The organism is Desulfovibrio sp. (genome assembly GCF_018379785.1).
Taxonomy (GTDB): Bacteria; Desulfobacterota; Desulfovibrionia; order Desulfovibrionales; family Desulfovibrionaceae; genus Desulfovibrio.
On sequence record NZ_JAGZUV010000011.1, the window covers coordinates 1 to 57,181 of the forward strand.

Here is a 57,181-nt window from a genome sequence, read left to right on the forward strand (position 1 = left end):
CAAGGAATGCGGCGCGCCCCTGGAAATCTGCCTGATCGTGCGCAAGGAAGGCCGCCTGCCCGTGGTCAACTTCGCGGCCGGCGGCATCGCCACCCCGGCTGACGCGGCCCTGATGATGCACCTGGGCTGCGACGGCGTGTTCGTGGGCTCGGGCATCTTCAAGTCCGGCGACCCGGCCAGGCGCGCCAAGGCCATCGTGCAGGCCGTGACCAACTACAAGGATTACGCCGTACTGGCCGAAATCTCCCGCGACCTGGGCGAACCCATGGTGGGCATCGAGATTTCCTCCATTCCGGATGCAGAGCGCATGCAGGAACGGGGCTGGTAAGGCTCACGCCCATTAGCAAACGTCCATGCAAAAAGGCCGCGATCTGGTCTGTCCCCATCAGGTTACAACGATTAGCCTATGTGGCCTTTTTGTCGTTGTCTACTCTGATGGGGGCATATCAATCATGCGGCTTTTTTGCATGGAGCATATCCTGACGCCCACTGGAATCAGGCTGCGGAACCGGCCGAACGAGGCCGGGGCAGCAGAAACCTGCCCTGGACGATACGGATCAGGGTGCCGATGATCAAAAGCCCGATAACCAGATTGGAAAAAATAAAGATCGGCCAGCTCAGCAGCGAAATGGGGCTGGTCGGCTCGTGCGCCAGAAAACGCAGCGCGGATGCGGACAAGGCGGAAATGCCGAAGGAGAAGCTCCAGAAGGAGGGGGAAAAGGGCTGCTCAAAGGTCCAGACTAGCAGCCGGGCCAGAAAGATCAGTTGCAGGAGGCCATAGCCGAAGAGCACCTGGGCAAAAATGTCCGCCACTCCGCCGTTGACCGACAGATAGGCCGTACAGGCCACCAGGGGCGGCGCGAGCTGAATGCCGATGGTCGGGCGCACCGGCCTGGGCAGTTCGCCCATGGTGCGCAGACGCGCGAGAATTACCGGTTCCAGGCTGAGCCAGGAAAAAATGCCCGCGCCCAGAAAGAGAAAGCCCCAATGGCCGTAGCCCAGGCTGCCCAGGGCAATGGCGCTGATCAGGTTGCTGGCCACCGTGGGCAGATACACGCCCGGCGTGGTCGCCTCGGGCGTATGCTGTCCCCTCCACAGCCCGGCGCTGCGGTAGGCGGCAAAGGCCAGCTGGCCCACCGTGCCCAGCACGATCAGCCAGAAGGCCAGCGGACGGGCATACGGAGCCACGGCCACGCCCACCAGCATGGTGGTGCCGGGAAACAGGCTGATGAAACAGCATTGAATGGCGTCGCGCACCTCGGCCAGCGCCGCCGCCCGGCGGAACAGCCATTTATAGATGAACACGCAGGTCAGAACCAGCCAGACGGCCACCCCCAGCGCCATCAGGCATTCGCCCACAACCGCGGGCAACGCCCAGTGCTGCGCGGCGAAACGCCAGGCCGAACCCATGCCGATGATGCCCAGTACCATGCCGAAATACGCGGCCGGGATGGGAAAATACCCGTCCAGCGGCGTAAGCGTCCGTTCCGCCATACCCACCTCCCACCAGTACGAAATAAAAATTATCCTTTTTGATAAGCCAGCCGATGGGTTATGGCAAGGCGGGCGGAACCGGCATCATGCCGACGCGCGCCGCCGTGCGCACGCCCGTCGAAGAAAGACGGCCGCCACGGACGGAACAGCATGCTCCGCCACAGGGCTTGGCTCCGAACGGGCGCTTGCATCAGACGTCCGTTGGAGATAACAGAAAATAGTCCTCATATATCGGAATTCGTCCATTTTGTCGTAAAAATTATGAAAAATCGTTACTTATTTTTCGTAATTTTGAAAAATCATGAACCATGGCACGGCGCATATGGGCCGCAATGCCTTTCGGAGAAAAAAATAATGCCCGGACACGGCTTCCTTTCAGGCAATGACAGGCCCGGCTTGCGCAGGCTCGTGCTTGTGCTGTTCATCGCGTTGAACGCTTTTTTCCTGTCCGGCTTCCTGTTTCACGTGGGCAACAGAAATATGGAGTATCACGATGCCCTGCCGCGGAAAACGCTGATCACCTTTCTGGGAATTCAATACGACGCTGAAAATCAGAGCTGCATCGAACAAATTCTGAACGGCTACAGCGCGGCGCACAATGACATGCTCGTCAGCTATGAAGGCATAGCGCTCAACGTCTATTCCCGGCTGCTCAATCAACGCCTCAAAAAAGACGACAGGACGGACGACGTCTTCATACTGCCGCCGGACTGCCTGCGGCCCTATCAACGCCGGGGACGGCTTGCGGATCAGTCCGGCCTGCCCGCGCTCACGGCCTATCGCCCCGAAGTGCTCGGGCAAATGCAAGGAGGCGGCCGCCCCTATATCGCCACAAGCAGCCTGGGCGCTCACGGCCTGTTCGTCAATCTGGACCTGCCGGCCCGGCACGGCGTGAGCACCCCCCGGAACGGCAAGGCTTTTCTGGCGGCCTGCGAAACCTTCCGCGCCAAAGGCATTATCCCCATCAGCGCCGACAGGGAAGCTCTGAAAACCGTTCTGACCGCCGTGAGCCTGACGCCGCCCGACGGCCCCATACGGGAAAACGCCGCCGCCTTTCTCGCCGCGCTCAATGCCTCCCCGGATCGGCTGGAGCAGGTGAGCTTCCTCAAGGACGCCAGCTGCGATATGGTACAGGGCTATGTTTTTGCCCGGCCCATGCCCGCCGGGAAGTTCACCGGGCGTTTGCGCAATCCGGGCGACACACGCTGACCTCTCTCACCTGGCATACGCATCCCGTGCCGTCGTTCCGCAACGTGCCGTGCATTCCGGCACGCGTAACGCAACGCGCCCCCTGTCCGGCGTGCGGCCGGAGCGGGGGGCGCGATTCGAACATCTCTATGGTGTTTTTCTATTTACTGTCGGGAACAATACGGAAGGAATTACTGATGGCGACAAGATCCCGGCGCACCTCTTCGGGCAGAGCCCTGTAAGGCTGCATGACGGTTCCCGGATAGCCTTCCGTGATGATGGTCAGCGCCCGTTCAGGCGTCAGGGAGAAGCGGCGCAGGTCCGGCGGCTCGGGCCGTAGCGTGCGGCCGAAGGGGGTGGGCGCGCCGTCCGTGCCGTGGCATACGGAACAGGTTTCCTCCCAGACCGTCTGGGCCTCCAGGTCAGGCTCATGCGCGGGTTTCGCCGCGGCCGCGAACATGGAAAAACGCCTGGAAAGCGTGTCCAGCACCTTGTCCAGCTTTTCCTTGTCGTACAGCCGGAAATAGGGCATGGCCGAGCCGGGCGTCCCGTCTTTCAGAATGCCGTAGATATACTCCCGGTCCGCCCGGATGGCGGCGAGATCCGCAGCCGGCACCAGCAGACGTCCGGCGGCCGGGCCGTCTCCGTGCCCGGCCGTGCCGTGGCAGGGCTGGCAAGCGCCGTCATAGATGGTTTCGCCGTTGTCATAGACCGTCTCCAGCTTGACCGTAAAGGCCGCCAGAGCCTGCTGCCGGAAGGGAGCCAAGGCTTTGGAGCGCGCCTCGCGCACCGCCACGGCCTGGGCATGGCCCGGCGCCAGAACCCGGTCTTGCAGAAACTGCCGGGCCACCAGCATGGCGACAAAGATCATCGGCAGAAGAACCAGCAGACTGCGCGGCCCCACGGCCGTCAACGGCGCGGCGGCGGGCCGCAGGGCCCAGAGCGCCAGCATGGCGGCGGCCGCTCCCACGGTCACGGCCCAGAGGATGGACCAGTTCAGATCCGCGGCCACGGAGAAAACCAGGGGGAGGCCGATGACCACCTGGGCCAGGGTGGCGCCGAACAGCCAGTTGCGCAGACGGGGCGCTTTTTCCGGGTGTTTTCTGGTGGAAAAGAAAAGGTGAAAGGCCGCGCCGAAAACCAGCGCCGCGCCCAGGATATGCAGATAGCGCAACAGCCAGTGCGCCGCGAACGCGCCGTCCGGGCTGAAGCCCCCGGCCGCGAAGGCGGGCCAGAGGGCCTGCCGCTCCATCAGCGCCAGGGCTCCGGTGAAAACGGCCGGTACCGTGAGCAGCGCGCCCACGCCCAGAACGCCGCAGATGAACGCCAGCCAGGTATTGACCTCAATCTTGTGCCCGAAGGCGTCGATCAGCAGGAAAGCGACGATCAACAGCGGAATTACAGCCAGCCAGGCATAGGAAAACAGTCCCGTGGCCGTGAAAAAGGCATGGGAATAGCGTACCTGAACGATAAGCAGGGGAGCCACGCCCAGCACCACGGCCAGGCTCTTGAGACCCAGGTGGGTGTGCACGATCTGCTTGTTCCAGAGCTGCGCGCCGCCCTCCCCGGTCAGACATTTTTGCAGGAAAAACAACAGGCCGAGCAGCGCCGTGCCGAGCATGAGCAGCACGAACAACAGATGCAGGCCGAAACTGACGAAAAGCAGCCCGTTCTGCCATGATTCCGGCAGGGGCATTCTGAGAAAAAGATCGTTCCATTGGGTCATGTCTACTTCTCCTTGGGGCTCTGCCCGTGAAGGCGCGAATCTTGGTTGGCCAATGAATACAGATAGTTGGCCAGAAGTAGACGTTCCTGCTCGGAGCCGGTGAACGGCGTCATAAACGGCGCCAGATTCTGGGTGATGCCGGTAATGGCGTTGATGCCTTCCAGCGTACGCCCGGCAAGGCGCTCACGGATGCCGTTGATGCCGTCCTCGGTATGGCAGACGCCGCAGTTGGCCGCGAACAGCGCCCGTCCGGCCCTGTTTTCCGGGGACAGACCGGCGTCGTTGTTGATCCAGCGCATACGGGGCAACAGGCCTTCGTGCTTGTCGTCCAGGGCCAGGTTTTCAGCCATGGGAATCTGGTTGGCGTACATATAGCCCGGCAGCAGATAGGGGCCGCGCACGAATTCACGGATGCGCTCGAACTCCATCACCAGGCCCACGCAGAGAATAACGGTGGGGATGCAGAGCAGCCCGCACAAGCGGCGCTGCCGGAACAGCGCGGCCAGGGCCGTGACCAGAATGCAGAGGGCGGCCAGACCGTTGAACGCGGGCAGCAGATACGGCAGCTGGGACAAATACGAGGTGGCCACCGCGAACTTCCAGTGGGTAAGATAGGTCTGCGGCACCCTGGAAAAATAGACAAAGGCACACACGGCCGTGACCAGCGCCGCGCCGAGAAAGACCGCGCCCGTCAGGCGCAGGGCCCGGTTGCGGTCCTCACGGGGGCCTTTGTAGCGCCAGGCCGTCCAGCCCAGCAGGCACAGGGAGCCCAGGCTCAAGCCGCCCGCCACGCGCAACAGGAATTGCGGGATAAAGGTGGGATTGAAATAGGCCTCGCGGAAGGTCTGCCCCCAGGGCCAGCCGTCGGGCGTGAGCATAAAGCCGAGAATGCCCGAGATCAGGAAGGCCGAACTCACGGCCACGGCCACGTAGCCCCAGCCCAGAGCCGCCAGAACGCCCGGCTTGTCCTGGGCCAGACGGTCCCAGAGATAGTAATAGATCAGCAGAAGAACCACTTCCGTGGTGAACGCGCCCCATTCGATGAACCAGGGCCAGAAAAAGAGGTGAATCAGCGAGCCGATGCCCTCCGGGGCCAGGGCGCCGGTGATGAACCAGATGCCCACGCCGGTGACCGCGCCGATGGACGTGGTGATGACCACGACCGGACCGAGCAGGCCGCGGCTGATCTGCGCCCAGAACGCGCCCTTGCCCAGCCAGGTGAGAGTCTGGAACAGGACAAGCATGCTCGCCAGGCCGATGGCCAGGCCGTGGCTGATGAGCACATGCAGCACGGCGTCAAGGGCGATGGTCATGCCGTCGCCGAGGCCGGGAATATGCAGGATAGGAAAGATCATGGCTCACTTTCCCTCCGGCAGAGGGATGACCCGCTTGATCTTGTCGGGACCGGTGGACACGAATTTGGGCCGGGGCTTTCCGTTGACGAAGGCGGCCACGTCAAGGGCCTGCTCCTGGGTCAGGGACGGCGCGTTTTTGGGCATGAAGCGCCAGGCGAAGACGGAGAACGTGCTGACGCGGTGCATGCCCGCCCCGGCGTTGTAGGAGCCGTCGCCCCAGAGCGGCGGCGCAATGGGCGTGCCCTGGCCGTTGTCGCCGTGGCAGCGGGCGCAGACGTCGGCATAGACCTTGTCGCCGTTGGCCGCGTCGGGCTTGTGGGGATTGCCCAGATCCTTCGGCAGAGCCCAGGGCAGCTTGGCATAAATGGGAATATCCTTGGATATCCACTGCATATAGACCAGCAGAGACTGCATGACCTGGCTGTCAAGGGCCGGTGCCGCGCCGTTCATGCTACGCTGAAAACAGTCCTGCACGCGCATGGCCAGGTCCACGGTATAGTCCTGGCGGCTGCGGAAGCGCGGATACGTGGCGCCCACGCCCACCAGCGAAATGGTGTTCAGACTTCTGCCGCCGTCAAAGTGGCAGCTGGAACAGGACAAATCATTGTTGACGTATTCCCCGGCGTACTTTTTCGTTTCGGTCATGATCTTGTAGCCGAGCATCACTTCCGCCCGGATGCTTTCCGGCGCGTCCTCCGGGCGCGGCGGATTGAAAAACGGCCGGCCCGCCGGCGCGGCGAAGCTCTGTTTCGAGGTTCCTCCGTCTTCCGCGGCCAGCCGTTTGGTCACCAGCGTGGAACGGAAAAAGGTCAGCAGCCAGACACCGAACACGAGCAGCAATATTGCCAGAGCAAGGGCAAAAAAAACATTGCGATTTTTCATAGAGACTCCGTATCACGGGAATTATGGCGGATTGCGTGTCCGCCACAGGGGGAAGCAGAAGCCGGAAACGGCTCAAGGTGGGAGGAGATCCGGTTGAGGCGATATCCTGTGGCGGCGGTAAAAACACAATTTCAATGCACGTACGCGGATCATGCGTGAAGCGCGCGGCGTTTCAAACTGAAATGCTCTATAGGGGGTACCATAACTCAATCGGAAGTCAACATGGGCCGCAGGCGCGGACAGTGGAAGAGGGGCACGTTTGTTGACTCTCTCTCTTTTTCCTGCCACCATTCATCCTCAAAGAGCCGCAAACGAGACCTCCGGCGGCCGCCTTGCGCGGCCGGGCACGCCGGATCGTCTGTCTCCCGCGCGGCTTTACGGGAATACTACGGAAACAGGAAGGGGGCGTTGCGGACGCCCTTTTTATATATGGAGCGCACATGAACACGACTGACACTTCCGCCGCCTCCACCGGCCCAACCTTTTCCTTCCGCCGCATGGGCGGCCTGGATCAGGTGCTTCTGAGCACGGATGAGGAATGGCGGCAACTGGATCAACTGGACCCCAAACTCTGGATGGCCCTGAGCTGCCCCACGCACGGCCTGGAATTCGACGCCCGCACCCTGTCCCTGCTGGATACGGACCAGGACGGCCGTATCCGCTCGGCGGACATTCTGGAGGCCGTGGCCTGGGTCTGCGAACGGGTCAAACATCCGGCCCGGCTCACACAGCCGAGCACCGGCCTGCCTCTGGACAATCTGCGCGACGACACGCCCCAGGGCGCGGAGCTGCTGGCCGCCGCCCGCTTGGTGCAGGAAAAGAGCGGCCGGACCGAGGCCGGGGAAATTTCCCCGGAGCAGGCCGGAGCGGCTCTGGCCGCCGTCACGGACTACGCTTTCAACGGCGACGGCGTCGTGCCGCCGCTTTCCGTGGATAAGGATGACGAACAGACCGCCCGTTTCATTCGCCTGGGTCTCTCGATAGTGGGCGGCAAGCGAGACGATTCGGGCCGTCCCGGCCTGGATTCCGCCCTGGCCGGGGTTTTCCTGGACCGGCTGCGCGCGGCCCGCGACTGGCGGCAAAGCGTGCATCAGGCGGCCCTGCCCGTGGGCCATGACACGTCCGCCGCCTGGACCCTGCTGCAGCGCCTGGGTCCCAAAATCGACGATTATTTCAACCGCTGCCGCATGGCGGCCTTTGCCCCGCAGGCCCTGACGGCTCTCAACGAAGAGAATGAACTCACGCCCTCGGACGAGGGCGGCCAGGCCCTGTTTTCACTGGAGGCTCTGGCCCGCCTGCCCCTGGCCCGGGTGGCTCCGGACCAGCCCCTGCCCCTGACGCACGGCGTCAACCCGGCCTGGGATGACGATCTGAGCGCCTTCCGCCAACTGCTGGCCCCGCTGATCCACACAACCCCGTCCGGCGACGGCAAGGGCGGCTGTCCGGTGCCGACGTCGGATGCGGCCGATCCGGCTGGAGCATCCGCTTCGGACGCTCCGGCCGAAAGCCTGAGTGAAAAGAACTGGCGCGCCATTCAGGAACGCTTCGCGCCCTATGCCGAATTGCTGACCCGGAAGCCAGGCTATGAGCGGCCGCCGGACGACGCCAAACGCGTGGATTTTCCCGGCCTGCCGCCCCTGGCCCTGGCGGGAGAGGACGATCCCCTGCAACGCGCTTTTCTGCCCACGGCTCCGGAAGAGGCCCTGGACAAACTCTCCGCCGCCGAGCTGGACGCCTTGCTCGACGGCAAGGTGGAGCAGTCCTTTGCCGGATATGTGCGGCGGGATCTGGCCGCGCCGCGCATGGCCGCGGTGCGTGATCTGGAAAAACTGACCCTGCTGCACATCCATCTCTATACCCTGCTGATGAATTTTGTGTCCTTCGCGGATTTTTACGACCCGGAGCGACGGGCCATCTTCCTGGCGGGCACGCTCTATCTGGACAGCCGCGCCTGCTTTCTCTGCGTGCCGGTGACGGACCTGGACACCCACGTGCGCCTGGCCTCGCAAAGCCACCTCTGCCTGGTCTACAGCCAATGCCGCCGCACGAACAACAACGGCGAGGAAAAGACCGGCGTCATCGCCGCCGCCTTGACGGCGGGCGGCACCGATGCTCTTATTGAAGGCCGCCACGGCGTATTCGTGGACAACGCGGGACGGGACTGGGACACCAGCGTGCTCCGCCTGGTGCGCAATCCCATCAGCCTGCGCGAAGCCATGTGGGCCCCGTATATACGTTTCGGCAATCTGGTGGCCGACCAGTTGCAGAAACTGGTGGCCGCCAAGGACGACGCCCTGAGCAAGGCCTCCAGCAAGGCGGTCACCGCGCTGGACAAGGACATCAAGGCCGACGCCTCGGCCGCGGCCTCCGGCGCGCCGCCCAAGACGAGTTTTGACTTCGCCAAGGGCGCGGGCATCTTCGCAGCCTTCAGCGTGGGCATCAGTGTGGTCAGCGCGGCCTTTGCCTACATCGCCAATTCCGTCTTTTCCCTGGGCTGGTGGTGGCCCGTGGCCCTGCTGATCCTTTTTGCCTGCATTTCCGGGCCGTCCATGCTCCTGGCCTGGTTCAAGCTGCGCCGCCGCAGCCTGGGCCCCCTGCTGGACGCCTCGGGCTGGGCCGTCAACAACGGCGCGCCCATCAACATCGCCATGGGCGCGGCCCTCACGGCCGTGGGCCAGATGCCGCCCGACGTGCATCGCTCTCTGGACGATCCCTACAGCCTGCACACGCAATTGCTGCGCAAAAAATATCTGAGGCGGCTGCTGGCGGCGGGCCTGACTGTTCTGGTTCTGCTGGCCGCCGGTCTGGCCTTCTGGTTCTGGAAGGAAGGCGCGCCCGCCTGGCTGGCGCACTGGCTGCCCGTGTGGAGGAAATAAATAATGGACGGGCGGCCCGGCAATATCCCGCCGGTTCAACGCCAAGCGCGCCGAACGCGGCAAACACGGGAAGCACCGCAACGAGTGCCGAAGGCCGTGGCTCTGATTCTGGGCGCGGCCTTGCCCGACTTGCCCCCTGCCGGGCTGCGCGGCCTGTGCCTGCGTTGGGAAACGGCGCTGGCCCCCCGGCTTGCGCCGGAACAGATGGCCCATATCCGGCGCTTTGCCCCGGACGGCCCCGCGCTGGCCGCGCGCGCCTCCCGCCTGCTGGCGCGCCTGCTGCTGCTGCGCGGCCTTCAGAGCCTGGGCGCGTTACGTCCGGATTTGTGTCTGGAAAGGGATATGGCAGGCCGCCCGCTGCTCTCAGGCTGGCGTATAAGCTTCAGCCACAGCGGCCGGGCCGCCTTCTGCGCTTTGGAGCGCGGGGCGGGCGGCCCCTGTGAACAGGATGCCCGGCGGGATGCGCCCGAATGGCATCCGGGCCTGGGGCTGGACGCCGAAGCGCTGGACAGCCCGCCCCCGGCGGCGCGGGCCTTTACGGACGGGGAGACAAAAAAAACGGCCCGCGACGCGTTGCGACGCTGGGCCGTCAAAGAAGCCGTGCTCAAGGCGCTGGGGATGGGGCTCAGCCATGACCCGGCCCTGATTTGCAGTGGCCGGTACGGAGGACGCGCGGGCCTGCTGCGTTTCCGCGGCCGAAATCTGCGTTGGCGGATTCTCGCCTGCCCCGGCCACTGGCTCTGCCTGGCACGGGACGCCGAGTACCCTGTTCCGACGGTCAGTCTGCGCTGGCTGACCGCCGGACAGATCACAAACGGCCGCTGTCGATCTTGAGTTTGCGCATTTTGGACCACAGCGTGGTGGACGGCAGCCCCAGGATGGACGCCGCGCCGTTTTTGCCGCTGATACGCCCGTTGGTGTACTGGATGACCTGGCGGATATACTGCGCGATATGTTCGTCCAGACTGTGAAAGGCCTGCGCCTGGCCCTGGCTTTCATCCCGCCTGGGGAAGGCGCCTTGCGTGCGGGGGCGTGCTTCCTTCTCCCGGCCAAGGATTTCCCTCAACGCGGCGCTCAACGGCTCCCTGATCTCTTCGCAAAGATCCACCTGCTCCTGCGAATAGGAGCACTCGCTCGTACAATGCACGCTGACGAATCGGAATTGAGTACAATTAATCCAAAAATCGAGCGGCATATAAATGTTTGTCCCGCCCATGGGATGGAGCATCTTTGCTATTTTGGCATAGGGACGTTCTCCCTTCGTATTGCAGCTCCGGCAGCAGTGCCAGGTTCCGTAGTTGTCATTGTCCTGATAGGCCGCCTTCAGAAGTTCATCCGGAATTTGAAAAGTCTCAGGCGATAGAAATTGGTTTTCATATCGCGGGTGTATCGCAATTCTGGTTATAACGCCTGAAGAAAAGTTATAAATACCCAGATAGGAAACAGGCATATGAACAGAAAGAAAATCAAAAATATTTTTTAATACACTCTGTAAAGGCATTTCTCTATAGGAAACATAAAGCAGCTCACGAAGGTAGATACTTTTATCGCTTATCATTTATCCAACTCTCACAGGTAATGATTGGTGACCAGAGTTCTTTTACCTCAGAACAATTTGTCTAATTATATGATATGAAGAATTGCATTTGTCAACCCACTCTAAATATCGAATAATGTTATTACATAAAATAATTTTTTACTAAAAATAAAGAATATTACATAATAACGTAAATCATACGATTTATACAATCGTGCTATCGCAAGGTCTTACGGCACGCCTCAATCCGGACAACATGTCTTGCCAGCCGCGCCCTTTTGCGGCACTCTGCCCGCCATGCCGCGCTTTCATCTGGTTTCGCTCTTTCCCGAATTTTTTGATTCGCCTCTGAGCACCGCCCTCATGGGCCGCGCCCGTGAAACCGGCGTGGTGACGTTCAGCTTTCACGATCCGCGCGCCTTCAGCACGGACAAGCACCGCCATGTGGACGACAGACCCTATGGCGGCGGCCCGGGCATGGTCATGCAGGGCGAACCCGTGGCCCGGGCCCTGCGTTCCATCGAACGCCCCGGCCGGATGCTGCTCATGACGCCGGGCGGCCGCCCGTTCAACCAGGCTCTGGCGCGCGAACTGGCCCTGGAAGAAGATCTCACCCTGGTCTGCGGCCGCTATGAGGGACTGGACGCCCGCCTGCTGGAACTTTTCCCCCTGGAACCGGTGAGTGTGGGCGAAGCTGTGCTCAACGGAGGAGAAACGGCGGCCCTGGCCGTCGTCGAATCCGTGGCCCGGCTGATGCCGGGTTTCATGGGCAAGGAAGAGTCCGGCGAGGAAGAGAGTTTTTCCCACGGCTTGCTGGAATATCCGCATTATACCCGGCCCGAGAAGCTGGAGGGCCTGCCCGTGCCGGAGGTGCTGCTCAGCGGGGATCACGCCCGCATCGCGGCCTGGCGGCGCGCGGCCTCCCTGGCCGCCACTCTGGCGGCGCGCCCGGATATGCTGGACGACGCCCCCCTGGACCGCGAGGACGCCCGGACCCTGGCCGGCCAGCCGCGCAAAAGGCCCGGCCGCAACCTTTCTTTCTGCCTCGTACATTATCCGGTCCTGCTCGGAGAAAAAAATTCCGGCGCTTCCTCTTTGACAAATCTGGACATTCACGATATAGCCCGAATTTCCCGCAGCTATGCGATGGGGCCCTTCTATGCGGTTACGCCGCTGGAGGATCAGTTGCGGGTGCTTGAGGATATTTTGCGGCACTGGACCCAAGGCCCCGGCGGCCGGGGCAATCCGGACAGGGCGCGGGCTCTGGAGCTGGTGCGCCCGGCGGTTTCGCTGGACGCGGCTGTGGCGCAATTGCGCGAGCATACCGGCGCGCCTCCCAGGCTGGTGGCCAGTTCCGCCGCCTGGCCCGCGCGCAAGCGCGCGCCCGCGCCGCTGACGCCCGGCCAGGTATGCGACTGGTGCCGGGAAGGGCCGGTGCTGCTCTGCCTGGGCACGGCCCAGGGGCTGGCCCCGGAAGTGCTGGAACGCTGCGACGGCCAATTGAGGCCTCTGCGTTTTTTGGGATATAATCATCTTTCGGTGCGCAGCGCGGCCGCCATCCTGGCCGACAGAATTTTAGGCGACTACTGCTGAAACCACGGGCCGCACACAGCGGGCCGCTTCGCAACGACGCAACAATCCGCCCGCGGGTTTGCAAGGAGTTCACGATGGACATCATCAGAAAAATCGAACAGGAAAACATGCGCATGGATATGCCCGCGTTCCGCTCCGGCGACACGGTCAAAGTGCATCTGCGCATTGTGGAAGGCGAAAAAGAGCGTATCCAGATCTTCCAGGGCAACGTGATCCGCATCAAGCGCGGCACCACCAACGCCAGCTTCACGGTGCGCAAGGTTTCCGACGGCGTGGGCGTGGAACGCATCTTCCCGATCAACTCGCCCTTTATCGACCATGTGGAACTGGTCAGCCAGGGCCGCGTGCGCCGCAGCCGCCTCTACTATCTGCGCGCCCTCAAGGGCAAGGCGGCGCGTATCAAGCCGCGCGGCCGCTTCTGATCGGAATTCGCGCCTTTTTGCCGTCAGCGCCGACGCACCAGCCCGGTGCCGATGCGCGGACGGAAGACGGCAACGTAACTACTCGCTTTAGCCGACAGAACGGATTTTCGTCCATTCTGTCGGCTAAAGCGTGGTTTTTTGTCTGCGGCCCCTACCGCGACCACCGAAACTGAGGCAGCCGTGAAAAGACATGCCGTGCAGGCCGGCCTGTTTGGCCCGGAAGACATGACTTCCGGCCGCCGGTCCGGGCCCGTGGCCGGCATCGACGAAGCCGGACGCGGTTGCCTGGCCGGGCCGGTGGTGGCCGCCGCCGTCATCCTTCCCGCTGTTTACGAGCTGCCCGGTCTTACGGATTCCAAGGCGCTGAGCGCCAAAGCGCGCGAAATCCTGGCCCCGCGCATCAGGGAATGTGCTCTGGCCTGGGGGCTGGGCGTGGTCTGGCCCCGGCGCATCGAGCGCATCAATATTCTGCAGGCCACCTTCGAAGCCATGAGCCGGGCCGTGGGCGTGCTGCGTCTTACACCCGGCCTCTTGCTTATCGACGGCAACAAGGTTCTGCCCGATACGGTGCTGGCTCTGTTCTGGCGCGCCGGGCACAATGCCCCGCAGCCGCTTCAGCGGGCCATTGTGGGCGGGGACAAAAGCGAAGACGCCATTTCCGCCGCCTCCATCCTGGCTAAAACCTTTCGCGACCGGCTCATGCTGCATCTGGCCCGCCGCTGGCCCGGCTACGGCCTGGAGGAGCACAAGGGCTACGGCACAAAAGCCCACTATGCGGCCTTGCGCCGTCTGGGCCCCTGCCCGCAGCACCGCCTGACGTTCCGGGGGGTGCTGCCCCGGACCACCGCGCCATTGCGGGGCAGCCTGTGCTGAAATGGCTTTTTTCCCGGCAAAACGACCCGCGAACGCCTCCCACGCGGGGCAAGGACGCGCCGGATCACATCCGCCTGGGACGGGACGGCGAAAAGGCTGCCGCCGCGCTTTTGCGGCGCAGGGGCTTTGAGCTGCTGGACCATAACTGGCGGCAGGGCCGTCTGGAGCTGGATATGGTCTGCCGCGAGAACGGCGTCCTGGTCTTTGTGGAGGTCAAAACCCGGCGGTCGGACGAACGCGGCGGCCCGGCCGCGGCCGTGACCCCCGCCAAACAGCGTGTCCTCACACGCGCGGCGCAGGCCTGGCTGGCGGCGCACGACGCTTGGCAAACTCCCTGCCGCTTTGACGTGGTCTGCCTGTTGCGCCACGGCGACACCTTCAGCGCGGAGCATTACCGCCATGCCTTTGACTTCACCCCGTCTCTGGATAGTGGCCACGCCGCTTGGCAACCCTGGTGACTTGTCGCCCAGGGCCCGTGAAATTCTGGAAAACGCGGATCTGATCCTGGCCGAGGACACCCGCCGGGCGGCCCAGCTCTGCCGTCTGTGCGGCATCCAGGGGCGCCGCTTTCTGAGCTTTTACGATCACAACGAGGCCGAACGTCAGGAAGAAGTGTTGCGCCTGCTGCGCGATGGCCGCGATCTGGCCCTGATTTCCGACGCGGGCACCCCCCTGCTGGCCGACCCCGGCTACCGCCTGGTGCGGGCCTGCCGCAAGGAAGGTCTGCCGGTTTCACCGGTGCCGGGGCCTTCCGCCCCGGCCGCGGCCCTGTCCGCAGCCGGCATCGCGCCTCTGCCTCACACCTTTCTGGGTTTTCTGCCCCGCGATACGGCCGGGCGCGAAGCCCTGCTCACGGCCTACGCCCAGGTGCCCGGCTCGTTGATCTTTTTCGAGCGCAAGGACCGCCTCAAGGAAAGCCTGGCTACGGCGGCCCGCATTCTGGGCCCGCGTGACCTGGCCGTCTGCCGTGAATTGACCAAAACTCATGAGGAATTTATACTCAATCGTCTGGAAAAGAGTATGGATCTGCCCGACGAACTGCTGGGCGAGATCACGGTTATCATCGGCCCGCCCGAAGTGACGGAACGCACGCCGCGCGAGGAAGTGGAAAGCCTGCTGCGCGTGGAACTTGCCCGTGGCGGCAAGCCCCGCGACGTGGCCCGCCGGGTTCAGAGCGTTGTGCGCGGCTGGAACGGCAAGGAATTGTATGCCCTGATCCCGTCCGCCAAAGATGGGATGGCAAAAGGCCCTGAAGCAGACCAACATTGAAGCTGAGGGATGCCATGCTTCCCCGACGAGTTGCCCTCAACTGCCTTGCGCGCACCTGCTGCATCAACGCGGCCGTCACCGCCAGAGGCATGCAGCAGATCGGCCTCGCCTTTGTGCTGGCCCCGGCCCTCAGCCGGCTCTATCCGGAAAACACGGCCAGGGCCCGCGCCTTTGCCCGTTATGGCGGGCACAGCAATACCCACGTGTTCATGGTCCCGCTCTATGTGGGCATCGTGCTTTCCCTGGAAGAGCAGATCGCCCGTGGTTCCCTGCCGGAAGGCGCCGTGGGCGCGGTGCGCGAAACCCTGGCGACCACCCTCTCAGCCCTGGGAGATTCTTTTTTCAGCGGCACCCTGCTGCCGCTCTGGGCGCTGGTCAGCGTCTGCCTGCTGCTGGCCGGTCAGATCGGGCTTACGGCCGCCCTGGCAGCGCTGTTTCTGGCGCTGTTGCTGCTCTTCCGGATTCTGACCTTTTTCGCCGGACTGCGCCACGGCATGCCCGTGCTGGCGCGGCTCAAGCGCCTGAACCTCATCAACTGGGTGGACCGTCTCAAAATGCTCAATGCGGTCATGGTGGCCCTGGTGGTCTGGCAACTTCCGCTCCGCCACAAGCCCCCCTTCCCCTGGCTGCATTACGGGCTGGGCACGGCCGCCATACTGGGCGCGGCCTGGCTGGTGGGGCGGATGCGCCTGCCGCGCATCCTGCTCTGGGCGCTCCTCCTGGGCGCGCTCATTCTCATGGACGAGGGGCTCATCAGCATGTAAGATGGTTCCGCCCGAAAGGAAACGGGCTTGCGTCCTCTTTCGCCGGAACGACGGGAGACAGGAGCATTTCATGTAAACTGTGGAAAAGCTCCGATGGCGGCGAAAACTGACGCAAAGCAAGGCGGGAGCGCATACCCGCCGCAGATTGCGGGCAGCGTATGTTTTGAAATTGTCTCCGATTTCAGAACAACCCTGCTCTAAGGTATACGCATGGAAGACGTCATCGAAGAAACTCCGCGCGGGCTCGCCCTGCGGCTCACGCTCAATCTGCGCGGCGGCCTGCATGCCCGGCCCGCCGCCCGTCTGGCCCAGGAAGCCCAGCGTTACGCGGCCGACATCCAGCTCATTGGTGAAACGGGCGAGGTTGACGCCAAAAGCATGCTGGATATCCTTTCCCTGGCGCCCCCGGCCAATGCGGAACTTATCCTCCTGGCCAAAGGCGACGACGCCCGCGAAGCGCTTCACGGCTTGGCCCGTTTTTTAACCACCCTGCAGGAATGACATGGCCCGCGCGGTATTATTCGGCACCCCGGTTTCCCCGGGCATAGCCATCGGCTCCATCCGCTTCATGCACGACACGCGCCCGAGCGACAAGCGCCGCATCGGCCCGGACGAAATCGCTATGGAGCAGGAAGCCCTGCGCGCCGCCGCGGCCAGCGTGCGCGCCGCCCTGGAAACGACCATGCGCGGCGTGCCCGAGGATCTGGCCGAATACCGGGATGTCATCGCGGCCCAGATGGAGCTGGCCCGCGACCCCAAGCTGCTGGACGCCGCCCTGGCGCGCATCGAGCACAAGCAGGTCTGCGCCTCCTGGGCTCTGGACCATACGGTGGAAGAGCTCTGCGCCCTGTTCCGGGGCATGGACGATCCCTATCTGCGCGACCGGGCCCAGGATATCCGGGCCGTGGGTCTGCGCCTGCGCGAATGTCTGGCCGGCGCGAAGCCCCGGCGCGGCGTCAACGGCCCCAGCCTGCTGGCCGCCGAGGACCTCTCGCCCGCCGACGTCATGGAGCTTGATCTGAGCGGCGTACTGGGCATTCTGACCGCCGAGGGCGGTCCCACCTCGCACACGGCCATTCTGTCGCGCGGCCTGCACATTCCGGCCCTGGTCGGCGTGACCGGCCTGCTGGACACGGCGCGTGAGGATGACAGGATTATTGTGGACGGCCTGGGCGGCTGCGTGCTCTTTGGTCCCGACGAGGGGGATCTGGCCCTCTACACGGCACGCCGTGACGAATACACGGCCTGGGAAAGCCATACCCGGCTCACGGCCCACTGGCCCGCCGAGATGTGCGACGGCGTGCGCGTGGACGTGCAGGCCAACCTGGAAAGCCCGGAGGAACTGGATTCCCTGGCCGACTGCGGAGCCGACGGCGTGGGCCTGTACCGCACGGAATTCGCCTATCTCAGGGGCGATCTGCCCACGGAAGAGGAACTGTTCAGGGAATACGCCGCGGTGACGGCCAAAGCCGCGCCGAGCCGGGTGGTCTTCCGCACGCTGGACGCGGGCGCGGACAAGATGCTGCGCTCCCAGGCGGCCCTCAAAGAACCGAATCCGGCGCTGGGCCTGCGGGGCATCCGCTTCTGCCTGCGCCACCAGGGCATTTTCCGCACCCAGTTGCGAGCCCTGCTGCGGGCCGGGGTGACGGGCAACGTGGCTTTGCTGCTGCCCATGATTTCCGGCCTGGCCGAAGTGCAGGGCGTGCGCCGCATTCTGCAGGAACTGCGCCAGGAATTGCAGGCCCAGAACCTGGCCCATGCGCCGGATCTGCCTCTGGGCATCATGGTGGAAACCCCGGCGGCGGTGCTGGTCTGCGACGCCCTGGCCCGGGAATGCGATTTTTTCAGCATCGGCACCAACGATCTGATCCACTACCTGATGGCCATTGACCGCAACAACCGCCATGTGGGCTATCTGCACGAACCCCTGCACCCGGCGGTGGTGCGCTCGCTCAAACGGGTCATCGACGCAGCCCACCGCGAGGGCATCGGCGTTTCGGTCTGCGGCGAACTGGCTTCGGACCCTTGCGGCCTGGCCCTGCTGCTGGGCATGGGCGTGGATGCGGTGTCCGCCGCGCCGCGTTTTGTGCCGGGCATGAAACATATGATCCGCCAGCTCAATGCCGAAACCTGCATGGAGCTGGCCCACAGCGTTCTGATGAGCACCGACGTCATGGCCTCCAAGCGTATGGTGCGTGAAAAGCTCCACCAGTCCCTGGGACCGGAGCTGGCCTTCCACACCACAAGTCTTTCGAGCCACAGTCAGCCATGAGCCAGAAAACTCCGCCTTCCACCATTGCCGTCAACAAAAAGGCCCGTCATCTCTACGAACTTTCCGAATTTCTGGAGGCCGGCATCTCGCTGACCGGCCCTGAAGTCAAAAGCATCCGCGCCGGCAAGGTCAACTTCATCGACAGCTATGTCGAATTCAAACGCGGCGAAGCCTGGCTGCTTTCTTTGCATGTGGCCCCCTATGCCAACGCGGGCTACGCCCCGCAGGAGCCGGACCGGCCGCGACGCCTGCTGCTGCACGCCCGCGAGATCGCCAAACTGGCGGGGCTGGTGGCCCAGAAGGGCCTGACCGTGGTGCCGGTGCGCGTCTATCTCAAACGCGGCAAGGTCAAACTGGAAATCGCTCTGGGCCGGGGCAAGAAACTGCACGACCACCGCGATACGCTCAAAAGGCGCGCGGAGGAGCGGGACCTGGCCCGCGAACTGGCCTAGGCTCAGCCCTCATTCCGCGAAAGGCCGAGGAGCGCCATGCGCCACCCGTCCCTGCAAGCGCCGCTGCTCTGGCAAGTCTATCTCGGCTTCTGGATCGCGGGCGTGGCGGCGGCTGTCTGGCCCTGGCCCGCCCTGTGTTGCACTCTGCTGCTGGCTCTGGCGGACAAACGCCTCTGGCGCATTGCCCGATTGATCCTGGCCGCGACTCTGTTTCTGAGCGGCCTGACCGTGGCCCACCGGCAGCTTGCGCCGCCGGAGCTGCCAGCCGACGCGGCTCCCGCCTGGCTGACGGCGGATGCGGACAATGCCCCGGCGCGGATCTGCGGCCGCGTGCGGGACGTACAGGGCCTGCCGGATCAACGTCTGCGCCTGTTGCTGGAGCGGGTCCGCCCCGCCGGAAGTTCCACCGCCGCAGCCCTGCCGGGCCTTGTGGCCTGGACCTGGGAAGAGCCTCTTTTCAACCCTCTGGCCGGACAGGAAATCTGTCTGAACCGCCGTCCGCGCCCCATGCACGGCTTTGCCAACACGGGCCTGGCCGATTGGGAAATCTGGTGGGCCGCGCGGAACGTGTACTGGCGGCTCTGGAGCCAGGGCGGACGCGGCGAACCGGAAGCCTCCGGCCGGGGTACGATGGCGGCCCGTTGGCGCGAGGAACTGCGGCACGCGTTTTTAAACGCGCTCCTGCCCGAGGGACAGACAGAAAATCAGGCAAAGGATCTGACGGCGGGTGCCGGAGCCCCGGAACTGCCGCAGGGCAAGGCCGTCCTGCCGGCTCTGCTGTTCGGTGACCGCCGGTATCTGACGCAAAACACCCTGGACAATTTCGCCGCCGCCACTCTGGCGCACAGCCTGGCGCTTTCCGGCCAGCATCTGGCCGTGGCCGGGCTGCTGGGCCTGCTCTGCGTGCTGGCCGCCGTCCGCCTGCGTCCATCCCTTTATCTCCGGCAGCCGCGCGGGGTTCTGGCCGTGGCCGCGTCCTGTCCGCCCGCCCTGGCTTATCTCTGGCTGGGCAACGCTCCGGCCTCCCTGCTGCGGGCCGTGTGCATGCTTTTCATTCTGGCCTTCTGGCTGGCGCGGGGGCGGACGCGCACCACCCTCGACGTGCTCTGCGCCGCCCTGTTCTGCATCTGCCTGGCCGCCCCGCTGAGCGTGCTGGATACGGGCCTGCAGCTCTCGGCCCTGTGCGTGGCGGTCATCGGCCTTATCCTGCCCTGGCTGCGCCGCATACTGCCGCCGTCCACGCATAAAGCCGAAGCTCCCCGGCGACGGGCCATGCATTGGCTCGGCCGCTGGCTTGCGCGCATTCTGCTGATTTCCCTGCTGATCCAGACAGCGTTGCTGCCGCTGAACCTTCTGCTGTTCGGCAATGCGGGCTTCTGGTTCCCGCTCAATGTGCTCTGGCTGCCCGTGGCCGGTCTTGTGGTGCTGCCCGGCGCGGCTCTGGGCCTGCTTCTGGCGGGTGCGGGCCTGGACGCGGCCGCGCGGCTGATTCTGGATCTGGCCGCCCTGCCCTGCCATTGGTTGATAAACGGGCTGGCAGACCTCAATGATCTGGGCCTGCTGCACAATCCCGCCCTGTTGCGGCCGCACTGGACAGCCCTGCCCGCTTTTGCCGCTCTGCTGGCGGCACTGGCCTGTCTGGCCGGGCGGGACAGAACTTCTCCCTCAGGAAAGAAGGCGGCCCGCCGTCTGTTGCTGGCAGGTCTGGCCCTGCTCTGCGTGGGGCCCTTGTTGCGCCTGGAAAGCCGCTTTTCCGGCGATACGCGGCTGGACGTGCTGGATGTGGGCCAGGGGCAGGCTCTGGCCTTGCGCGTTCCCGGCCATCTGCGCCTGCTTCTGGACGGCGGCGGCAGCGCCTCGCCCCGCTTTGACCCCGGCAAAACCCTAGTGGGGCCGGTGCTGACATACAACGACGCGCCCCGATTGGCCGCCGTCGTCAACAGCCATCCGGATCTGGACCATCTGGGCGGGCTTTTTCATCCACTGGAAGATTTTCAGGTCCAGGCCCTGTTCCACAACGGGCGCGAAGCCGCCGGGCAGCGCGGCCCCATCTGGCGGGAACTGCGGCAAAGCCTGGCGGGCCGCGTTCTGGCGGAAGGAGACGTGCTGATTGTGGGCGATCCGGCTCTGGGTCTGCGCCTGGAGGTACTGCACCCGCCGCGCGCCGCCAACGAAGAGGAGGCCGTCGCCTGGACCGGCAACGAGGCCTCCCTGATTCTGCGCCTGACCCGTCACGGCCGGGGGCTGGCCCTGTTCACCGGCGACGCCGAGCGTCGCAGCCTGCGCCGTCTGCTGGCCTCGGGCCGGGATCTGCGCGCCCAGGTGTTGCTGGCCCCGCACCACGGTTCGGACCGCAGTTTTCTGGCCGCCTTTTACAAGGCCGTGCAACCGGAACTGGTGCTGGCTTCCTGCGGTTTTCAGAACCGTTACAACTATCCCGGCTCGCGCCTGCGGGCCTGGCTGGCACGGCACGGCATTCCCCTGCTCCACACCGGCGAATCCGGGCAGATCAGCGTCAGCTGGCCGTGGGACGGGCCGATGCGCGTACGCGCTGTCCGCCCGCATTAACATGCCGTCCGCCCGCCGCCGTCCTGTGACAATTGCTCTTCTCCCCAGCGGTACAACTCCCGCAGGGCCGGAAGCAATCGCCTGCCCCGCCCGGTCAAGGCATACTCCACATGTCGGACTTTACCGCCGCACTCGCTCCGGCGCAGCAGGCCGTCCCCCTCCAGTTCCTTGAGACATTTGCTCAACATCATATGGGTGATGCCTCTCACCTCGCGATGCAGGGCATTGAAACGCACGGCCCCGTCGGCCAGATGCCAGAGCAACGGCAATTTCCACTTGCCGCCGATGACTTCCAGAGCGCGCAGAATAGGGCACGACACTTCATAAATATTGGCTGCGGGCAACGTTGTGTCATAGCCGGCCTTCCCGGGTTCACCCATATAATCCCTCTGTTTTTACTGCCTTTGCACTGTTGCCGGGCAGCGGCCGCAATCAGGTAAGAAAAAACTGCGTACTTGCTTTTTCCCGCCCGCTTCAGGATATTCAGGCATAGAAGCCCTCACAACCACAACCCGTAAGGAGAAAGACATGCGCATCTACGCCGTCAACGGCAGCCCCAGAAAAAAATGGAATACCGCCACTGTACTGCAAAGCGCCTTGGACGGCGCGGCTTCGGCGGGCGCAGAAAACGTCCGGACGGAAATGATCCACCTTTACGACTACAGTTATACGGGCTGCGTGAGCTGTTTTCAATGCAAACGCAAGGGCGGGAAGCACTACGGCCGCTGCGCCGTGCGCGACGGCCTGACGCCGGTGCTGGAAAAATGCCGCGAGGCGGACGGGATCATTTTCGGTTCCCCCGTCTATTTTCACAATATCACCGGGATGATGCGCTCTTTTCTGGAACGCCTGCTGTTTCCCTGCATTGCCTATGACCGCGACTATTCCTCGCTGGCTCTCAAAAAACCGGCAACGGCATTCATCTACACCATGAATGTAACGCGCGAGGTCATGCTGGAGCAGCACTACCCGGAAAAGCTGCGGAGCACGGAATTCTTTATTGAACGAAGTTTCTCCAGGCCCGGCGTGCTCTATGTCAACGACACCTATCAGTTCAGCGACTACAGCAAGTATGTGGTGGAATGCTTTTCCGAACAGGACAAGGCGCGCCGACGGGAAACGCAGTTTCCCCTGGACTGCCGAAAGGCTTTTGAGCTGGGCCGTGATCTGGCGCGGGCTTGACCGGACTACTTCTGGCAGTGCGGACAGCAGACCGTGGCCCGGCCCGCCACGCGGATTTTTTGCAGCGGGCGGCCGCAACGGACGCAGGCCGCGCCGCCCCGGCCGTAGACCGCGAAACTGTTCTGAAACGCGCCCACGTCGCCGTTGGCGTCGCGGTAATCGCGGATGGAGCTGCCGCACTGGGCGATGGAACGGCGCAACACGTCCTTGAGGGCCGCCAGCAGGGAACGGCTCTGAGCCGGGCTGAGGCTGGAAGCCTTGCGGCGCGGATCCAGACCCGCCTGAAAGAGGGACTCGTCGGCGTAGATATTGCCGATGCCGGCAATGACCTTCTGGTCCAGCAACACGGCCTTGAGCGCCGCTCCCCGGCCTCGCAGCAGGGCCGCGAACTCCCGCTCGCCGATTTCCAGCGGCTCGGGCCCCAGCTCCCGCCAGAAATCCCAGGCCTGCAAAATCTCCGGCGTGGCGGCCAGCACCAAGCCGAAAGCCCGCGTGTCGTCGAAAAAGAGGCGGCGGCGACCGCCGCCGGGAGCGCGCAGATCAAAGATACAACGGGTATGGGGGCCGGGCGGCGTGCCCGGCGCGTAGGCCATCAGGCGGCCTGTCATGCGCAAATGCACGGCCAGCAGGTCCGGGACGGTCTCTTCCGGAGTGGGTCCGCCCTCCGGCGGGGCCAGATGCACCAGCAGCAGTTTGCCCCTGCGGCCCACGTCCGCGATACGGCGGCCCGCCAAAGAGGCCGGAGGAAGGCTCAGGGGATGCAGGCTGCCGGGCCGCAGAACTTCCGCCTTCTCAATCAGGCATTCCCGCACCTGGGGGCGCAGGGTGCGGGCTACTGTTTCCACTTCGGGCAGTTCAGGCACTTGGCATCCATCTTTTTGTTGCCGGCTTTGTTAAGCGTCGCGGCGCGCCTTGGTCACGTAGGCGGCTACGCTCCACTGCGGCGCGCCGCTTGCTTGCCTTGCCGGCAAACAAAAACCTGGATGCCAAGGAAAAACAACGCAAAAAATCAGCAACAGTTTTTCAGCTAAGATAAATTTCCAACAAACCCTCGGGCGGATCAATGGTCACGGTACGGGCGTCCAGGTCAAAACCGACAATGAAACAGGGCTGGGCCGGAAAAAGAATTTCCCGGTCCTGGTCCGTGACGACAACCCAGATTTCCTGGTCCGCCGGATATTCCACGTGGTCGAGGCGGCCCAGGCGGCGGCCGCCGGGCAAGAGAACCTCGCAGCCCAGCAGATCTTCCAGGTAGGCCTCATCCTCGTCCGGCGGAGGCAGGCTGTCGCGCGACATCAGAATTTTCTGTCCGCGCAGGGCCTCGGCCGCCGTGCGGTCCGTCACGCCTTCCAGAAGAAGCAGAGGACGGCCCTTGTGCTCACGGCGGGACAGGACCCGGACGCGCCGGGGCGGCTCATCTCCAGCCTGAAGCCAGAGCGGCGCGTCCAAAAGCAAGGGGGAGTCCGCATGCCAGTCGATGCAGATCTCCCCTTTAATACCGTGGGGCCGCGCCAGCGTGCCCATATGAATCAACATATCCGCCATGGAAGCCGAAGCTACTCCAGAATTTCCAGAACCGTGCGCTTCTTCGACTTGGTGGATGCCGCGCTCAAAATAGTGCGCATGGCACGGGCCGTGCGCCCCTGCTTGCCGATGACCTTGCCCAGGTCTTCCTTGGAAACCTTGAGCTCCAGCACCGACGTCTGTTCGCCTTCCACTTCGCTGACCTGCACTTCTTCGGGATGATCCACCAGAGACTTGGCAATATATTCGATCAGAGCCTTCATCGCGTACCTCCCAAAGATATCTTGCTGCCTACGGGCAGCGCGGGCAAGGATTAAATAACGCGCAACCTTCGGAGTAACCGGCAGCTATCCGTCCGCATTCCGCCGGACAGCGACATTCACTCGGGCCCGGACCTGAATCCGCCGGTTTTCCCGCGCCGTGATCGCCCGCTGACGGGAAAAGCGCATATGCCGCGGGCACGCGCCGTCACCGGCCGGGCCGCACTGTCCTCCGGGTTGGTTCCGCAACAGCCTGACGCTTGCGGCAGACGGCTCTCCGCCTTTTCACAAGGTCTTACTCGGGCAGTTCAATTTTTTCAAAGCTGAACTGCCCGCAGGAAGTTGCGGGCAAATCCTTGCCGCGAGATGCTCCCCGACGGGTTCCATCCGCCGCAAGCAAGCATCGCAAGCGAAGATTTAGGACAGATGCGCCTTGATCAGCGCACGCACGGTATCCGTGGGTTCGGCGCCGCGCGCGAGCCATTCCTTGATTTTATCCGCGTCAAGCTTCACTTCCGCCGGATTGGTCATGGGATTGTAGTAGCCCAGCAATTGCAGCGGACGCCCGTCACGACGGGTCTCGTCATTGGCGGCCACCACCCGGTAGAAGGGGTGCTTTTTGCTGCCGAGACGGGTCAATTTCAACTTTACAGCCATGAGTCCAACTCCCTTTGTTTTTATGTTAGCGTCGCGCCCGTAAAAGGGCAAGAGGGAAACGCGATTTCCAGGGCCGCTTAAGGCCCTGCCAGGATTGCTTAATGAGGATTTTTATTTTTTGCCGAGGAAGGCCGACGCCGGACGGAACTCAGTGCGCCAGGACATACCTTAAGTTTCGCACGGGGTGAGCCTGATGCGGGCAAAAGGCAAAAAAAACATTAAGCGACGTTCCCTTATTTCTTTTTGCGCTTCTGGCGCTCTTTCTTTTTCCGCTTCTTGGCAGCGGCGGATTTCGCCCCTCCGGGCCGTCCGCCCGGCAGCGCCATGCCGTCCATTCCACCCATGCCCGGAAATCCGCCCATACCAGGCACGCCCATGCCGGGGGGCATCATGCCCGGCGGCATTTTGGGCATGGCCGGACGGCCTCCCTTGGCGCCCTTGCCGCCCATCATGCCCTTCATCATCTGGCGCATCTGCTCAAACTGGCGCACCATCTGATTGACCTGGGCCACGGTCACGCCCGCGCCCTTGGCGATGCGCGCCCGACGGCTGCCGTTGAGGATATCCGGATTGCGGCGTTCCTGCATGGTCATGGAATTGATGATGGCCTCGGTGCGCGCCATTTCCTTTTCCGGCACCGCGCCGTTGGCCTCGGCCAGTTTTTCGCGCAGGCCGCCCAGGCCCGGAATCATTTTCAGAATGCTGTCCAGCGAACCCAATTTCTTGATGCGGCGCATCTGGGTACGAAAATCTTCTAGGTCGAAGCTGGCCTTCTGCATCTTGCGGGCCAGGGCCTCGGCCTCTTCGGCGTCAATGGTGGACTGGGCCTTTTCCACCAGGGTGAGCACGTCGCCCATGCCCAGAATGCGCCCGGCGATACGGTCGGGGTGGAAGACCTCCATCTCCGACAGTTTTTCGCCCACGCCCACGAATTTCACGGGCGCGCCGGTCACCGAACGGATGGACAGGGCCGCGCCGCCGCGCGCGTCGCCGTCCATCTTGGTCAGCACAACGCCGGTCAGGCCCAGGCGCTCATTGAAAGCCTCGGCCACGGTCACGGCGTCCTGGCCGGTCATGGCATCGGCCACGAACAAAATTTCCTGCGGCCGCACCGCCGCCTTGATGGCCGAAAGCTCTTCCATCAGGGGTTCGTCCACGTGCAGACGGCCCGCCGTGTCCAGCAGCAGCACGGTGGCCTGCTCTTCACGGGCCTGAACCAGAGCCGCCGTGGCGATGTCCACGGGCTTCATCTCCGTGGTGGAGGGGAAGCAGGGCATGTCGAGCTGCTTGGCCAGCACCGTGAGCTGGTCGATGGCCGCCGGGCGGTAGACGTCCGCCGGGACCAGATAGGGCCGCATTTTCTGCCTGCGCAGCAGATTGGCTATCTTGCCCGCCGAGGTGGTCTTGCCCGAGCCCTGAAGGCCCACCAGCATGATCACCGCCGGTTCGCGGCCCTGCAGGTTGAGCCCCGTGGTTTCGCCGCCCAGCAGAGAAACCAGTTCGTCATTGACGATTTTAACCACCTGCTGGGCCGGGCTTACGCCTTTGAGCGTTTCCTGCCCCAGGCACTTTTCGCGCACGCTTTCCACAAAGTCTTTGACGACCTTGAAGTTGACGTCCGCTTCCAGGAGCGCCAGCCGCACTTCGCGCAGACCGGCCTGCACGTTTTCCTCGGTGAGCTGGCCGCGCCCGCCGAAAGAGCGGAATACGCCGGAAAGTCTGTCGGAAAGGCTCTCGAACATGAAGACCCCGCATCCGCCGCCGTGCCCGGTAGAGGACGGCAGCCACAAAGCGTCTGTTTTCGCGCCGCGACACGCGGGCGAAGTGGAGATTCATAGGCTGTTTGCGGCGCGTCGTCAAGTCAGGGGGCGTAACGTTGACAGCCTCCGGGGCGACGTCTTAGGTTTCAGACAAATCCATATGCAGTTCCGCCCCCCAACGCTTGCACCCGTCCGGTGCCCGGAGACAATATGAACAAGGTAAAAATCACGGTTCTGAAAACCACCTTTGACGCGGAGCTTGCCGCCCGATACGGGGCGGAAGGCCTGGACGCCTGCCCCATGCACAGGGAAGGCCAGGTCTTTTACGCCGACTATGCCAAGCCGGAAGGTTTCTGCGACGAAGCCTGGAAAGCCGTCTATCAGTATGCCTTCGCTTTGGCCCACGGCGCGGGCGAGGGCGTCTTTTATTACGGCGACTGGATCAGAACGCCGGGCGTGGCCATCTGCAGCTGCAACGACGGCCTGCGCCCCGTCATCTTCAAGCTGGAAGCCACGGATGAAGCTTCGACCATTGAGTACACGCCGGTGCGGTAAGGCTCGCCAACAGCGCTGAAGCGGCAAAAACCCCGCGCGCGTCCAAGAGGAAGGAACCAGACGGGCGCGGGCGGGGCCGCCGGCTCAAAGGGACCACCCCTCTGATGGGATGCCGGCTGCCGGGGAGGGGCCACACGCCCCTCCCCGAATTTTTTGTCCGTTGCCGGACGAAACGAGGCTTAGAAGCTGTACGCGAAGATCACCTGGGCTTTCCACATATCCTGCTTCTGGAAGGAGGATGCGCGGCTGCCGGCCTTTTTCCAGGTGTCGTTATCCATGAAGTTGGCGATGTAGCCCAGTTCCAGATTGACGTCGAAGTTTTCGTACATCTGGTAGGAGTTGACCAGATTGAACTCCAGCAGGCCGTCATTGGTAGTCAGGTAGGGCGTCGAGGCGCTGTCGTCCCAGGTGGAAGTCCAGGCGTAGGCATTGCCCATGTACTTAACCATGGAAGTGGAGTTGGTGCCGCCCCAGTAGGCCACGCGGAAAGTGTGCTTGAGGTCATCCACAAAGCTCATATCGCGAATTTGCGCGCCGATGCCCCAAGTACCCGCATAATCGACGCCGAGGTCCTGCATCATCCAGCCGTAGTTGCCGTCGCCCATAAAGGAGGTGAAGTTGCCCATGGGTACCAGGGAAGGCATGCGCTCGGAGCCGTTCTTGACGTTGCCGTCGTCGCCCGAACCGTACCAGCCGAAGATGCCGGGAACGCCCCAATCCATCTTGTATTCCACCAGGGCTTTGGCCAGCCAGCCCTGACGCTCAGTGCTGCCGCGCTTCAGATTGGTGACGTCATGCGCTCCCTTGTAGGCGTTGTAACGGCCCATGGCTTCCACATAGCCGTAATTGATGTCCACTTCGATGTTCAACGGATCCCAAGCCGTGACGGCGAATGGCAGCCCGGCCCAGAACATGGAACCGTAAGCCTTGCTGGTAGAGGAGCGACTATAGTCATTATCATCACGCATGAGCTTGCCATACGGCATCAGGCTGTTGGTCAAATTGCCGTCACTGGTGGACCAATAAGGACTGTCGCCATTTTTCTTATAGTTATCTAGAGAATTTTGCCCCCGCATGCCGTACATGGCCCAGGGGGTGATCTCAAAGCCGTCCAGCTTCACGGGCACCATCAGAGCGAAAAGGTCGATATTGTCCAGATAGTTCTGCTCGTAGTGCCCGCTGTTGTGCAGATCACGTCCGCCAAAGTTGTCGTTGGCCGGACGCGCCCACAGGACGGTGAGTCCCACGTTTTCATTGAACTGGTAGGAGGCGGTGACGGCTGCGGCGTCGGTGTCCATAACGGCGGACCCGCCCGCCACATTGGGCAGGGTCACGCCCTGAATGCCCATGCGGAACTTCAGGTCGGTCTGGGGTACGACCCAGTCGATATAGGCGCGCCTGACCTTGATCTGATTGGTCCCGTCAGCGCCCAGCGCGCCGCCGCTCTTTTCTTTGCCCCAGGTCTGGGTGCCGATTTCAAAGTAAACCGTGCCGGACAGGGCTTCGGAAGCCACGGCGTCCAACTGCAAACGCAGACGCTGGTTGGCCGCGAATTTGTCGTTGCTGTTGAACTTCTCCTTTTCCTGACCAACCTTGTGGGTCTTGCTGATCGGATTGGTGTCGCCCACGCCGAAGCCCATCAGCCACTGCCCCTTGGCCTTGAAGTCGATGGCCGACGCGCCCGTAGCCGCGCCCAGCAGCATGCCCGCTGTCAACAGCAATGTCAGAACCTTTTTCATCTTCCGCCTTCCTTTCTGTTACAATTACCGGGATAGCCCGGAGATTCTCCGCGCCCCATGCGCGGGAGAAAAATTTTGCCTTGCCTTCCGGCGCGCCGGTACGCCGCCGAAAAACGCAAAAAGCCCGAAAACGCGCCGCACAGGACGCGTTTTCGGGCCAAATATCGTGCCGGCCGCCGCAGCGGCTGGAACTTATGCTAATTATTAGAGAGAGAGAGAGAGAGAGAGAGAGAGAGAGAGCCGGACAGGCGAAAGAACGGGCATCAGATGCAAGAGCGGCACGGCTCAAGGCGCCGGACGCGGCGTGCAGGCAGATGCTGCGGGAGGAAAAAGGCTGCCACATAGCTATGCTCATGAATGTATCCATTTTTCTGTAAAAATTTTTATACCCGACCTCGACAAAAGGCAAGAAAAAATTCAGCCCGCCGGTTGGACAGCCGGGCGCGGGCCACCCCGACCGTTCAGGCCTGAAGTTCGGCCCTCATTGACAGAGCTTTCGCAAGCGGATAAGATGATTTGCTAAAGTTTATGCAATTATTTTAGCCCATTACGAGGAAGTCATGTTCACCAATCGCGGCAAGGCGCTGACCTTTGACGACATTCTGCTGATTCCCGGCTATTCCGAAGTAACCCCCGACGCCGTTGACATCACTACCTGGCTCACGCCCTCCATCCCCCTGCGCATCCCCCTGCTCTCCGCCGCCATGGACACCGTGACGGAATCGGCCATGGCAATTTCCATGGCCCGCATGGGCGGCATCGGTATCGTCCACAAGAATATGCCCGTGGATCGCCAGCGCCTGGAAGTGGAACGGGTGAAAAAGAGCGAAAGCGGCATGATCCTGGACCCGGTGACCATTTCCCCGCGCAATTCCGTGCAGGAAGCCCTGGATCTGATGTCCGACTTCCGCGTTTCGGGCCTGCCGGTGGTGGACGGCGAACGCCTGGTGGGCATCCTGACCAACCGCGACGTTCGTTTTGTGGAAGACGCCCAGGCCGTGCGCGTGGCCGACGTGATGACCAGCGACAAGCTGATCACAGTGCCCATGGGCACCTCCCTGGCCGAGGCCAAGCGCCATCTGCACGAGCACCGCATCGAAAAGCTGCTGGTGGTGGATGAAAACAAGCGCCTGCGCGGCCTCATCACCATGAAGGACATCGACAAGGTCCAGAAATATCCCAACGCCTGCAAGGACGCCAACGGCCGCCTGCGCGTGGGCGCGGCCATCGGCATCGGCAAGGATTCCGAAGCCAGGGCCGAACAACTGCTGGAGGCCGGGGCCGACGTGCTGGTGCTGGACTCGGCCCACGGCCATTCGGTCAACGTGCTCAACGCCATCCGCCAGGTCAAGTCGAGCTTCCCCAACTGCCAGCTCATCGCGGGCAACGTGGCCACGTATGAAGGCGCGCGCGCCATTCTGGAGGCCGGGGCCGACAGCGTGAAAGTGGGCATCGGGCCCGGCTCCATCTGCACCACCCGCATCGTGGCGGGCGTGGGCGTGCCCCAGGTCACGGCGGTCACGGACGGCAGCCGCGCCGCGCGCGAAATGGACCGCTGCTGCGTGGCCGACGGCGGCATCAAGTTCTCCGGCGACATCGTCAAGGCCCTGGTGGTGGGCGCGCACTCGGTGATGATCGGTTCCCTCTTCGCCGGTACCGAGGAAAGCCCGGGCGAAACCATTCTCTATCAGGGCCGCACCTACAAAATTTATCGCGGCATGGGCTCCATCGACGCCATGAAGGAAGGCAGCTCGGACCGTTATTTCCAGGAAAAGACCAAAAAGCTGGTGCCCGAAGGCATTGTGGGCCGCGTGCCCTACCGGGGCCCGGTCATGGATGCCGTATACCAGCTCATGGGCGGCCTGCGCTCGGGCATGGGCTATGTGGGGGCCAAGACTCTGGACGACCTTTTCCAGAACACCACCTTCTGCGAGATTTCCGCCGCCGGTCTGCGCGAAAGCCATGTGCACGACGTGGTCATCACCAAGGAAGCGCCCAACTACCGCATCGAGAACTAGCCCGCACGGGCGAGGATGGAACATGCCGCACAGCAAAGTCATTATCATCGACTACGGCTCCCAGGTCACCCAGCTCATTGCCCGCCGCGTGCGCGAGGCCGGGGTGTATTCCGAAATCCATTCCTGTGTGACCACCGCCGCGCAGGTGGCGGAAATGCATCCCTCGGCCCTGATTCTTTCCGGCGGGCCGGCCAGCGTGGGCGAGACCGACGCCCCGGCCATGGACCCCGGCTTTCTGGAACTGGGCGTGCCGGTGCTGGGCATCTGCTACGGCATGCAGCTTCTGGCCCGGAACATGGGCGGGCAACTGGCCCAGTCCCTGACGCGGGAATACGGCCCGGCGGAACTGACCTTCAGCGCGCCCTGCGCGCTCTGGGACGGCCTGGACGCCCGGAGCCCTTCCAGGGTCTGGATGAGCCACGGCGACAAGGTGCTGGCCCCGCCGCCGGGCTTCACGGTGACGGGACGCACGCCCACCCTGGACGTGGCGGCCATGGCCGACGAAAAACGCGGGATCTACGCCGTGCAGTTTCATCCCGAAGTGCACCACAGCGTGGACGGCGAGCGCATTCTGCAAAACTTCCTGTTCAAGGTGGCCCATATCACGCCGGACTGGACCATGTCCTCCTTTGTGGAGCGCGTGGTCAAGGAAATGGCCGAGCAGGTGGGCGACAGGCATGTGGTCTGCGCCCTGTCCGGCGGCATCGACTCCACAGTGGTGGCGGCTCTGCTGCACCGGGCCATCGGCAAGCGCCTGCACTGCATTTTTGTGGACAACGGCCTGTTGCGTCTGAACGAAGGCGAGGAAGTGGTCAATTATCTGCGCGAGCACTTCGACCTCAATCTCGATTTTGTGCAGGCCCGGGAGCGCTTCCTCTCCCGCCTCAAGGGCGTGGAAGACCCGGAGAAAAAACGCAAGATCATCGGACACACCTTTATTGAAATCTTCGACGAGGAAGCCAAAAAACTGCCCCAGGTGGACTTTCTGGCCCAGGGCACGCTGTACCCCGACGTCATTGAGTCCGTCTCGCACAAGGGCCCCAGCGCGGTGATCAAAAGCCACCACAATGTGGGCGGCCTGCCCGACACCATGAAACTCAAGCTCATCGAACCGCTGCGCGAGCTCTTCAAGGATGAAGTGCGCAAAGTGGCGGCGGAACTGGGCATGCCCGACGCCATTGTCTGGCGGCATCCCTTCCCCGGTCCGGGGCTGGCAATCCGCGTGCTGGGGGAAATCACCGAGGAACGCCTGGGCATCCTGCGCCTGGCCGACAGGATCGTGCAGGAGGAACTGCGCGAATCCGGCTGGTACCGCAAGGTCTGGCAGGGCTTCGCGGTACTGCTGCCGCTCAAGACCGTGGGCGTCATGGGCGACGGCCGCACCTACGAGCACGTCATCGCCCTGCGCGTGGTGGACAGCGTGGACGCCATGACTGCGGACTGGGCCCGCCTGCCCGCGGATCTCATCGCGCGCATGTCCGGCCGGATCATCAATGAAGTCAAGGGCGTCAACCGCGTGGTTTATGATGTTTCCTCCAAGCCGCCCAGCACTATTGAGTGGGAATAAGGAGGCTCTATGTTCGGCATAGGCAGCACGGAACTTCTGGTCATCCTGGTGGTGGCGCTGATTGTGCTGGGGCCCAAAAGCCTCGCCAGCATCTCGCGCACCCTGGGCAAGGCCATGGGAGAATTCCGGCGCGTTTCCACGGACTTTCAGCGCACGCTCAATGCCGAGGTAGCGCAGGAAGAGGACGAAGAGCGCCGCAAGAAGGCGGCGGAAAAAGCCGCCAAAACAGCGGCTGAGGCTGAAGCGGCCAAGGCCGCCAGGCAGGAGCGCGCCGCATCCGGCGAAGGAACGCCGACGGAAGAAGCAGCTGCCCCGGAAACCTCCGGCACGGAAGCCGCGCGGGCTCAGGCTGAAACGGAGGCCCCCTCTGCCGCCACGGCAGCCCCGGCTCCGGACGCATCGGGAACCGGCCCCACCATCGACGTGACGGCCGCGCCGCCGGAGCCTCCAGCGGGCAGCCCTCTGGCCGATGCCCTGGCCAGGACCAAAGCCGAAGCCGAGAGCGGAACCGCCGCGCCCCGCAGCGACAACGCCGCTCCGGCCGCTGACAACGGCGGCAAGGCATGAGCGGCCCGGAAGACAAGCTGCGGGCCCCGGAAGCCGTAGCGGAAAGCGACGCTCCCGCTGTTCCCGTGGACGCTGCCGCCGCGGCTGACAGCTCCGCCGGACCTGAAAGCGTCACGGCGGCCGTAAGTCCGTCTGAACACGCGGAACAGCCCGGCCCGGAGGACGGAACGGGCCCTGCGGATTTCGCGGATTTTGAGAGTTCCACGTTTTCAGGGCCCGAATGGCAACCCGACGCGCCCGCCACCGGAGTAAATGCGCATACGGGCGACGCTGACGCGCCGTCTCCGGACGTGGCCGCCCAACTGGCGGCCGAGCTGGCCCACACGGCGGAGCCCAATGCCGCCGCTGCCGACGGCATGAACGGCGCGCCGCCGCTGCCGCCTTCCCCTCCCACGGACACGCCCGCCGGGTCCCCCGCTGGACCGCCCGCGCCCAGGACGGACGGCAGCCCGGCCCCGGCGGAAGACGAAGAGGGCGAGGAAGCCGCGGGCAAGCCCATGAGCCTCATGGACCATCTGGGCGAGTTGCGTGTGCGCCTGGTGCGCTGCTGCATTGCCGTGGGCCTGGGCTTTCTGGCCTGCTGGGCCGTGGTGGACCCCATTTTCAACGCCTTGGTGGATCCGCTGCTGGCCGTTCTGCCCAAAGGTTCACACGCCATCTACACCACCTTGCCCGAAGGCTTTTTCACCCGCATGTACATCGCCTTCGTGGCCGGTGTCTTCGTATCCAGCCCAGTCATTTTCTATCAGGTCTGGTCTTTTATCGCTCCCGGCCTGTATGAAGAGGAAAAACGCTACATCATCCCGGTGGCCGTGCTTTCGGCCCTGTTTTTCATGGCCGGCGGCGCGTTCTGTTATTTCGTGGTCTTTCCCTATGCCTTCAGCTTTTTTGTGAGCTTCGCCACGGAAAGCATCGTGGCCATGCCCAAGGTCAGCGATTACCTGGGCTTTGTGCTCAAACTGATTCTGGCCTTCGGCCTGATCTTTGAAATGCCGCTGTTCGCCTTTTTCCTCGCGCGCATGGGCCTGATTACCGCGACCATGATGCGCAAGGCCCGGCGTTACGCCATCCTGGCCATCTTCGTGGTGGCCGCCATTCTGACCCCGCCGGACGTGGTTTCGCAGCTCCTGATGGCCTGCCCCATGCTGGTGCTCTATGAACTGAGTATTCTGGTGGCAGCCACGTTCGGACGCAAAAAGGCAAAATCCGAGTCCGAAGAAAACGCCGGAGCCCAGGCCGAAAGCGATGAAAAAAACGCGGAGGAAGCATGAGCGCGCACGTCCCGCGTGAAGCCGCGCAAGAGCGGCACAGCGCGGAAACCCGCATCAGCCTGCGCCTGAATCTGGACGGCGAGGGCAAGACCCGGATCCAAACCGGTTTCGGCCTGCTGGACCACATGCTGACCCTGGCCATGTTCTGGGCGGGCATGGACTTGCAGCTCTCCTGCCAGGGAGATCTGAATGTGGACGCCCACCACAGCGTGGAAGACGTGGGCCTGACCTTGGGGCGCGCCCTGCTGCAAGCCTTGGGCGACAGGGCGGGCATCGCCCGCGTGGGCTACGGCCGCGTGCCCATGGACGAGGCGCTCAGCGAGGTGACGGTGGATCTTTCCGGCCGCCCCTGGCTGGAGTGGCGCGGCGACGAGCTGCTGCCGCCGGTTATGGCCGGAGAGGAAAAAGATCTCTGGCGTGAATTTTACAAAGCTCTGGCGAGCAGCGCCCGCTGCAATCTGCACATTGCCTTTTTATACGGCAAAAACGGCCACCACCTGCTGGAATCGGCCGCCAAAGGCCTGGGCCTGGCCCTGCGCCAGGCCGTGCAGCGCCAGGGCACAACCATCAGAAGCACCAAGGGAGGCCTTGATTAATGCGTACTCGCCTGCATATATCGTTATTGATTCTGTTTTGCCTGATCCTGGCCGTTTCCTGCGCCAGGCGGCCGCGCAGCACGGCCGAGGTGCCGCGCCCCATTTCCTCCACCTACAAAATCTCCGTGGCGCCCTTTACCCAGCCCACCAACGCCAGCCAGCTTATTGTGGGACGCATCCCTGAAGAACAGGGCCGTATTCCCGCCGACATGCTGCCGGCTCTGGACATGAAACTGCGCGAAGTGCTGATCACAGGCACCAAGCGCCAGTATACCTTTATTGCCCGCCAGAATCTGCCGCCGGATCTGACCACGTTTCACAGTTCCGAGCAGCCCCAGGCCCTGCCCCTCTGGGTGGCTTACGGTAAAAAGCAGGGCGCGCAGTTGCTGCTGATCCCCCAGGTGCTGGACTGGCACCAGCGCGAGGGTTCCAAGGCGGGCGTCACCGAGTCGGCCCACGTGCGCGTGGAGTTCTTTTTGCTCAAGGTGGACGACGGCACGCTGATGAACCGCTCCATCTTTGAGGAAAAACAGGTGGGCCTGACGGAAAACCTGCTCACCGTGGGCTCCTTCTTCAAACGCCGCGGCACCTGGGTCACGGCCGAGGATCTCACCGTGGACGGCATGCGCAAAGCGGTCAAGGATCTGGGCTTATGATCATTTTCCCGGCGGTGGACATTCAGAACGGCAAAGCCGTGCGCCTCAAACAGGGCCGCGCCCAGGATTCCACGGTTTTCGCCGAGGATCCGGTGGAGGCGGCCCGCACCTGGCAGGCGCGCGGCGCGCGCTGGCTGCATGTGGTGGACCTGGACGGCGCGTTTGACGGCGCGGCCCAGAGCCGGGCCATTGTGCAACGCATCTGCCGGGAGCTCAGCATTCCCGTGCAACTGGGCGGCGGCATCCGCGACGAGGCCACGGCCCGCGCTTATCTGGAGGCCGGGGTGACCCGCCTGATCATCGGCACCCTGGCCTTGGAACAGCCCGAACTGTTCGCCCGCCTCTGCCGCGCCTTTCCCGGCCGAATCGGCGTCTCGCTGGACGCCGAGGCCGGGCGCCTCAAGAGCCGGGGCTGGGTGGCGGAGACCGGCCTGACGGTGGACGACGTGTTGCCCCGGCTTCAGGACGACGGCGCGGCCTTCATCATTTATACGGACATTGAGCGCGACGGCATGCAGAGCGGCGTCAATCTGCCCGCTCTGAGCCATCTGGCCCATGCTGCCCGCGTGCCGGTCATTGCCGCCGGCGGCGTCGCCACGCTGGAAGACGTGCAAAAACTTTATCCTTTGAGCCGCGACAGCCGGTTGGCCGGTGCCGTCAGCGGGCGCGCCCTGTACGCGGGCACGCTGGAGCTGGAAGAAGCCAACGCCTGGATCGACGCCCGGGAGGCGACGGCTTAAGCCCGAAGAGTTATGCGCATCTTCTTTCTGCTCCTACAGGCATTTATTCTGATGACCCTGGGAGCGGCCCTATCCTCCCTGCTCGGCGAATTCGCCCTGCACATCGGCGGCGCGACGTCTCAGGCCCTGATTCTTTTATGCCTGCTGGCCGACGGAGGCGTGCTGTTCAGCGGTCCCTTTGTCGCGTTGGCGGCGGCCATGTTCATTTTTCTGCTGCTCTCGGGCTACCGCATGCTGCGCTGGGCGCGCTGGTTCGGCGTTGTCCTTAACCTCGGCCTGATCTGGCTCGGCCTGCGTTGGAATTTCGCGCCGCTTCTGATCGTCTATTTCGCCTGCAACGGCCTTATGCTGGCGCTGGTGCCCAAGCGTCCGGACATGGCCCTCACCCTGCGCTGGGGAAGTCTGCTCCACGACGGCCTCTGGGGCCTTCTGGTTCTGCTCTGTCTGTTGACGGACCCGCCGGGAGCCGCGCCGCTCGCTCTGGCCTGCGTGCTGCCGCTTGTTTTCCTGTTCCGGGCCAATCAGAAAGCCGCGCAGCGTCTGACCGCCGACGGCGTTTTCCGTCCGGCTCTGAAAACCTTTGCCGTCACCGCTCTGATCACTCTGGCGCTTGCCCTTCTGGTGCCTTTGCTCGCCCCCTTCGCGGGCTTGAGCTGCCTCTTTTTGCTGTTCTGCCTGGAGATGCGCTATCTTTTCCCCGGCACGCCGCCTCTTCCCGGCAGCCGACAGGCGTTTCTGGTCCGCCTGCTGGGACGCATGCCCGCCGCGGCGGCCTGAGCGTCGGTAAAATCCGCGGGGCAACGGGCCAGGCAAACAGTCTGCCCGGCCAAGCTAGGGCAGACGCATCTAATTCGGTAACTATTTGAAATTATTAATATATAATAAAATATATTTGTTGTTCGTAGCAAATAATTTCAAATAGTTAGATGCTACGTGCGTCTGCCCTGCCGGCCAAGCCCCACCGCCTTGCCAAAGTCCCGGCCCACGCTTATGATCTGTACATGTGCGCCATTCATCTTCCCATCCGCCGTCTGTTCTGCGGCTTCCCTGAAGAGCGCTACTGGCGCTCCCTGCTCTAAACCCGCATCTTCCGTCCTCCGGCTGAAAAGGCCGCTGTCACGCGGCCTCTGTCACATCCGTTTTTTTTGCGGGGAATTTTATATGCTGACCACCAAACCGTTTCACTGGTATTGCCTGCTGGGAGCCATTGCTCTGGAAGTGGGCGGCACCACCGTCATGAAGCTGGCCCAAGGCTGGACCTTCGCCCATGCCGCCCTGCTGGGCCTGCTTCTCATGTGGCTGGCCATCGGCCTTTCCTATTATCTGTTGGCGCTTTCCACCACCGGCCTGCCCGTGGGCGTGGCCTTCGCTTTCTGGGAAGGCCTGGGCCTGACCCTGATCACTCTTTCCAGCGTGCTGATCCTGAACGAGGCGCTGACCTTCAAACGCGTTCTGGGCCTGATCTGCGTGCTGGCCGGGGCTCTGCTGGTGCACCACGGCACGGGCCACGGCGAAAGCCGGAAGCCGCGCCCGCGCGACGCCAAGGGCGGCTCTTCCCCCGGCGCAGAAAGCACGGACGCCGCGCCGGGCGCGGGGAGGCCGTGATGCACGCCCTTGCCGCCTTCTTCAATCTTTCCGTGCTGCTGGTCATCCTGGCCGCTGTTCTGGATATTCTGGCCAACCTGCTGCTGGCGCGCTCCCAGGGATTCCACCGCCGCTGGATAGGTTTCACGGCCCTGGCTCTGGTGGGTCTGGCTTTTTACTGCCTCTCCCTGGCGGTCAAAAACATGGATCTGGCCGTGGCCTACGCCATGTGGGGCAGCTTCGGCATTCTGGGCACCTCGCTGGGCGGCTGGCTTTTCTTCAATCAGCGCCTCAAGCCCTGCGCCTTCGCCGGTATGGGCCTGCTTATCGCGGGCATGCTGCTGTTGCATCTGGGGTAAACAGCCCGCAGAATTTCAGACAAGGAGGGACCATGCTCAGCATGCCGGAGCATATGGGCCTGATGATGACCTTCGGGGAATATGAGCCCAGACACGGCTTTGCGATCTGGTGTCTCGGCTTTGCCCTGCTGCTTTATCTGAGCCGGCGGCGAAAAACGCTTTTGCTGACTTTTTTCGGCGCCTGCGGCATTATTCTGCTTGTGCTCCTTTTGGGCATTGTTGGTGGCGGCGTTATTCTTTTTGACTTTGAGACAAGCCTGGGCAGAGCGGCTTGCTTCACGGCAATTTTCTTTTTGAGCGTATGGGCCTTCGGCAGAGCTTGGGCGCAAGAAAGCAAAACTCCTCCCGGCGACAGCCTGCCCTTGTGGGGGAAAACACTTCTCCTGCTTTCGGCCCTAGGCTGTTTCGTGTGGGGGGCAGGCATCTATGCCGCCGGAGATGTCCCCCTGGCAAATGCCTGTTACAATGCCGTTATCGCCAACGATATGAAACAACTGCGCCAATGTCTTGCCCTGCGTGCCGCCATCAGGCGGCACCCGGACTACAAGGGGGACCACAGCGTCAGGGCTTTCATGCCGGATACCTATGCCGCTTTTCATGAAATTGTGGCCGAAGACCAGGAACTGACGCCCCTGCGTCTGGAAATGCTGCTTCTTTTGCTGCCGGAATTTACCACTTCCTTTCATGAGGGACATTTGCACCGTTTTTTCAGCCTGCCACCGTCGCCCTTGCGCCAACGTCTCCTTGCCGCCATTCTTGAACAGAATTCAATGATCACAAGAGTGTCGCTGCAAGAATACGACAATCTCGTGGCCCGGGGAGACAAAGCCGCGCTTGCTCTCCTGCTGAAGCACGACTGGAAACACAAATATTCAGATCAGGCGCATCCGTTCAACCTCTTGCAAAATACCCGCCCCTCTCCCCTGCGCACGGAAATTTTGCAAAATATTCTGCGCCGGGAAAGAGATGCCTATCTCAAGCCTGCGCGTCTGGCTTTTTTCGAAATGGAGAGCATGGATGCGGAAACATTCTGTATGCTGCGCAGAGATAGAGACACAGCGGCCCTGAGCACGCCCGAAGTAACAGCCTGGCTGCAACGCTACAAGGAAGTGCTGGCCGCTTCAGCTCTGGAGGAACTGCTCAGAGGGGCCCCGACGCCGGAGTGGGAGGATGAGCTGACAACACGCCTGCCCGCTCTTACGGACGAGGAACAACGAAAGGTTCATGACAGAAAGGAATTGTACAGGGATACAGCGCGATTTGGGCTGGATTATTGCGCCCGGCCATGACCCGTCATGAGCGCCATGCTCCGGTAGTTTCACGAAAAAGCGCCCCTGATCACTGAGGATCAGGGGCGCTTCGTATTTTTTCTCTTGCCTTGCGGCCCTACTGCGCGGGCCGGCTTTCGCCGGCGCCGCTCTTGTCCTCGCCGTGCGCGCGCAGGGAATGATAGATAGGTTTGGCCGTGGCCCGGCCCGAGAAGATTTCCTCCGGCGCGGCGGCCAAGGCCTGGGGCAGCACTTCGTCCACATGCTCCACAAAAACCAGTTCCAGATCCCGGAGCACCTCGTCCGGCACTTCCTTGAGGTCTTTTTCATTGTCGCGCGGCATAATGACCTTTTTGATGCCGCTGCGCCGCGCGGCCAGCAGTTTTTCCCGCAGGCCGCCGATGGGCAGCACCCGCCCGCGCAGGGAGATTTCGCCGGTCATGGCCACGTCGTTGCGCACCGGAATGCCCAACAGGGCCGAAGTGATGGAGGTCGCCAGGGTAATGCCCGCCGAGGGGCCGTCCTTGGGCGTGGCTCCGGCGGGCACGTGCACGTGGATATCCACCTTGCGGTGAAAGCGCGGGTCCAAGCCCAGCACTTCCGCGCGCGAACGCACGTAGGACAGGGCCGCCTTGGCCGATTCGGTCATGACCTCGCCCAACTGGCCGGTGGTCACCACATGACCCGCGCCGCTCATCAGGCTGGTTTCCACCAGCAGGATTTCGCCGCCGCGCTGATTGTAGGCCAGCCCGGCGCAGACGCCCACCTGGGGCTCGTCCTCGCGCTCCTCATGGCGGTATTTCTTCACGCCCAGAAAACCCTGCAGGCTCTGGCGGGAAATGGACACGCACTTCTCCAGGTCGTCGTCTTCCACCAGCCGGATGGCGGTTTTGCGGCAGAGGGCCGCGATTTCACGTTCCAGGTTGCGCACTCCGGCCTCGCGCGTGTAGCCCCGGATAATCTCCAGCAGGGCGTTTTCCGATATGCGGATGTTGCCTTCCCTGAGGCCGTGCTCCTCAACCTGGCGGGGCAGCAGGAAACGCCGGGCGATGTGCCGCTTTTCCGTCTCCAGGTAGCTGGACAGCTCGATGATTTCCATGCGGTCCAGCAGGGGCACCGGAATGGTGTGCAGGGAATTGGCCGTGGTGATGAAAAAGACTTTGGACAGATCGTATTCCAGATCCAGATAGTGGTCCATGAAGGTATTGTTCTGCTCCGGATCCAGCACCTCCAGCAGGGCCGAGGCCGGGTCGCCCCGGTAATCCGAAGTCATCTTGTCCACTTCATCCAGGCAGAACAGGGGATTGTTGTATTTGACCCGCTTCAGGGACTGGATGATCTTGCCCGGCAGCGCGCCCACATACGTGCGGCGGTGGCCCCGGATTTCGGCCTCGTCGCGCACTCCGCCCAGGGAAAGGCGGATGAAGTCGCGGCCTGTGGCCCGGGCCACGGACTTGGCCAGCGAGGTCTTGCCCACGCCGGGAGGGCCCACAAAACAAAGAATGGGACCTTTCAGGCCGTGCGAAAGCTTCTGTACGGCCAGATATTCCAGGATGCGCTCCTTGGGCTTTTCCAGGCCGTAGTGATCGCCGTCCAGAATGGCGCGGGCCTTTTCAATGTCGATGTCGATGCTTTTCAGATCGTTCCAGGGCAAATCCAAAATCCAGTCCACATAATTGCGCACCACCGTATATTCGGCGGCCGAGGGCGGCATGGCGCGCAGCTTCTTCACTTCGGCGAGCGCTTTCTGCCGGGCCTCTTCGGGCATGTCGCGGGCCTTGAGCTTCTGCTCCAGCTCGTCCACCTCGGCCTGGGGATCGTCGTCGCGCCCCATTTCCTTGTTGATGGCCTTGATCTGCTCGTTGAGATAGTATTCGCGCTGGTTGCGCTCCATCTGGACTTTGACCCGGTTCTTGATCCGCTTTTCCACCGTGGACAGGGCCACCTCGCCCTGCAACAGCTCATAGGTGCGCTCCAGGCGCTCGGTCACGTCGGAAAGCTCCAGCGCTTCCTGCTTTTTGCGGTACTCCACCTTGAGATGGGGCAAAATCGCGTCGGCCAGCGGGCCGGGCTCATGCAGGGCCAGGATGGCAAGCACGGCTTCCTGCGAAATCTTCTTGTTGTTTTTGCCGTACTCTTCCAGGGATTCGTGGGCCGCGCGGACCAGAGCCTCTTTTTCTTCCGGACGGCTCTGGCTTTCCTCCAGACGGCGCACCCCGGCCAGCATGCACTGGTCGGCCTCGCGCAAATCCTGCCAGGCCGCGCGGTACAGTCCCTCAAAGAGCACCTTGATGGTGCCGTCGGGCAGGCGCAGCATCTGCAAAACCTTGCTGACCACGCCCACGGCGCACAAATCGTCAGCCTCGGGCTTTTCCAGTTCCGGCTCGCGCTGGGCCACCAGGAAAATCTGTTTGCTGTACGAGGCCTGGGCCGCCTCTATGGCTTTGATGGAGGCTTCGCGCCCCACGAAAAGCGGCATGATCGAGCGGGGAAACATGACCACTTCCCGCAAGGGCATGACCGGCAGTTCCTGAAAGGCATTCCCACGCACTGCGTCAGACATAATCTCTCTCCCCGAAAGGCGTCAGCGGGCCGGGCCTCTTGGCCGCGGCCCGCGAAAGCCCGTTGCAACATATTCTCTTGAAATGCACAGCATTGCAAAGTTAAACCGCTCCGCAAAGATTTGTCTGCAAATCCTTGCCACGAAATGCGAGCAGGCGGGTTTGGCCGCCGTAAACGAGCATTTCAAGTCTTAAAAACGCGTTAGGATGCCTTGTCCGCGGACAAACGCTCTTCTTCACTCACGGCCTCGCCGCCGTCCCCATAAAGCAGCACCGGCTCCTTGCCCTTTTCGATCACCGCCCGGTTGATCAGGCATTCCTTGACGTTGGGCATGGACGGCAGCTTGAACATGATGTCCAGCATGATCTTTTCCATGACGTTGCGCAGGCCGCGCGCGCCGGTTTTGCGCTCAATGGCCCTGGCCGCAATGGCCTTGAGGGCATTGGGCGTGAAACGCAGGGTCACATGGTCCAGCTCGAAGAGCTTCTGGTACTGGCGCACCAGGGCGTTCCTGGGCTCGGTGAGAATGCGCACCAGATCCGGCTCGTCCAGTTCGTCCACGTGGGTGATGATGGGAATGCGGCCCACGAATTCAGGAATCAGGCCGAACTGGACCAGATCCTGCGGATGGATTTTTTCCAGCAGTTCGGCCAGGGGCGTCTCCTTGCTGCTGCGCACCTTGGCGCCGAAGCCCATGGAACCGCCGCTCATGCGCGATTCCACAATCTTGTCCAGACCCACAAAAGCCCCGCCCACAATGAACAGGATATTGCCCGTGTTCATGCGGATGAATTCCTGTTGCGGGTGCTTGCGCCCGCCCTTGGGCGGAATGTTGGCCTCGGTGCCTTCAATGATCTTCAACAGGGCCTGCTGCACGCCTTCACCGGACACGTCGCGGGTGATGGAGGGGCCGTCGCCCTTGCGCGAAATCTTGTCGATTTCGTCAATGTAGATGATGCCCTTACCGGCGGCCTCCAGGTCGTAATCCGCATTCTGGAGCAGCTGGACCAGGATGTTTTCCACATCCTCGCCCACATAGCCGGCCTCGGTCAGGGTGGTGGCGTCGGCAATGGCGAAAGGCACGCGCAGCACCTTGGCAAGGGTCTTGGCCAGCAGGGTTTTACCGCTGCCCGAGGGTCCCACCAGCAGGATGTTGCTTTTTTCCAGCTCCACGTCGTGGCCCAGGGCGTCGGCATAGAACACGCGCTTGTAGTGGTTGTGCACGGCCACGGAAAGAATTTTCTTGGCCTCGTGCTGCCCGATGACGTATTCGTCCAGCCGGTCCTTGATTTCCTGGGGTGAAAGCAGGCGTTCGCCGCTGTCCGGGCTTTCCAGCTGGTCGCGGGCGATGATCTCGTTGCAGGCCTTGACGCAGTTGTCGCAGATGCTTGCGCCGTCCTGCACGATGAGGTTGCGCACCTCCAGCTCGCTGCGGCCGCAGAAAGAGCAGCGCAACGGCTCGTTGACCGTGTTTTTTGTGGTATTGCCCATGGCTTATTCGCTCTTTTCCTGCGCCATCTCTCGGCGTGAGGCCAGCACGCGGTCGATGATGCCGAGTTCCTTGGCTTCTTCAGGGGTCAAAAAGTTGTCGCGCTCCGTGGCCTTGACCACGTCCTCATAGGGCCGCTTGGTGTTCTCCGCCAGCATGCGGTTGAGCCGCTCCTTGAGGCGGAGCACCTCACGGGCGTGGATTTCGATATCCGTGGCCTGGCCCTGAAAACCGCCCGAAGGCTGGTGGATCATGATCTGACTGTTGGGGAGTGCAAAACGCATGCCCGGCTCACCGGCGGCCAGCAGAAAAGCCCCCATGCTCGCCGCCCGGCCCATGCAGACCGTGGTGACCGGCGAGGTGATGTAGCGCATGGTGTCGTAGATGGCCAGACCGGCCGTCACCGACCCGCCGGGGGAATTGATGTACAGGTTGATTTCCTTTTCCGGATCCTGGGACTCCAGGAAAAGAAGCTGGGCGCAGATCAGCGACGCCACGGCGTCGTTGACCTCCGAGCCCAGAAGCACAATACGGTCCTTGAGCAACCGGGAATAAATATCATAGGCCCGCTCGGAGCGGCCTGTGGTTTCAATGACCATGGGAACTAAAGACATATATCCGCCTCACGGTTTCCGGCCCGCCGCAGGCGCGGGCCGTGAAAACTGTAAAAGGCTGCTGACCATGTCAACAGCCCCGAAAACCGGAAGCGGGTCGCGGTTTCGCCGCGCCGCAGCGACCGATTTTCGTGCCTCTCCGCGCGGCGGCGCACGTCCGCCGCGCGGTGTTTGTCATCACGCGGAAGGCGGCCCTCAGGCCGCCTTTTCCTTACTTCGTTTCTTCCTTGGATTCGGCGGGGGCCTCCGCCGGAGCCTCGGCGTCGCCGTCTCCGGTCCGGGGCTCCTTGGGCTCCACTTCCGTCACCTTGGCCTTGGCGTAGATCCGGTCCATGGCCTTGTCGGCCAACAGACGGTCACGCAGCACAAAGATCAGGCCGGAACGCTCATAGCTCTCGCGCAGAGCCTTGAAGTCCTCGCCGCTGCGCAGGCTTTCCTGATAAATATGGGTATTGACTTCCTGGTCTGAAACCTCCAGGCCCTCTTTTTTGGCGATGGAGAGCAGCAGCACCTGGATGCGCGCCAGTTCCTCGGCCTGCGGCAGCATTTCCTTGCGCAGTTCCTCGGGGCTCTTGCCCAGAGATTCCAGGCCCTTGCCCTGGCGTTCCAGGCGGGCCTTGAGGTCCGTCAGCAAGGTGCGCATCTGGATGTCCAGCAGGCTTTCGGGCAGGGGAAAATCCACCATCTTCAGCAGCCGGTCCAGCATGGTTTTCTGGGTCGCGCTCTTGTTCAGATTTTCGCGGCTCTGGGTATAACTGCGGGTGATGGTTTCCTTGAGCTTGTCCACATTGTCCAGGCCCAGGCTTTTGGCCAGGTCGTCATTGAGCTCGGGCAGCTTGCGTTCCTTGACCGCATGCACCTTGACCTTCATGGTCACGGTCTTGCCGGCCAGGTCCTTGGCGATGAAGTCGTCGGGGAAACGGATTTCGCCCTCGCCTTCCTGGCCGTAGGGGATGGTTTTGACCAGAGCCTCGAAATCCTCAAGGGCCTGGTGCTCGCCCAGAGCCAGGTCAAAATTCTCGGCCTTGACGCCCTCCAGGGGCTGGCCGTTCTCGTAAGCGGCGAAGTCAATGCTGGCGACCTGACCGTCCACGGCCGGACCCGCGCCGTCCACCGGCACAAGCTGGGCGCGGTCGCGCCGGATGCGCTCAATGACATCCGCCACTTCCTGCTCCTTGACCTCCACCTTTTCCTGCTCCACTTCCATGCCCTCGTAGGGGGGCAGATCAAACGTGGGCAGCACTTCAAATTCAATGCTGTAGGCATAGCCCTTGCCCCGCTCCAGGGCCTCCGCGCCGTCCACATTAATGCCGGACAGGGGCTGCACATCCAGGTTCTGCATGACCTCGTTGATATGCACGTTGATCAGATCCTGGCGGGCCTCTTCGTAAATCTTGTCGCGGAAGCGCTGCTCAATGACCGAGGCGGGCACCTTGCCCTTGCGGAAACCGTCCAGCTGCACGGAAGTTTTATACAGGGCCACGGCGCCCATGATGGCCGCTTCCACTTCCTGCGGTTCCGTGGTGATCACGATCTTTTTCTTGACCGGCGAAAGATCTTCAGCGCTGTATTCCACGTGGGGCTCCTTTCTGGTAATGGGGATGTTGGCGCGGGAATCGAGGCTTGAACCCACAGGCTTGCGGCGCCGGATCCAAACCGCCATTATTAAAATAACATACTGTAATTCTTCATCACCAGCCGTACGCCCGGAAACAGGAACGCCTGGCGCGTTCCGAAACCGCAACCCGCAACTGGCGGCAATCGCTCTTGATACCGTAACTTACGCCAAGATTCAAGACTTCGATAAGCATCCGCCGCCGTATCGTCAAGAGAAGTTCCGCTGCGGCGGCGCTTGCTCTGGCGGCGGGAGCCGACGCCCGCGCGGCGTCCACGTTAAAATTTGGATACAATTTCAAAGATCCTCCGTCTAGGCTCAGCCCTCATTAAAACGCCGTCCGCGAAAAACTGAATTTTTTCGGGCAGCAAGGCGCAAAGGAGAAACCGGGCGAAGCTGTATTAAATATACCGCGAGGTCAATTTCTTTTTTGCAACGCAGCTGCACGGAAAAGGCGGCTTTGCAGCAGGCACTTTTAATGAGGACTGAGCCTAGAATCTGCGGATGGAGCGGGAGACATCCAGGCGGGATGCAATACGCCGCAGAATGCGCGTGACTCCTTCCTCGCGCGCCGCCAACGCCATACGCGCATTCAGGCGCAAGGCGGCGGGCAGCAGCAGAAAGGCCAGCGCGCCCCATTGCCTTCGCCGGGCCAGTTCGCGAGCGAACAGACGGCGGAAGCCGCGCCCCATGCGGCGGAATTCCTCAAGGTAGCTGAAGAGTTCCACCTTGTGGTGCCAGCTTTTGGGGTGCAACCGCCAGCGGGTGAGTTTTTCCGGCACAAAAGCAAAGGGCGCGAGCGCGGCGAGCTGGGCCCAGACCCACCAGTCCAGCCAGCGCGGCACGGGCGTTTGCAGGGAGACGCGGCACAGCAGGCCGGTTCTGGCCATGGCGCAGGAAAAGGTGGGAATTTTGTTTTCCAGCAGAAAGGGGCGCACATCACAGTGCGCCGGGGCAAGCCGGGCATGCCAGCGCATGACGCGCGGCACATAGCCCTCAAACCAAGCGGTATCGGCTCCTGGCATGACAAAGGGCGCAATGTCGTTGCAGACCACGCCCGCGCCGTTCTTTTCCGCCGTTACCAGGCGTCGTTCCAGACAAAGAGGATGCCAGAGGTCGTCGGCCTCCAGAAAGGCCGTCCAACGGCCCCTTGCCTCGGCCAGGGCCAGAGCCAGGGCGGCGGGCAGGCCGTGATTCCTGCCGTCCGCATGGGTCAGCACGCGCACTCTGGAGTCGCGGGCGGCAAAGCTCCGGGCCACGGCCAAGGATTGATCCGTGGAGCCGTCCTCCACCAGCAGCAGCTCGAAATCCGCCATGCTCTGGCCCAGCGCGCCGCGCAGCGCTCCCGGCAGATAGCGGGCGTAGTTGTAGCTGGGCATGATGACCGTGACAGCGGGTGCGGGAAGCATGGACCACCTCCGGAAAGGGATGGCGAACCGGGAACTTCAGGCTTTGCGGGCGCCGACGCGCGCCGGATTTGGTGCCGGACAAGACGGATCGTCCAGCAGGGCTTGCAGATGCCGCATGCTCCGCCAGTGGGCAAAGAGTATTTCCAGCAGGCCGTTTCGGGCCCAGCGGGACAGAGTGGCGTCGGGCAGGGCCATGACCTTGTCCCGTCCCGCCACACGCAGGCCGCTCACAGCGCGTTCTTTTCCGTCGGCGCGGATAGTGACGCTCTGCTCCGCCAGCACGCCGCTCAACCCCAGTTCGGCCAGGGCCTGTTCGTTGTCCCTGTGGCGCTGATGCTGGTTGCCCAGCGTGGCTGTGATGCGCCGCAAAAATTCCGAGGGTTCGCCGTCCTCGCCATAGAGCGGCAGGCCGTCCTTCCGGCGGAAGTGCGGGGCATCCTCGTCCACGGCCAGAACAACTCCCGGCAATTTCTCCTGTTCGGGGGAAGGCGCGGCAATCAGCGAAAAAGGATGGTTAGCCGCGTACAGAGGCAGATAAGGAGCGGTCCAGCGGCCCCGGGCGTCCACGAATATATTTTTTCCGCCCAGGCCCAGCAGGGCATAGGGAATGGCTGACCCCGCGGCAGGAAAGGCTATGGCGAAGCAGCGGGACGCCTCCACGGCTTCAAAGCTCAGAAGGGGTATGCTGTTCATGGCCGAGGTGAAGGAATAGTCCTCCAGGGTGCCGAAGGTCAGGGCCGCATGCCTGGTCTTGCTGAGAGGAACGATGCGCGGCTGGGACATGGAATCTCCTGCGAGCAGCGAAAGTGCCGTTTTTGAGGACGCAAGGAATGAAAAAGAGCTGCCGCCCCGCCTGGCACAGCGACGACGGCAGCCCCGCTGTCGCGGCCGGGCTCCCGCCCAGCAGGGCGGGAGCGGCACGCGACCTTCGAGTTGAAGGATTAGGCGGCGATGATATCGCCGAGGGCGATGGAATTGTCCTCGCCGGTGCTGAGGGTGCCGAGCAGATTTACAGTGTCGCCGGCGTCAATCGTGCCGTCGGCCGAGGTGACCGAGAACACCCAGTAATTGCCGTCATCTGCGGCGGCGTCGGCGTTCTGGACAACCACGATGTTCTTGCCGGCGGTGAGGCCTGTAATGCCGTCAATACCGTAATGGGCATTCGTGGCGTCAATGACCTTGGCGGTGTCGAGCACTTTGCCGTCCAGTCCAAGGCCGGTGGCGTCGATTTTGTCGATGCCGGTCTGGAAGCCCAGGACGGTGTCGTCGTCGAACGCGCCGTTCACCACCAGGGTGTCGAAAGCGGTGTGGGACGAATTCACGTTCAGGGCGATGACGTCGTCGCCGGCAGTCAGATCAACAGTGTTCATGCTGGTGGTGCCGAGATCGGTACCGGCGACGTCAGCGGGAGTGCCCTTCACGAGGACGGTGTCGTCGCTGATATCTCCGCCCGCGGTGGCGCCGGTGATGGTGAAGGTATAGGTCCCGTCCGCGTTCTTCGCCCCGGCAACCGTCAGGCCGGTGTGGTCAGCCACCAATTCGGTCTGCATGGCGGTGGCCATGGCAGTTTCGTCGGCACCGCGCTCGAAAGTATAGGCTTTGCCGTTGTAAACGACCGTATAGTCGTCGGTAGCGGCTCCGGCACCAAAGTCCAGAGCAGCGGTGAGCGCCTGAACTTCAGGAGTGCCGCCAGTCCCCTGGGTCTGGATATCCAGCGCGCTGTCGACAGCCTCCACGCCGTTGACGGCCAGGTCGGAATCATTATTGCCGTTGGCATAAACGCCGTTAGCGCCGATCGTCACATTCGTGCCGGCGAAGTCCACACTCAGATCAGTGGCAGCAAATGCACCGTCAACCAGGGATTCCACCAGCAGGGAGTGCCCCATGCCGTCCTTGGCCACCAGCAGAGCGCCCAAGGTCGGATCCTCATTGATTGCCGCGATGATGGCGTGATTGACGTCATCCACGCTGATGCCTTTCTGGCCAGCGGCCACATCCAGCGTCACCTCGGAGGTGATGCCGTTGAATGTCACCGTAACGGTCACGGTGCCGGCAGTGGCCGAGGTGATTTCAAGGCCCACGGCATTAGTGGCCACGACTTCGTTCTGCAGGGGCTGCGCGCCGTCGGGACCGGCCTTTATGAAGGTTTCGGCCGTATTGTTGGCGCCGAACACGAAGACCGCATTCTGGTCGTGGGCGTTCTGCCCCACATAGACCTTGTCGTCGCCCACGCCGTCATTCACTTTCACCGCGCCGTTGCCCCAGAACCACACTTCGTCATTGCCCGCGCCCAGGTCGATGGACACATTGTTCAGGGCGATCTGGTTCAGTAGACGGCTGCCGGTAAGATTCTCAAAGGAGAAGTTCACCAGGTCGTTGCCGGCGTTGGTCTGGATGTCCAGCTTGAAGTCGCGGTCGGCGGCGATGCCGGCGTTGACCTTCATGTTCAGGGTGTCGTCGTTTGTACCCAGATAGTAGCGGAAATCGCCGCTGGGAGCGTAGTTGCTGTACATGGTGTTCAGGCCGTCCACATCCGCCATATACTTGTCCAACGCTGTATCCGTGAGCTGCGCACCGATGTTCACCTTGCCGTTCATCTCGCTGGCATCGAAGACCTTGACGTTGGTCAGACCGTCGGTGCTCAGCAAGCGGGGCACGTTCATCCAGTGGGCGAGTTCCGCGTCGGTGGCGGGATTGACGCCCGTGTTGCCCAGAGCTTCAACATCAAGCGGCGTGCCGATGAAAAGATTGCCGTCGTCGCCGGCGCCGTTCACCGCGCCGTTCTTCACCGTGACCAGACGCAGGGTGTCGTTGGTGGAGGACAGGCTGGACAGCCACGACCCCTTGTCCACGACCACGTCGAAGCGCTCCACGCCGCCGCGGCCCGCATTGGAGCCAATGACCAGATGGCCCGCTTCGCTGCCTAAGATGGAATCATCGGGCAGGCAGGGGCTGGCGTCATCCCACTGCACGCGGCCCACGTTGTCCAGCTCCACATTGGTCTGGATCAGGGGGCAGGTCGTCTGCGCGTCGTCGCTGAACGTGGCCGAAGTGGAGTTGGTCGGCGGAAGGCCGTTGGAGGCGATCCAGTTGCCGCCTTCCAGGGCCCCCTGATCGGAGGAGATCACGATCTTGTTGCCCTGGACGGTTTCGCCTTTGTGATCGCCGATGCCCACCACGGCCGTGAACACATCGCCCTTGGTGACGGTCAGGCCCAGGCCGGACAGTTCGGAATCGGCATCAATGGCGGCCTGCATCTGGGCGACCAGTTCGTCATAGGAGGGGGAATCGTCGGTGGTATGGTTGTACGCGCCGAAGTTCAGCGTGTACTCCTTGCCGTTGAGCGAGAACTTGAAGCCAGTGTATGGGTTGTCATACAGAGGATCAGCATGGCCGCCGTCAACCACGGGCAAAGCGCCCACCGTGTCGATGAGCTGCGCATACAGCGTGCCCGTGGTCTGGCTGTCCTCGCGCGCGAGGTGTTGCGCATCAAAGTAAACCGAGAAATCCACGCCGCCGGGATCAGTATTGGAGAAGCGGACCGTGGTTTCCGTGGATTTGTGGCGCACGTCCTCAACACTAAGGGAGCTGCGGCTGTTGTCCGAACCGAGGGTCAGCATCTGGCCATCGGCCAGGTGCACATTTTCGGCGTCGAAGTAGGCGTTGGTCAGATTGCCGCCCGTGCCGCCGGTAGCCTGCTGAACGTGGAAGAGAATGGTTTCCACATTTTGGATTTCAGGCGAAATGACGTCGTCCGTCCTGCCGCTCTCGATGTCGGCATACAGGGTGTCGTGGCCGGCCTGGCCGTCAATGTAGTCACGGTCGTCAAGGGTTCCGACTTTGGCGTTGATATAGTCGTTGCCCGCAGTGCCCTGAATTTCGTCGTCGCCGGTGGTGAGCTGATAGGTGTTGCCGAGGGTGGCGGCGTTCACGGAGAGGCCCTCGGCCTTGCCGTACATTTCATAATGCTGGATGGGGTCAAGCCCGGCGTCCTGGAAGTCCTTCACCAGCATTTCCATGGTGTAGGCAGGGTCGCCCTTCTGCATCTCGGCCAACTTGGCATTCATGTACGCGGCAGTGTCAAAGCTCTGTGAAGGATTGTGGAAAACCCCCTTGGAGGCAAAGCTTTCGGCCCAGTACTGGTGGAAGTGCTCATACGGGCTCATGCCCGCCTGGTTCATGGCCACAAGCATGGAATTGGCATTCTGGCCGGTGATGTTGGTCCGTTCGTAGTAGTCCGCAGCCTTGTTGTACAGGTATTCGGAGCTGTCGAACCAGGAGCTGGCGCTCACGCCTTCAGCATTGCCGTAGTCCAGAAAATGCCTGTACAGGCCTTCCGCGTCCGTTGAATAGCCGGCGGCATCGAAAGCGGCTTTCAACTGCAGACTATCCCAACCTTCGCCCATCATCTGGAGCTTATTATTGAAATAGACATCTTTCTCAAACCAAGAAGGTACAGCCATGGATTCCTCCAAAATAAAGTTTTACTGTTTGCACCAGTTGCTGACGTGCTCCATAAAAAGAGGTCCCTTCACGCACCCTTCTCCACGCCTTCCAATCACGTGAAAATGTAACAATAGGGTACACCCTATTGTTACAAAATTAGGAATTCTATTTTATAATCAAATTATATACTATTTTTTCATTTTTTATGAAAAAACAAATAGAGTTAAAAGAAATTATACATAATACAAAAGATGAGATATACAAATGAAAAAGACAGCCTACTTCACATTGCATATCAAATGAGATGACAGAGCATCTCGTTATATCCTCATGGAATAACGCATGCAGGAGAAAACTATGGATATAGGCTACATCAGGGTCAGCTCATATGATCAACATACAGACAGACAACTGGATGGAGTCCATCTTGAAAAGATATATACGGATATGATCAGCGGCAAAGACACGAACAGACCTGAGTTGCAGAAGTGCCTTACGGCGTTGCAGCGTGGTGATACACTACATGTCCACAGCATCGACAGATTGACGAGAAATTTGCAGGATCTGCTTCTGCTGCTTTCGGAAATGGCCGAAAGGGGCGTCACAGTGCGGTTTCACAAAGAAAAACTGACTTTTTCAAGCGACAGCTCACCCTTTCAAAAACTGCACCTACAGATTATCGGCGCTGTGGCTGAATTCGAACGGGCTTTCATCCGTGAGCGCCAGCGGGAAGGCATTGCCATTGCCAAGGCGAAGGGTAAATATAAAGGGCGCAAGCGTGCGCTTTCAGCGGAGCAACTGGAAGAAATTTCCCGGCGCATTGCAAGAGAGTCCGTGAGCCGCATCGCGGAGGAATATGGGGTGTCCCGCCAGACCATCTACAGGTCGCTGCGCCAGAACGAGGAAGGCGGCATGCGCTCCGTCCGGGATTCCCGGAAAGGCTGTACGGGCCTGCGCCATGAAGCCCCGTGGCATGATCGGGAGCGACGAACCCATACCTGAACGGGATGAGGAATCAGCCTTAAAGAAAAAGTTGACAAATTCATACCGGAGGGTTATTGCTGGGACGTCTTTGAGCGGTGTCTCATAGAGGTGTACCCCATTAAAACTCGATAAGGCGTTTTGGCGTTCACCTCGGCGGCCGCATTTTTTCTTATTGCTGCCGGATTCCCGTAAAAGACATTCTCCGGGCGTTTGCATGACGCCGGGCGCTTCCCGGTTCAATACACGAGCATGAGCACGAAAGTCCGGCATGAGTCCTTCTGTCGGACAGGGCATTCGCAATGAATGCCGCATGGAATTGATAAATAAGTAGGAAACGAAAGTTTTCTAGTCTGTTGAGGCCGAATCTGGAAAGATTTCGGCCACTAAGTGTTTGTGTAATTTCCCTCTGGACAAAGCCTGCCCCTGAAATTATAGTCTGCGCCGTATTGAACCCCCAACGGCGTCACCGCTCGTTTCGCCGCGCCCGTCGGCCATGGAAAGGCATTCTCTCCTTCCGTGCTTCTTTTCCTGTGCCCGGCGGCTAAGGAAAGTGCCTCTTCATGCAAGATTTTCTGCGCTCGTGCCGGTATTTCTTCGGATATGCCTTCTTCTTCAGCATGTTCGTCAATATTCTGCAGCTGACATTTTCCATCTACATGCTGCAGGTTTATGACAAAGTGCTGACCAGCTACAATCTTTCGACACTGACGGTCATCACCATCGCCGCCGTCATCGCGCTGGTGGTCATGGCTTTGCTGGAGTGGATCCGTTCGCGCCTGCTGGTACGGGCCGGCATTGAGTTCGACCACATGCTCAGCCGCGACGTGCTGAAGCTGAATCTGCAAAACGCGGGAGCGCCTGCCGGCAAACCTGCCGAGCAGAACGGCAATTTGCGCGACGTGCAGAGCCTGCGCAATTTTCTGGGCGGCAACGCGGTATTCGCGTTTTTCGACGTGCCCTGGATGCCCATCTATTTCGCCCTGATTTTCATCCTGCATCCTTCCCTGGGCATGGTGGCTGTGGGAGGCGGCCTGCTGGTCCTGATTCTGGGCGTCCTCACCGAGCGGCTGACCCGCAAGCGTCTGGAAGCGGCAAGCCATCTCAATGCCCATTCCTTCAATCTTACCGGCGCGGCCATGCGCAACGCCAGCATCGTGCGCTCCATGGGCATGATCGGCAATGTCACGGCGCGCTGGGGCAAGGTCAACGACCTGATCATCCGACTCCAGACGCGGGCCAGCCGCAGCGCGGGCCTGATCCACGCGGTCAGCAAATCCCTGCGGGTCGGCCTGCAAGTGCTGATCTACGCCGTGGGCGCGTATCTGACGGTCATGCACGAATCCACGGCCGGGGTCATGATCGCCGCGTCCATCGTCATGGGCCGCGCGCTCGCGCCCATTGATCAGGCCATGGGCAGCTACAAGCAGTCCCTGGAAGCCCGGGGAGCCTATGGCCGCCTGAAGACCCTGCTCGACGCCCCGCGCCCCCTCCCGGCCATGGACCTGCCGGAACCGCAGGGCGAGCTGACCGCCGAAAATCTCTATTTCGCCGCCGGGGGACGGCCCATCCTCAAGGGGATATCCTTCCGCATGCCCGCCGGGCAGTCCCTGGCCATTATCGGCCCCAGCGCTGCGGGCAAGTCCACCCTCTGCAAACTGCTGTTGAACATCTGGGAGCCCACCAGCGGCAAAGTGCGCATCGACCGCGCGGATATGGCTTCCTGGGATTCGGAAAAGCTCGGCCCTTTTCTCGGCTATCTGCCGCAGGATGTGGAACTGTTTTCCGGCAGCGTGGCGGAAAATATCGCCCGGCTCGGCGAGGTGGATTCCGCCAGGGTCATCAAGGCGGCCCGGATGGCGGGCGTGCATGAAATGATTCTGGCCCTGCCCAAAGGCTACGACACCCAGATTGGCGACCAGGGCGCGGCCCTTTCCGGCGGACAGCGCCAGCGCATCGGTCTGGCGCGCGCCCTGTACGGCGATCCGCGCGTCATCGTGCTGGACGAGCCCAACTCCAATCTGGACGAAGAGGGCGAGGCCTCGCTGGCGCAGGCCGTGCTGCATCTCAAGCAACAGCACACCACTCTGATTCTGGTAACCCACAAGCCCAATATCCTTTCCATTGTGGACAACATCATGATGGTGCAGGACGGGCAGATCGCCCTGTGCGGGGCGCGCCAGGAAGTGCTGGCCAAGCTGGCGGAGCTCCAGAAACAGCAGCGCGAGGAAGCGGCCAGAGCCAGACTGTTGCGGGAGGCGCTGGAAAGGCGCAAGGCCGTCTCGCCGGAAAATCCCGATGAACCGCAAAGCGGCGACGGGGAGCCTGAACATGCGTAAGCAACTGAGCAGGGCCCTGGCCGTCATTGAAACCAGCGTCATCAAGCCCATCGTCAGCGCCGCGGAAAAACGCCAGGCCGCCAAGGGCGAAAATGTGGAAGACCCCCGCCGCATCATCCGCCAGGGACTTCTGGTGGTGGGTCTTTTCTTCGGGGCGCTGGGAATCTGGTCGGTTTTCGGCCACATCAGCGGGGCCGTGGTGGCGCCGGGCAAAATCAAGATCGAAACGGAACGCAAAACCGTACAGCATCTTGAAGGCGGCATTGTGGACGCCATTCTGGTGCGCGAAGGCGAGGAAGTGGCGGCGGGCCAGCCTCTCATCCTGTTGGAATCGGTGCAGATCGACGCCAGCGCCAGCATGCTGCAAAAGCAGCTTGTGGCCCAGCTGGCCGCCGGAATCCGGTTGGCCGCCGAAAAGGATCTCAAAGAGGAACTGCACTGGCCCGACGATCTGCGCCGCATGGCCGAAGAGCGCCACAGCCTCGATGTGCTGGACAACGAGGCCAAAATTTTCGCCGCCCGGCGGGAGGCTCTCAACGCGCAGGTTTCCCTGCTGAATACCCAGCTTGCACAGCTGGACGCCCAGGTGGCCGGTTTTGACGATCAGGTCAAGGCCGAGCAGGCCATTATCGGCACGCTTAATGAAGAACTGCGCGCCAAGCGGCAGCTCTACAATGAGCGCTATCTGGAAAAATCGCAGATTCTGGAGCTGGAACGCACCCTGGCCAGCCATCAGGGCAACCGGGGACGCCTCAAACAGTCCATCGCCGAGGCCAAACAGCGGGCCGCCGAGCTGCATCTGCGCATCGAAGACGTGAAAGTGCGCTTTGTGGAAGAAGCCACCAGCTCCCTCGGCAAGCTTGAAAACGACATCATCCAGACCCGCGAGCGCCTCCGCCCGCTCAAAGACGCAAAAAGGCGCCTGCAGATCGTGGCTCCGGTGGGCGGGCGCGTGGTGGATCTCAAGGTGCATTCCAAGGGCGGAGTCGTGCGTCCGGGCGAGCCGCTCATGGACATCGTGCCCCACGACAATCCCCTGATTGTGGAAACCCATGTGCCGGTCAACAAGATCACGGAAGTCCACATCGGACAGGATGCCCTGGTGCAGCTCGACGCCTTTGACACGCGCCTTACCCCGCACATGCCCGCCAAAGTCACCTACATCTCGGCTGACCGTCTGGAAGAGCGCACCGGCGCGGGCGTGATGCCCTATTACCTTTGTTATGTGGAAATCGATCCCAGAGCCCTGAAAGACGCCAAGCTCTATCTTTCGCCGGGCATGCCCGCCACGGTTTTCATCACCACCCAACAGCGCACGGTCCTTTATTATATGATGGAGCCGCTGCTCAAAAACTGGGACAGAGCGTTGAGGGAGTGAGCATGCGCCGGATTCTTGCAGTTTTCCTCCTGTGGGCGGCAACGGTTATTCCCCAGACCTCACAGGCCGCCGTTGCCGCCCTTTCCGGCCATGCCCCGTTGCGGGCGGCCAGCCTGTATACGGGCGGGGAGCACGCCGGCGGCGGGGAACAGCGGGTGGAACTCTATCTGCTGGACGGCAACTTTTTCGTCCTGCGCCAGATTGCCGCGCCCAGAGGCAAAAAAGCCGTTACGCGGGACATGACCGGCTTCTGGCGGCAGGTGGACGACGGATTTCCGCACAGCCTGGCGCTGAAAAAATCCCCGTTCCGCAAGCCGTCCTTCAGCGTCATGGGCAGGCTGGATCGTATTGCGGGCCGCGCGGCACTGACCGACAGCGCCACGGGGCGGGTGTTCGCGCCCGCTGAAGGCGAGGCGCTGGCGGCTCTGCCCGGGAAGGATTCCCTCTTTGTGGATGCGGTGATCCTGCCCGCAAAAAACGGCTGTGCCGTCCAGCGCATCCGGAGTTTTTCCACCCGTTTTCCGTCACAGGCCGGGTCCGCCCCGACAGACGGGGACTTTGCCGCCAGAGTGGCGGGCGAAGTCTGGCTTCTACCTTCCCTGCCGGGTCTGCCCGCCGCCTCCTGCGTTTTCAGCGAGCGGGGCAAAGGGCAGGGCGCACTGGAAGTGACCGGGCCGGGCCTGCGGCTGACGGCGGACTATGTCCTGCGCGGGCCGGGCCTGACCTTCTCCGTCAGGAAGGAGGACGCCCGCATGCTGGAAGCCTGCGGGGCGG

General features: G+C 62.4%; 50 protein-coding genes and 1 pseudogene (1 of these 51 cut by a window edge). 32 read left to right on the forward strand and 19 right to left on the reverse strand.

Annotated features, from left to right (window positions below; translation table 11 throughout):
- Positions 1-328: pseudogene (locus tag KH208_RS03545) on the forward strand (pyridoxal 5'-phosphate synthase lyase subunit PdxS); the annotation flags it as partial.
- Between the two features lie 167 nt (positions 329-495).
- Here KH208_RS03545 and tehA read toward each other — a convergent pair.
- Positions 496-1,494: a dicarboxylate transporter/tellurite-resistance protein TehA gene (tehA, locus tag KH208_RS03550; protein WP_291433882.1), complete on the reverse strand. Its 999-nt coding sequence runs from the start codon at positions 1,492-1,494 to the stop codon at positions 496-498.
- A 354-nt stretch (positions 1,495-1,848) separates the two neighbouring features.
- Here tehA and KH208_RS03555 point away from each other — a divergent pair, with 354 nt between their 5' ends.
- Positions 1,849-2,703 carry a hypothetical protein gene (locus KH208_RS03555; RefSeq protein WP_291433883.1) on the forward strand — a complete coding sequence of 285 codons (855 nt, stop codon included), beginning with the start codon at positions 1,849-1,851 and terminating at the stop codon, positions 2,701-2,703.
- Positions 2,704-2,842: 139 nt separating this feature from the next.
- Here KH208_RS03555 and KH208_RS03560 read toward each other — a convergent pair whose 3' ends face one another.
- From KH208_RS03560 to KH208_RS03570, 3 genes are read right to left on the reverse strand one after another with little or no spacing between them, the layout of a single operon-like run.
- Positions 2,843-4,408 (reverse strand): c-type cytochrome, encoded by a 1,566-nt coding sequence (locus KH208_RS03560; RefSeq protein WP_291433884.1) that lies wholly within the window; start codon positions 4,406-4,408, stop codon positions 2,843-2,845.
- Positions 4,409-4,410: 2 nt separating this feature from the next.
- Positions 4,411-5,763, reverse strand: a complete 1,353-nt coding sequence (locus KH208_RS03565) for a cytochrome ubiquinol oxidase subunit I (RefSeq protein ID WP_291433886.1) — start codon at positions 5,761-5,763, stop codon at positions 4,411-4,413.
- 3 nt (positions 5,764-5,766) lie between these two features.
- Positions 5,767-6,645 (reverse strand): c-type cytochrome, encoded by an 879-nt coding sequence (locus KH208_RS03570; RefSeq protein WP_291433888.1) that lies wholly within the window; start codon positions 6,643-6,645, stop codon positions 5,767-5,769.
- Between the two features lie 440 nt (positions 6,646-7,085).
- Here KH208_RS03570 and KH208_RS03575 point away from each other — a divergent pair, with 440 nt between their 5' ends.
- Positions 7,086-9,521 carry an ABC transporter permease gene (locus KH208_RS03575; protein ID WP_291433890.1) on the forward strand — a complete coding sequence of 812 codons (2,436 nt, stop codon included), beginning with the start codon at positions 7,086-7,088 and terminating at the stop codon, positions 9,519-9,521.
- A gap of 96 nt (positions 9,522-9,617) precedes the next feature.
- On the forward strand, positions 9,618-10,355 hold the full coding sequence (locus KH208_RS03580; protein ID WP_291433892.1) for a 4'-phosphopantetheinyl transferase superfamily protein: 738 nt from the start codon (positions 9,618-9,620) through the stop codon (positions 10,353-10,355).
- Here the strand turns inward: KH208_RS03580 and KH208_RS03585 are convergent.
- Complete coding sequence (locus tag KH208_RS03585) at positions 10,330-11,079, reverse strand: Fis family transcriptional regulator (protein WP_291433894.1); 750 nt, start codon at positions 11,077-11,079, stop codon at positions 10,330-10,332. The genes KH208_RS03580 and KH208_RS03585 overlap by 26 nt on opposite strands.
- 276 nt (positions 11,080-11,355) lie before the next feature.
- On the opposite strand from KH208_RS03585, the gene trmD reads away from it, so the two are divergent.
- The 10 genes from trmD (at position 11,356) to KH208_RS03635 (ending at position 21,271) form a co-directional block, all read left to right on the forward strand.
- Positions 11,356-12,651 carry a tRNA (guanosine(37)-N1)-methyltransferase TrmD gene (gene trmD / locus KH208_RS03590; RefSeq protein WP_291433997.1) on the forward strand — a complete coding sequence of 432 codons (1,296 nt, stop codon included), beginning with the start codon at positions 11,356-11,358 and terminating at the stop codon, positions 12,649-12,651.
- A 74-nt stretch (positions 12,652-12,725) separates the two neighbouring features.
- Entirely contained in the window at positions 12,726-13,073 is a 348-nt protein-coding gene (rplS, locus tag KH208_RS03595) for a 50S ribosomal protein L19 (RefSeq protein ID WP_008685677.1), read from the forward strand.
- A 225-nt stretch (positions 13,074-13,298) separates the two neighbouring features.
- The gene (locus tag KH208_RS03600; RefSeq protein WP_291433998.1) at positions 13,299-13,946 is read left to right on the forward strand and encodes a ribonuclease HII; all 648 of its coding nucleotides are present in this window, start codon (positions 13,299-13,301) and stop codon (positions 13,944-13,946) included.
- Between the two features lie 68 nt (positions 13,947-14,014).
- Positions 14,015-14,404 (forward strand): YraN family protein, encoded by a 390-nt coding sequence (locus KH208_RS03605; protein ID WP_291434000.1) that lies wholly within the window; start codon positions 14,015-14,017, stop codon positions 14,402-14,404.
- Complete coding sequence (gene rsmI, locus KH208_RS03610; RefSeq protein WP_291433899.1) at positions 14,346-15,215, forward strand: 16S rRNA (cytidine(1402)-2'-O)-methyltransferase; 870 nt, start codon at positions 14,346-14,348, stop codon at positions 15,213-15,215. The genes KH208_RS03605 and rsmI overlap by 59 nt, the downstream gene beginning before the upstream one ends.
- A 14-nt stretch (positions 15,216-15,229) precedes the next feature.
- The gene (locus KH208_RS03615) at positions 15,230-15,979 is read left to right on the forward strand and encodes a PTS system mannose/fructose/sorbose family transporter subunit IID (protein WP_291433901.1); all 750 of its coding nucleotides are present in this window, start codon (positions 15,230-15,232) and stop codon (positions 15,977-15,979) included.
- A 210-nt stretch (positions 15,980-16,189) separates the two neighbouring features.
- The gene (locus tag KH208_RS03620) at positions 16,190-16,480 is read left to right on the forward strand and encodes an HPr family phosphocarrier protein (RefSeq protein ID WP_008685685.1); all 291 of its coding nucleotides are present in this window, start codon (positions 16,190-16,192) and stop codon (positions 16,478-16,480) included.
- Between the two features lies 1 nt (position 16,481).
- Entirely contained in the window at positions 16,482-18,251 is a 1,770-nt protein-coding gene (gene ptsP, locus KH208_RS03625) for a phosphoenolpyruvate--protein phosphotransferase (RefSeq protein ID WP_291433903.1), read from the forward strand.
- Positions 18,248-18,703 (forward strand): SsrA-binding protein SmpB, encoded by a 456-nt coding sequence (gene smpB / locus KH208_RS03630; protein WP_291433904.1) that lies wholly within the window; start codon positions 18,248-18,250, stop codon positions 18,701-18,703. Before ptsP ends, smpB begins: the two co-directional genes overlap by 4 nt.
- Positions 18,704-18,739: 36 nt before the next feature.
- Positions 18,740-21,271, forward strand: coding sequence for a ComEC/Rec2 family competence protein (locus KH208_RS03635; RefSeq protein WP_291433905.1), 2,532 nt, complete (start codon positions 18,740-18,742; stop codon positions 21,269-21,271).
- Here the strand turns inward: KH208_RS03635 and KH208_RS03640 are convergent.
- Positions 21,268-21,651: a helix-turn-helix domain-containing protein gene (locus KH208_RS03640; RefSeq protein ID WP_291433906.1), complete on the reverse strand. Its 384-nt coding sequence runs from the start codon at positions 21,649-21,651 to the stop codon at positions 21,268-21,270. The genes KH208_RS03635 and KH208_RS03640 overlap by 4 nt on opposite strands.
- Positions 21,652-21,799: 148 nt before the next feature.
- Here KH208_RS03640 and KH208_RS03645 point away from each other — a divergent pair, with 148 nt between their 5' ends.
- Positions 21,800-22,453 (forward strand): flavodoxin family protein, encoded by a 654-nt coding sequence (locus tag KH208_RS03645; protein ID WP_291433907.1) that lies wholly within the window; start codon positions 21,800-21,802, stop codon positions 22,451-22,453.
- 5 nt (positions 22,454-22,458) lie between these two features.
- Here KH208_RS03645 and mutM read toward each other — a convergent pair whose 3' ends face one another.
- The 5 genes from mutM to ffh all read right to left on the reverse strand — a co-directional run bounded on the left by mutM (position 22,459) and on the right by ffh (position 26,636).
- A complete protein-coding gene (gene mutM / locus KH208_RS03650) occupies positions 22,459-23,316 on the reverse strand; it encodes a bifunctional DNA-formamidopyrimidine glycosylase/DNA-(apurinic or apyrimidinic site) lyase (protein WP_291433908.1) in 858 nt (285 codons plus the stop codon).
- 160 nt (positions 23,317-23,476) lie between these two features.
- On the reverse strand, positions 23,477-23,998 hold the full coding sequence (rimM, locus tag KH208_RS03655) for a ribosome maturation factor RimM (protein WP_291433910.1): 522 nt from the start codon (positions 23,996-23,998) through the stop codon (positions 23,477-23,479).
- 11 nt (positions 23,999-24,009) lie between these two features.
- Positions 24,010-24,240 carry a KH domain-containing protein gene (locus tag KH208_RS03660; protein WP_009302016.1) on the reverse strand — a complete coding sequence of 77 codons (231 nt, stop codon included), beginning with the start codon at positions 24,238-24,240 and terminating at the stop codon, positions 24,010-24,012.
- Positions 24,241-24,654: 414 nt separating this feature from the next.
- Positions 24,655-24,894 (reverse strand): 30S ribosomal protein S16, encoded by a 240-nt coding sequence (gene rpsP / locus KH208_RS03665; protein ID WP_008685694.1) that lies wholly within the window; start codon positions 24,892-24,894, stop codon positions 24,655-24,657.
- 233 nt (positions 24,895-25,127) lie between these two features.
- Positions 25,128-26,636, reverse strand: coding sequence for a signal recognition particle protein (ffh, locus tag KH208_RS03670; protein ID WP_291433917.1), 1,509 nt, complete (start codon positions 26,634-26,636; stop codon positions 25,128-25,130).
- A 228-nt stretch (positions 26,637-26,864) separates the two neighbouring features.
- On the opposite strand from ffh, the gene KH208_RS03675 reads away from it, so the two are divergent.
- Entirely contained in the window at positions 26,865-27,209 is a 345-nt protein-coding gene (locus KH208_RS03675; protein ID WP_291433918.1) for a TIGR04076 family protein, read from the forward strand.
- Positions 27,210-27,388: 179 nt separating this feature from the next.
- On the opposite strand, the gene KH208_RS03680 is transcribed toward KH208_RS03675, so the two are convergent.
- Positions 27,389-28,948 carry an outer membrane homotrimeric porin gene (locus KH208_RS03680; RefSeq protein ID WP_291433920.1) on the reverse strand — a complete coding sequence of 520 codons (1,560 nt, stop codon included), beginning with the start codon at positions 28,946-28,948 and terminating at the stop codon, positions 27,389-27,391.
- 560 nt (positions 28,949-29,508) lie between these two features.
- Between KH208_RS03680 and guaB the strand changes: the two genes are divergently transcribed.
- The 12 genes from guaB (at position 29,509) to KH208_RS03740 (ending at position 39,595) form a co-directional block, all read left to right on the forward strand.
- Entirely contained in the window at positions 29,509-30,966 is a 1,458-nt protein-coding gene (guaB, locus tag KH208_RS03685) for an IMP dehydrogenase (RefSeq protein ID WP_291433922.1), read from the forward strand.
- A 22-nt stretch (positions 30,967-30,988) separates the two neighbouring features.
- Positions 30,989-32,533 (forward strand): glutamine-hydrolyzing GMP synthase, encoded by a 1,545-nt coding sequence (guaA, locus tag KH208_RS03690; RefSeq protein WP_291433924.1) that lies wholly within the window; start codon positions 30,989-30,991, stop codon positions 32,531-32,533.
- Positions 32,534-32,542: 9 nt separating this feature from the next.
- A complete protein-coding gene (tatB, locus tag KH208_RS03695; protein ID WP_291433926.1) occupies positions 32,543-33,100 on the forward strand; it encodes a Sec-independent protein translocase protein TatB in 558 nt (185 codons plus the stop codon).
- On the forward strand, positions 33,097-34,371 hold the full coding sequence (gene tatC, locus KH208_RS03700; RefSeq protein WP_291433928.1) for a twin-arginine translocase subunit TatC: 1,275 nt from the start codon (positions 33,097-33,099) through the stop codon (positions 34,369-34,371). Before tatB ends, tatC begins: the two co-directional genes overlap by 4 nt.
- Positions 34,368-34,967, forward strand: coding sequence for an imidazoleglycerol-phosphate dehydratase HisB (gene hisB / locus KH208_RS03705; protein WP_291433931.1), 600 nt, complete (start codon positions 34,368-34,370; stop codon positions 34,965-34,967). Before tatC ends, hisB begins: the two co-directional genes overlap by 4 nt.
- A complete protein-coding gene (locus tag KH208_RS03710; protein WP_291433933.1) occupies positions 34,967-35,623 on the forward strand; it encodes a hypothetical protein in 657 nt (218 codons plus the stop codon). Before hisB ends, KH208_RS03710 begins: the two co-directional genes overlap by 1 nt.
- Positions 35,620-36,363 (forward strand): 1-(5-phosphoribosyl)-5-[(5-phosphoribosylamino)methylideneamino]imidazole-4-carboxamide isomerase, encoded by a 744-nt coding sequence (hisA, locus tag KH208_RS03715; protein ID WP_291433935.1) that lies wholly within the window; start codon positions 35,620-35,622, stop codon positions 36,361-36,363. Before KH208_RS03710 ends, hisA begins: the two co-directional genes overlap by 4 nt.
- A 12-nt stretch (positions 36,364-36,375) precedes the next feature.
- Complete coding sequence (locus KH208_RS03720) at positions 36,376-37,140, forward strand: hypothetical protein (protein WP_291433937.1); 765 nt, start codon at positions 36,376-36,378, stop codon at positions 37,138-37,140.
- 149 nt (positions 37,141-37,289) lie between these two features.
- Positions 37,290-37,442 (forward strand): hypothetical protein, encoded by a 153-nt coding sequence (locus tag KH208_RS03725; RefSeq protein ID WP_291433939.1) that lies wholly within the window; start codon positions 37,290-37,292, stop codon positions 37,440-37,442.
- 82 nt (positions 37,443-37,524) lie between these two features.
- Entirely contained in the window at positions 37,525-37,968 is a 444-nt protein-coding gene (locus KH208_RS03730) for a multidrug efflux SMR transporter (RefSeq protein WP_291433941.1), read from the forward strand.
- Complete coding sequence (locus tag KH208_RS03735) at positions 37,968-38,306, forward strand: SMR family transporter (protein ID WP_291433942.1); 339 nt, start codon at positions 37,968-37,970, stop codon at positions 38,304-38,306. Before KH208_RS03730 ends, KH208_RS03735 begins: the two co-directional genes overlap by 1 nt.
- 32 nt (positions 38,307-38,338) lie before the next feature.
- A complete protein-coding gene (locus KH208_RS03740) occupies positions 38,339-39,595 on the forward strand; it encodes a hypothetical protein (RefSeq protein WP_291433943.1) in 1,257 nt (418 codons plus the stop codon).
- A 97-nt stretch (positions 39,596-39,692) separates the two neighbouring features.
- Here the strand turns inward: KH208_RS03740 and lon are convergent, their stop codons facing one another.
- The 7 genes from lon to KH208_RS03775 all read right to left on the reverse strand — a co-directional run bounded on the left by lon (position 39,693) and on the right by KH208_RS03775 (position 51,726).
- Positions 39,693-42,137 carry an endopeptidase La gene (gene lon / locus KH208_RS03745; protein WP_291433945.1) on the reverse strand — a complete coding sequence of 815 codons (2,445 nt, stop codon included), beginning with the start codon at positions 42,135-42,137 and terminating at the stop codon, positions 39,693-39,695.
- Between the two features lie 200 nt (positions 42,138-42,337).
- Complete coding sequence (gene clpX, locus KH208_RS03750) at positions 42,338-43,627, reverse strand: ATP-dependent Clp protease ATP-binding subunit ClpX (RefSeq protein ID WP_291433947.1); 1,290 nt, start codon at positions 43,625-43,627, stop codon at positions 42,338-42,340.
- 3 nt (positions 43,628-43,630) lie between these two features.
- Positions 43,631-44,239: an ATP-dependent Clp protease proteolytic subunit gene (locus tag KH208_RS03755; protein WP_008685796.1), complete on the reverse strand. Its 609-nt coding sequence runs from the start codon at positions 44,237-44,239 to the stop codon at positions 43,631-43,633.
- A 211-nt stretch (positions 44,240-44,450) separates the two neighbouring features.
- Positions 44,451-45,815: a trigger factor gene (tig, locus tag KH208_RS03760; protein WP_291433950.1), complete on the reverse strand. Its 1,365-nt coding sequence runs from the start codon at positions 45,813-45,815 to the stop codon at positions 44,451-44,453.
- Positions 45,816-46,345: 530 nt separating this feature from the next.
- On the reverse strand, positions 46,346-47,263 hold the full coding sequence (locus KH208_RS03765) for a glycosyltransferase family 2 protein (protein WP_291433952.1): 918 nt from the start codon (positions 47,261-47,263) through the stop codon (positions 46,346-46,348).
- 36 nt (positions 47,264-47,299) lie between these two features.
- The gene (locus tag KH208_RS03770; protein ID WP_291433953.1) at positions 47,300-48,046 is read right to left on the reverse strand and encodes a SapC family protein; all 747 of its coding nucleotides are present in this window, start codon (positions 48,044-48,046) and stop codon (positions 47,300-47,302) included.
- Positions 48,047-48,204: 158 nt separating this feature from the next.
- Complete coding sequence (locus KH208_RS03775; protein WP_291433954.1) at positions 48,205-51,726, reverse strand: hypothetical protein; 3,522 nt, start codon at positions 51,724-51,726, stop codon at positions 48,205-48,207.
- A gap of 325 nt (positions 51,727-52,051) precedes the next feature.
- On the opposite strand from KH208_RS03775, the gene KH208_RS03780 reads away from it, so the two are divergent.
- From KH208_RS03780 to KH208_RS03795, 4 genes are all read left to right on the forward strand, one after another.
- Positions 52,052-52,711 carry a recombinase family protein gene (locus KH208_RS03780; RefSeq protein WP_291433955.1) on the forward strand — a complete coding sequence of 220 codons (660 nt, stop codon included), beginning with the start codon at positions 52,052-52,054 and terminating at the stop codon, positions 52,709-52,711.
- A 542-nt stretch (positions 52,712-53,253) separates the two neighbouring features.
- Positions 53,254-55,029, forward strand: a complete 1,776-nt coding sequence (locus KH208_RS03785) for a type I secretion system permease/ATPase (RefSeq protein ID WP_291433957.1) — start codon at positions 53,254-53,256, stop codon at positions 55,027-55,029.
- Positions 55,022-56,407 carry an HlyD family type I secretion periplasmic adaptor subunit gene (locus KH208_RS03790; RefSeq protein WP_291433958.1) on the forward strand — a complete coding sequence of 462 codons (1,386 nt, stop codon included), beginning with the start codon at positions 55,022-55,024 and terminating at the stop codon, positions 56,405-56,407. The genes KH208_RS03785 and KH208_RS03790 overlap by 8 nt, the downstream gene beginning before the upstream one ends.
- 2 nt (positions 56,408-56,409) lie before the next feature.
- Positions 56,410-57,181, forward strand: the 5' portion of a protein-coding gene (locus KH208_RS03795; protein ID WP_291433959.1) for a hypothetical protein. The gene runs 164 nt beyond the window's last position; the window shows 772 of its 936 coding nt (coding positions 1-772); the start codon lies at positions 56,410-56,412; the stop codon falls past the right edge of the window.

Coding starts and splice junctions, on each gene's coding strand:
- KH208_RS03790 (WP_291433958.1), top strand. CDS start 55,022: ATGCGTAAGCAACTGAGCAGGGCCCTGGCCGTCATTGAAACCAGCGTC.
- KH208_RS03770 (WP_291433953.1), bottom strand. CDS start 48,046: ATGTCCCAGCCGCGCATCGTTCCTCTCAGCAAGACCAGGCATGCGGCC.
- KH208_RS03585 (WP_291433894.1), bottom strand. CDS start 11,079: ATGATAAGCGATAAAAGTATCTACCTTCGTGAGCTGCTTTATGTTTCC.
- KH208_RS03565 (WP_291433886.1), bottom strand. CDS start 5,763: ATGATCTTTCCTATCCTGCATATTCCCGGCCTCGGCGACGGCATGACC.
- smpB (WP_291433904.1), top strand. CDS start 18,248: ATGAGCCAGAAAACTCCGCCTTCCACCATTGCCGTCAACAAAAAGGCC.
- KH208_RS03555 (WP_291433883.1), top strand. CDS start 1,849: ATGCCCGGACACGGCTTCCTTTCAGGCAATGACAGGCCCGGCTTGCGC.
- ptsP (WP_291433903.1), top strand. CDS start 16,482: ATGGCCCGCGCGGTATTATTCGGCACCCCGGTTTCCCCGGGCATAGCC.
- clpX (WP_291433947.1), bottom strand. CDS start 43,627: ATGGGCAATACCACAAAAAACACGGTCAACGAGCCGTTGCGCTGCTCT.
- KH208_RS03645 (WP_291433907.1), top strand. CDS start 21,800: ATGCGCATCTACGCCGTCAACGGCAGCCCCAGAAAAAAATGGAATACC.
- guaB (WP_291433922.1), top strand. CDS start 29,509: ATGTTCACCAATCGCGGCAAGGCGCTGACCTTTGACGACATTCTGCTG.
- KH208_RS03765 (WP_291433952.1), bottom strand. CDS start 47,263: ATGCTTCCCGCACCCGCTGTCACGGTCATCATGCCCAGCTACAACTAC.
- KH208_RS03730 (WP_291433941.1), top strand. CDS start 37,525: ATGCTGACCACCAAACCGTTTCACTGGTATTGCCTGCTGGGAGCCATT.
- KH208_RS03775 (WP_291433954.1), bottom strand. CDS start 51,726: ATGGCTGTACCTTCTTGGTTTGAGAAAGATGTCTATTTCAATAATAAG.
- rimM (WP_291433910.1), bottom strand. CDS start 23,998: ATGGCGGATATGTTGATTCATATGGGCACGCTGGCGCGGCCCCACGGT.
- KH208_RS03725 (WP_291433939.1), top strand. CDS start 37,290: ATGCTACGTGCGTCTGCCCTGCCGGCCAAGCCCCACCGCCTTGCCAAA.
- KH208_RS03620 (WP_008685685.1), top strand. CDS start 16,190: ATGGAAGACGTCATCGAAGAAACTCCGCGCGGGCTCGCCCTGCGGCTC.
- rplS (WP_008685677.1), top strand. CDS start 12,726: ATGGACATCATCAGAAAAATCGAACAGGAAAACATGCGCATGGATATG.
- KH208_RS03615 (WP_291433901.1), top strand. CDS start 15,230: ATGCTTCCCCGACGAGTTGCCCTCAACTGCCTTGCGCGCACCTGCTGC.
- trmD (WP_291433997.1), top strand. CDS start 11,356: ATGCCGCGCTTTCATCTGGTTTCGCTCTTTCCCGAATTTTTTGATTCG.
- KH208_RS03660 (WP_009302016.1), bottom strand. CDS start 24,240: ATGAAGGCTCTGATCGAATATATTGCCAAGTCTCTGGTGGATCATCCC.
- KH208_RS03675 (WP_291433918.1), top strand. CDS start 26,865: ATGAACAAGGTAAAAATCACGGTTCTGAAAACCACCTTTGACGCGGAG.
- KH208_RS03780 (WP_291433955.1), top strand. CDS start 52,052: ATGCAGGAGAAAACTATGGATATAGGCTACATCAGGGTCAGCTCATAT.
- KH208_RS03720 (WP_291433937.1), top strand. CDS start 36,376: ATGCGCATCTTCTTTCTGCTCCTACAGGCATTTATTCTGATGACCCTG.
- hisB (WP_291433931.1), top strand. CDS start 34,368: ATGAGCGCGCACGTCCCGCGTGAAGCCGCGCAAGAGCGGCACAGCGCG.
- KH208_RS03640 (WP_291433906.1), bottom strand. CDS start 21,651: ATGGGTGAACCCGGGAAGGCCGGCTATGACACAACGTTGCCCGCAGCC.
- KH208_RS03600 (WP_291433998.1), top strand. CDS start 13,299: ATGACTTCCGGCCGCCGGTCCGGGCCCGTGGCCGGCATCGACGAAGCC.
- KH208_RS03740 (WP_291433943.1), top strand. CDS start 38,339: ATGCTCAGCATGCCGGAGCATATGGGCCTGATGATGACCTTCGGGGAA.
- guaA (WP_291433924.1), top strand. CDS start 30,989: ATGCCGCACAGCAAAGTCATTATCATCGACTACGGCTCCCAGGTCACC.
- KH208_RS03575 (WP_291433890.1), top strand. CDS start 7,086: ATGAACACGACTGACACTTCCGCCGCCTCCACCGGCCCAACCTTTTCC.
- KH208_RS03570 (WP_291433888.1), bottom strand. CDS start 6,645: ATGAAAAATCGCAATGTTTTTTTTGCCCTTGCTCTGGCAATATTGCTG.
- ffh (WP_291433917.1), bottom strand. CDS start 26,636: ATGTTCGAGAGCCTTTCCGACAGACTTTCCGGCGTATTCCGCTCTTTC.
- rsmI (WP_291433899.1), top strand. CDS start 14,346: ATGCCTTTGACTTCACCCCGTCTCTGGATAGTGGCCACGCCGCTTGGC.
- tehA (WP_291433882.1), bottom strand. CDS start 1,494: ATGGCGGAACGGACGCTTACGCCGCTGGACGGGTATTTTCCCATCCCG.
- KH208_RS03735 (WP_291433942.1), top strand. CDS start 37,968: ATGCACGCCCTTGCCGCCTTCTTCAATCTTTCCGTGCTGCTGGTCATC.
- hisA (WP_291433935.1), top strand. CDS start 35,620: ATGATCATTTTCCCGGCGGTGGACATTCAGAACGGCAAAGCCGTGCGC.
- KH208_RS03785 (WP_291433957.1), top strand. CDS start 53,254: ATGCAAGATTTTCTGCGCTCGTGCCGGTATTTCTTCGGATATGCCTTC.
- KH208_RS03680 (WP_291433920.1), bottom strand. CDS start 28,948: ATGAAAAAGGTTCTGACATTGCTGTTGACAGCGGGCATGCTGCTGGGC.
- tatB (WP_291433926.1), top strand. CDS start 32,543: ATGTTCGGCATAGGCAGCACGGAACTTCTGGTCATCCTGGTGGTGGCG.
- KH208_RS03710 (WP_291433933.1), top strand. CDS start 34,967: ATGCGTACTCGCCTGCATATATCGTTATTGATTCTGTTTTGCCTGATC.
- KH208_RS03560 (WP_291433884.1), bottom strand. CDS start 4,408: ATGACCCAATGGAACGATCTTTTTCTCAGAATGCCCCTGCCGGAATCA.
- lon (WP_291433945.1), bottom strand. CDS start 42,137: ATGTCTGACGCAGTGCGTGGGAATGCCTTTCAGGAACTGCCGGTCATG.
- rpsP (WP_008685694.1), bottom strand. CDS start 24,894: ATGGCTGTAAAGTTGAAATTGACCCGTCTCGGCAGCAAAAAGCACCCC.
- KH208_RS03755 (WP_008685796.1), bottom strand. CDS start 44,239: ATGTCTTTAGTTCCCATGGTCATTGAAACCACAGGCCGCTCCGAGCGG.
- KH208_RS03635 (WP_291433905.1), top strand. CDS start 18,740: ATGCGCCACCCGTCCCTGCAAGCGCCGCTGCTCTGGCAAGTCTATCTC.
- tatC (WP_291433928.1), top strand. CDS start 33,097: ATGAGCGGCCCGGAAGACAAGCTGCGGGCCCCGGAAGCCGTAGCGGAA.